The organism is Palleronia aestuarii, assembly GCF_003253995.1.
Lineage (GTDB): Bacteria > Pseudomonadota > Alphaproteobacteria > Rhodobacterales > Rhodobacteraceae > Palleronia > Palleronia aestuarii.
In genome coordinates, this window is the sequence record NZ_QKZL01000025.1 from 1 (window position 1) to 48105 (window position 48105).

General features: G+C 64.2%; 61 protein-coding genes. 14 read left to right on the forward strand and 47 right to left on the reverse strand.

What is annotated here, in order from left to right; genetic code table 11:
* Positions 1 to 183: 183 nt before the first annotated feature.
* Complete coding sequence (locus LX81_RS17980) at positions 184 to 921, forward strand: DUF6065 family protein (RefSeq protein ID WP_111538686.1); 738 nt, start codon at positions 184 to 186, stop codon at positions 919 to 921.
* A 64-nt stretch (positions 922 to 985) separates the two neighbouring features.
* The gene (locus LX81_RS17985) at positions 986 to 1471 is read left to right on the forward strand and encodes a CIA30 family protein (RefSeq protein WP_111538687.1); all 486 of its coding nucleotides are present in this window, start codon (positions 986 to 988) and stop codon (positions 1469 to 1471) included.
* Between the two features lie 12 nt (positions 1472 to 1483).
* Here LX81_RS17985 and LX81_RS17990 read toward each other — a convergent pair whose 3' ends face one another.
* Both LX81_RS17990 and uraH read right to left on the reverse strand, forming a co-directional pair.
* Positions 1484 to 2293 (reverse strand): IclR family transcriptional regulator, encoded by an 810-nt coding sequence (locus LX81_RS17990; RefSeq protein WP_234822696.1) that lies wholly within the window; start codon positions 2291 to 2293, stop codon positions 1484 to 1486.
* Positions 2294 to 2499: 206 nt separating this feature from the next.
* Positions 2500 to 2844 carry a hydroxyisourate hydrolase gene (uraH, locus tag LX81_RS17995; protein WP_211322814.1) on the reverse strand — a complete coding sequence of 115 codons (345 nt, stop codon included), beginning with the start codon at positions 2842 to 2844 and terminating at the stop codon, positions 2500 to 2502.
* A gap of 76 nt (positions 2845 to 2920) precedes the next feature.
* Here uraH and puuE point away from each other — a divergent pair, with 76 nt between their 5' ends.
* Genes puuE through LX81_RS18010 form a run of 3 tightly spaced genes read left to right on the forward strand, consistent with a single transcriptional unit; the run spans position 2921 to position 6283 of the window.
* Positions 2921 to 4357 carry an allantoinase PuuE gene (gene puuE / locus LX81_RS18000; protein ID WP_234822697.1) on the forward strand — a complete coding sequence of 479 codons (1437 nt, stop codon included), beginning with the start codon at positions 2921 to 2923 and terminating at the stop codon, positions 4355 to 4357.
* Complete coding sequence (locus LX81_RS18005) at positions 4357 to 4863, forward strand: ureidoglycolate lyase (protein ID WP_111538689.1); 507 nt, start codon at positions 4357 to 4359, stop codon at positions 4861 to 4863. Before puuE ends, LX81_RS18005 begins: the two co-directional genes overlap by 1 nt.
* Positions 4864 to 4867: 4 nt before the next feature.
* Positions 4868 to 6283 (forward strand): uracil-xanthine permease family protein, encoded by a 1416-nt coding sequence (locus tag LX81_RS18010; protein WP_111538690.1) that lies wholly within the window; start codon positions 4868 to 4870, stop codon positions 6281 to 6283.
* A 4-nt stretch (positions 6284 to 6287) separates the two neighbouring features.
* Here the strand turns inward: LX81_RS18010 and LX81_RS18015 are convergent, their stop codons facing one another.
* From LX81_RS18015 to LX81_RS18035, 5 genes are all read right to left on the reverse strand, one after another.
* Positions 6288 to 7103 (reverse strand): bifunctional allantoicase/(S)-ureidoglycine aminohydrolase, encoded by an 816-nt coding sequence (locus LX81_RS18015; RefSeq protein WP_111538691.1) that lies wholly within the window; start codon positions 7101 to 7103, stop codon positions 6288 to 6290.
* Positions 7100 to 8341: a urate hydroxylase PuuD gene (locus LX81_RS18020; RefSeq protein ID WP_111538692.1), complete on the reverse strand. Its 1242-nt coding sequence runs from the start codon at positions 8339 to 8341 to the stop codon at positions 7100 to 7102. Before LX81_RS18020 ends, LX81_RS18015 begins: the two co-directional genes overlap by 4 nt.
* A gap of 62 nt (positions 8342 to 8403) precedes the next feature.
* Positions 8404 to 9798, reverse strand: coding sequence for a sensor histidine kinase (locus tag LX81_RS18025; protein ID WP_111538693.1), 1395 nt, complete (start codon positions 9796 to 9798; stop codon positions 8404 to 8406).
* A 15-nt stretch (positions 9799 to 9813) separates the two neighbouring features.
* The gene (locus LX81_RS18030) at positions 9814 to 11232 is read right to left on the reverse strand and encodes a dihydrolipoyl dehydrogenase family protein (RefSeq protein WP_111538694.1); all 1419 of its coding nucleotides are present in this window, start codon (positions 11230 to 11232) and stop codon (positions 9814 to 9816) included.
* 3 nt (positions 11233 to 11235) lie between these two features.
* Positions 11236 to 11976, reverse strand: coding sequence for a TVP38/TMEM64 family protein (locus LX81_RS18035; protein ID WP_111538695.1), 741 nt, complete (start codon positions 11974 to 11976; stop codon positions 11236 to 11238).
* Between the two features lie 224 nt (positions 11977 to 12200).
* Here LX81_RS18035 and rpmH point away from each other — a divergent pair, with 224 nt between their 5' ends.
* Genes rpmH through yidD form a run of 3 tightly spaced genes read left to right on the forward strand, consistent with a single transcriptional unit; the run spans position 12201 to position 12942 of the window.
* Positions 12201 to 12335 (forward strand): 50S ribosomal protein L34, encoded by a 135-nt coding sequence (rpmH, locus tag LX81_RS18040; protein WP_012177012.1) that lies wholly within the window; start codon positions 12201 to 12203, stop codon positions 12333 to 12335.
* 23 nt (positions 12336 to 12358) lie between these two features.
* Positions 12359 to 12724 carry a ribonuclease P protein component gene (rnpA, locus tag LX81_RS18045; protein ID WP_111538696.1) on the forward strand — a complete coding sequence of 122 codons (366 nt, stop codon included), beginning with the start codon at positions 12359 to 12361 and terminating at the stop codon, positions 12722 to 12724.
* Positions 12721 to 12942 carry a membrane protein insertion efficiency factor YidD gene (yidD, locus tag LX81_RS18050; RefSeq protein WP_111538697.1) on the forward strand — a complete coding sequence of 74 codons (222 nt, stop codon included), beginning with the start codon at positions 12721 to 12723 and terminating at the stop codon, positions 12940 to 12942. Before rnpA ends, yidD begins: the two co-directional genes overlap by 4 nt.
* On the opposite strand, the gene LX81_RS18055 is transcribed toward yidD, so the two are convergent.
* Positions 12939 to 13499: a DUF1353 domain-containing protein gene (locus LX81_RS18055; protein ID WP_111538698.1), complete on the reverse strand. Its 561-nt coding sequence runs from the start codon at positions 13497 to 13499 to the stop codon at positions 12939 to 12941. The two genes, yidD and LX81_RS18055, sit on opposite strands and share 4 nt — an antisense overlap.
* 303 nt (positions 13500 to 13802) lie before the next feature.
* Between LX81_RS18055 and LX81_RS18060 the strand changes: the two genes are divergently transcribed.
* From LX81_RS18060 to yihA, 4 genes are all read left to right on the forward strand, one after another.
* A complete protein-coding gene (locus tag LX81_RS18060) occupies positions 13803 to 15362 on the forward strand; it encodes an EAL domain-containing protein (RefSeq protein WP_170134022.1) in 1560 nt (519 codons plus the stop codon).
* 63 nt (positions 15363 to 15425) lie between these two features.
* Positions 15426 to 17225 carry a membrane protein insertase YidC gene (gene yidC / locus LX81_RS18065; RefSeq protein ID WP_111538700.1) on the forward strand — a complete coding sequence of 600 codons (1800 nt, stop codon included), beginning with the start codon at positions 15426 to 15428 and terminating at the stop codon, positions 17223 to 17225.
* 88 nt (positions 17226 to 17313) lie between these two features.
* Complete coding sequence (locus LX81_RS18070; protein ID WP_111538701.1) at positions 17314 to 19161, forward strand: c-type cytochrome; 1848 nt, start codon at positions 17314 to 17316, stop codon at positions 19159 to 19161.
* A gap of 83 nt (positions 19162 to 19244) precedes the next feature.
* Positions 19245 to 19889 (forward strand): ribosome biogenesis GTP-binding protein YihA/YsxC, encoded by a 645-nt coding sequence (yihA, locus tag LX81_RS18075; RefSeq protein ID WP_111538702.1) that lies wholly within the window; start codon positions 19245 to 19247, stop codon positions 19887 to 19889.
* Between the two features lie 8 nt (positions 19890 to 19897).
* Here the strand turns inward: yihA and LX81_RS18080 are convergent, their stop codons facing one another.
* Positions 19898 to 20635: an SDR family NAD(P)-dependent oxidoreductase gene (locus tag LX81_RS18080; RefSeq protein ID WP_111538703.1), complete on the reverse strand. Its 738-nt coding sequence runs from the start codon at positions 20633 to 20635 to the stop codon at positions 19898 to 19900.
* A gap of 62 nt (positions 20636 to 20697) precedes the next feature.
* Between LX81_RS18080 and argB the strand changes: the two genes are divergently transcribed.
* Together argB and LX81_RS18090 are read left to right on the forward strand one after the other, a co-directional pair.
* Positions 20698 to 21567, forward strand: a complete 870-nt coding sequence (gene argB / locus LX81_RS18085) for an acetylglutamate kinase (protein ID WP_111538704.1) — start codon at positions 20698 to 20700, stop codon at positions 21565 to 21567.
* Entirely contained in the window at positions 21564 to 22073 is a 510-nt protein-coding gene (locus LX81_RS18090) for a SixA phosphatase family protein (RefSeq protein WP_111538705.1), read from the forward strand. The genes argB and LX81_RS18090 overlap by 4 nt, the downstream gene beginning before the upstream one ends.
* On the opposite strand, the gene LX81_RS18095 is transcribed toward LX81_RS18090, so the two are convergent.
* The 38 genes from LX81_RS18095 to LX81_RS18280 all read right to left on the reverse strand — a co-directional run.
* Complete coding sequence (locus LX81_RS18095) at positions 22067 to 22855, reverse strand: amino acid ABC transporter ATP-binding protein (RefSeq protein ID WP_111538706.1); 789 nt, start codon at positions 22853 to 22855, stop codon at positions 22067 to 22069. The two genes, LX81_RS18090 and LX81_RS18095, sit on opposite strands and share 7 nt — an antisense overlap.
* A gap of 13 nt (positions 22856 to 22868) precedes the next feature.
* Entirely contained in the window at positions 22869 to 24164 is a 1296-nt protein-coding gene (locus LX81_RS18100) for an amino acid ABC transporter permease (protein WP_111538707.1), read from the reverse strand.
* Positions 24165 to 24192: 28 nt separating this feature from the next.
* Entirely contained in the window at positions 24193 to 25407 is a 1215-nt protein-coding gene (locus tag LX81_RS18105; protein ID WP_111538708.1) for an amino acid ABC transporter permease, read from the reverse strand.
* Between the two features lie 117 nt (positions 25408 to 25524).
* Complete coding sequence (locus tag LX81_RS18110) at positions 25525 to 26553, reverse strand: amino acid ABC transporter substrate-binding protein (protein WP_111538709.1); 1029 nt, start codon at positions 26551 to 26553, stop codon at positions 25525 to 25527.
* Positions 26554 to 26770: 217 nt separating this feature from the next.
* Entirely contained in the window at positions 26771 to 27490 is a 720-nt protein-coding gene (locus tag LX81_RS18115) for an ATP12 family chaperone protein (protein ID WP_111538710.1), read from the reverse strand.
* A 24-nt stretch (positions 27491 to 27514) separates the two neighbouring features.
* On the reverse strand, positions 27515 to 28558 hold the full coding sequence (locus tag LX81_RS18120) for an RluA family pseudouridine synthase (RefSeq protein WP_111538711.1): 1044 nt from the start codon (positions 28556 to 28558) through the stop codon (positions 27515 to 27517).
* The gene (crcB, locus tag LX81_RS18125) at positions 28555 to 28932 is read right to left on the reverse strand and encodes a fluoride efflux transporter CrcB (RefSeq protein ID WP_111538712.1); all 378 of its coding nucleotides are present in this window, start codon (positions 28930 to 28932) and stop codon (positions 28555 to 28557) included. Before crcB ends, LX81_RS18120 begins: the two co-directional genes overlap by 4 nt.
* A 31-nt stretch (positions 28933 to 28963) precedes the next feature.
* Positions 28964 to 30280, reverse strand: coding sequence for a replication-associated recombination protein A (locus tag LX81_RS18130; RefSeq protein ID WP_111538713.1), 1317 nt, complete (start codon positions 30278 to 30280; stop codon positions 28964 to 28966).
* 78 nt (positions 30281 to 30358) lie between these two features.
* Positions 30359 to 30949, reverse strand: a complete 591-nt coding sequence (locus LX81_RS18135) for an acyl-homoserine-lactone synthase (RefSeq protein WP_111538714.1) — start codon at positions 30947 to 30949, stop codon at positions 30359 to 30361.
* Between the two features lie 69 nt (positions 30950 to 31018).
* Positions 31019 to 31630 (reverse strand): helix-turn-helix transcriptional regulator, encoded by a 612-nt coding sequence (locus LX81_RS18140; protein ID WP_111538715.1) that lies wholly within the window; start codon positions 31628 to 31630, stop codon positions 31019 to 31021.
* Between the two features lie 178 nt (positions 31631 to 31808).
* Positions 31809 to 32222, reverse strand: coding sequence for a 50S ribosomal protein L17 (gene rplQ / locus LX81_RS18145; RefSeq protein WP_111538716.1), 414 nt, complete (start codon positions 32220 to 32222; stop codon positions 31809 to 31811).
* Positions 32223 to 32441: 219 nt separating this feature from the next.
* Positions 32442 to 33458 (reverse strand): DNA-directed RNA polymerase subunit alpha, encoded by a 1017-nt coding sequence (locus LX81_RS18150; protein WP_111538717.1) that lies wholly within the window; start codon positions 33456 to 33458, stop codon positions 32442 to 32444.
* Between the two features lie 117 nt (positions 33459 to 33575).
* Entirely contained in the window at positions 33576 to 33962 is a 387-nt protein-coding gene (rpsK, locus tag LX81_RS18155) for a 30S ribosomal protein S11 (RefSeq protein WP_073128416.1), read from the reverse strand.
* Positions 33963 to 33974: 12 nt separating this feature from the next.
* On the reverse strand, positions 33975 to 34343 hold the full coding sequence (gene rpsM / locus LX81_RS18160; RefSeq protein WP_111538718.1) for a 30S ribosomal protein S13: 369 nt from the start codon (positions 34341 to 34343) through the stop codon (positions 33975 to 33977).
* A gap of 350 nt (positions 34344 to 34693) precedes the next feature.
* Entirely contained in the window at positions 34694 to 35341 is a 648-nt protein-coding gene (locus LX81_RS18165) for an adenylate kinase (RefSeq protein WP_111538719.1), read from the reverse strand.
* Positions 35338 to 36717 (reverse strand): preprotein translocase subunit SecY, encoded by a 1380-nt coding sequence (gene secY / locus LX81_RS18170; protein WP_111538720.1) that lies wholly within the window; start codon positions 36715 to 36717, stop codon positions 35338 to 35340. The genes LX81_RS18165 and secY overlap by 4 nt, the downstream gene beginning before the upstream one ends.
* 137 nt (positions 36718 to 36854) lie before the next feature.
* Positions 36855 to 37325 (reverse strand): 50S ribosomal protein L15, encoded by a 471-nt coding sequence (rplO, locus tag LX81_RS18175; protein WP_111538721.1) that lies wholly within the window; start codon positions 37323 to 37325, stop codon positions 36855 to 36857.
* Between the two features lie 139 nt (positions 37326 to 37464).
* The gene (rpmD, locus tag LX81_RS18180) at positions 37465 to 37650 is read right to left on the reverse strand and encodes a 50S ribosomal protein L30 (RefSeq protein WP_111538722.1); all 186 of its coding nucleotides are present in this window, start codon (positions 37648 to 37650) and stop codon (positions 37465 to 37467) included.
* A gap of 3 nt (positions 37651 to 37653) precedes the next feature.
* A complete protein-coding gene (gene rpsE, locus LX81_RS18185) occupies positions 37654 to 38232 on the reverse strand; it encodes a 30S ribosomal protein S5 (RefSeq protein ID WP_111538723.1) in 579 nt (192 codons plus the stop codon).
* A gap of 110 nt (positions 38233 to 38342) precedes the next feature.
* Positions 38343 to 38702 (reverse strand): 50S ribosomal protein L18, encoded by a 360-nt coding sequence (gene rplR / locus LX81_RS18190; protein WP_111538724.1) that lies wholly within the window; start codon positions 38700 to 38702, stop codon positions 38343 to 38345.
* A gap of 13 nt (positions 38703 to 38715) precedes the next feature.
* Positions 38716 to 39249 carry a 50S ribosomal protein L6 gene (gene rplF / locus LX81_RS18195; protein WP_111538725.1) on the reverse strand — a complete coding sequence of 178 codons (534 nt, stop codon included), beginning with the start codon at positions 39247 to 39249 and terminating at the stop codon, positions 38716 to 38718.
* A gap of 13 nt (positions 39250 to 39262) precedes the next feature.
* Complete coding sequence (rpsH, locus tag LX81_RS18200) at positions 39263 to 39655, reverse strand: 30S ribosomal protein S8 (RefSeq protein WP_111538726.1); 393 nt, start codon at positions 39653 to 39655, stop codon at positions 39263 to 39265.
* A gap of 13 nt (positions 39656 to 39668) precedes the next feature.
* The gene (gene rpsN / locus LX81_RS18205; protein ID WP_111538727.1) at positions 39669 to 39974 is read right to left on the reverse strand and encodes a 30S ribosomal protein S14; all 306 of its coding nucleotides are present in this window, start codon (positions 39972 to 39974) and stop codon (positions 39669 to 39671) included.
* 13 nt (positions 39975 to 39987) lie between these two features.
* Complete coding sequence (gene rplE / locus LX81_RS18210; protein ID WP_111538728.1) at positions 39988 to 40551, reverse strand: 50S ribosomal protein L5; 564 nt, start codon at positions 40549 to 40551, stop codon at positions 39988 to 39990.
* Positions 40551 to 40856 (reverse strand): 50S ribosomal protein L24, encoded by a 306-nt coding sequence (gene rplX, locus LX81_RS18215; protein WP_111538729.1) that lies wholly within the window; start codon positions 40854 to 40856, stop codon positions 40551 to 40553. The genes rplE and rplX overlap by 1 nt, the downstream gene beginning before the upstream one ends.
* Positions 40856 to 41224, reverse strand: coding sequence for a 50S ribosomal protein L14 (gene rplN, locus LX81_RS18220; RefSeq protein WP_111538730.1), 369 nt, complete (start codon positions 41222 to 41224; stop codon positions 40856 to 40858). The genes rplX and rplN overlap by 1 nt, the downstream gene beginning before the upstream one ends.
* Positions 41225 to 41320: 96 nt before the next feature.
* Positions 41321 to 41650, reverse strand: a complete 330-nt coding sequence (gene rpsQ / locus LX81_RS18225; protein WP_111538731.1) for a 30S ribosomal protein S17 — start codon at positions 41648 to 41650, stop codon at positions 41321 to 41323.
* 3 nt (positions 41651 to 41653) lie between these two features.
* Entirely contained in the window at positions 41654 to 41872 is a 219-nt protein-coding gene (gene rpmC, locus LX81_RS18230) for a 50S ribosomal protein L29 (protein WP_111538732.1), read from the reverse strand.
* 308 nt (positions 41873 to 42180) lie between these two features.
* Complete coding sequence (rplP, locus tag LX81_RS18235; RefSeq protein ID WP_111538733.1) at positions 42181 to 42594, reverse strand: 50S ribosomal protein L16; 414 nt, start codon at positions 42592 to 42594, stop codon at positions 42181 to 42183.
* 14 nt (positions 42595 to 42608) lie between these two features.
* Positions 42609 to 43313 (reverse strand): 30S ribosomal protein S3, encoded by a 705-nt coding sequence (rpsC, locus tag LX81_RS18240; protein WP_111538734.1) that lies wholly within the window; start codon positions 43311 to 43313, stop codon positions 42609 to 42611.
* The gene (rplV, locus tag LX81_RS18245) at positions 43313 to 43693 is read right to left on the reverse strand and encodes a 50S ribosomal protein L22 (protein ID WP_111538735.1); all 381 of its coding nucleotides are present in this window, start codon (positions 43691 to 43693) and stop codon (positions 43313 to 43315) included. Before rplV ends, rpsC begins: the two co-directional genes overlap by 1 nt.
* A complete protein-coding gene (gene rpsS / locus LX81_RS18250; RefSeq protein ID WP_111538736.1) occupies positions 43690 to 43968 on the reverse strand; it encodes a 30S ribosomal protein S19 in 279 nt (92 codons plus the stop codon). The genes rplV and rpsS overlap by 4 nt, the downstream gene beginning before the upstream one ends.
* 3 nt (positions 43969 to 43971) lie before the next feature.
* Complete coding sequence (gene rplB / locus LX81_RS18255; RefSeq protein ID WP_111538737.1) at positions 43972 to 44814, reverse strand: 50S ribosomal protein L2; 843 nt, start codon at positions 44812 to 44814, stop codon at positions 43972 to 43974.
* Positions 44815 to 45014: 200 nt separating this feature from the next.
* A complete protein-coding gene (locus LX81_RS18260) occupies positions 45015 to 45308 on the reverse strand; it encodes a 50S ribosomal protein L23 (RefSeq protein WP_111538738.1) in 294 nt (97 codons plus the stop codon).
* Positions 45305 to 45925, reverse strand: coding sequence for a 50S ribosomal protein L4 (rplD, locus tag LX81_RS18265; RefSeq protein ID WP_111538739.1), 621 nt, complete (start codon positions 45923 to 45925; stop codon positions 45305 to 45307). Before rplD ends, LX81_RS18260 begins: the two co-directional genes overlap by 4 nt.
* Positions 45915 to 46793, reverse strand: coding sequence for a 50S ribosomal protein L3 (gene rplC, locus LX81_RS18270; RefSeq protein ID WP_111538740.1), 879 nt, complete (start codon positions 46791 to 46793; stop codon positions 45915 to 45917). The genes rplD and rplC overlap by 11 nt, the downstream gene beginning before the upstream one ends.
* 3 nt (positions 46794 to 46796) lie before the next feature.
* Complete coding sequence (gene rpsJ / locus LX81_RS18275; protein ID WP_111538741.1) at positions 46797 to 47117, reverse strand: 30S ribosomal protein S10; 321 nt, start codon at positions 47115 to 47117, stop codon at positions 46797 to 46799.
* A gap of 124 nt (positions 47118 to 47241) precedes the next feature.
* Positions 47242 to 48105, reverse strand: an 864-nt coding sequence (locus LX81_RS18280) for an elongation factor Tu (protein ID WP_111538744.1), incomplete at its 5' end; no start/stop codon positions are given.

Genomic DNA, 48105 nt, shown 5'->3' on the forward strand with positions numbered 1-48105 from the left:
CGAGATGGGCACCGGCTGCAACCCGCCCCGCATCCGTCCCGCCGCGAAAGCTGAGATGGGCACAGGCTGCAACCCGCCCCGCATCCGCTGACGGATCGCGCGACGGGCATTGCGCATGACCCGAACCACGCGCTAGACGCGACGGGTCATGCCCGCGGGCGAGAACTGAACGGAGCCCGCGCGGTGAGCACGGAGCCGATCCTCACGCTTCACAAGGCCTACGCGCCTGCGCCGGATATAAAGCCGGCGGAGAAGGGCGCGGCCGGGACGATGCCCGCGGCAGCGTTCCAGTATTGCGAGGCGATGCGGCGCGCGGCCTCGACGGGCTGGTACGTCTACCCTCCGAAGGAGATGAGCCTCTACTTCGATGGCTACGAATCCTTCATCCACGACGACGGCGACTGGATCCCGATCAAGTCCCTGCCCTTCGAACAGGCGTTCCGCGACAGGTGGAACGCGAGTGCGCCCGAACACCTCAAGGGATTCGACCCGCCCTTCGTCAGCGACCTCTTCGTTCCGGGCGCCGTGCAGATCTGGTCGGGCTATTTCGTGCAGACGCGGCCGGGATGGTCGCTCCATGTCCGTGGACCGGTCAATTTCGGCGCCAGGAGCGCAATTACCCACTACGAGGGGATCGTCGATACCGACGATTACGCGCCGAGCCCGCTCTTCATCAATTTCAAGATCGTCAAGACCGACGTGGAGGTGCACCTGCCCACCGGCCGTCCGCTCTTCCAGGTGATGCCGGTCTACCGTGCGCAGGATCCGCGCAGCGCCCATTCCTTTGCCACACACGACATCTTCGCGTCCGACGCGGACTTCGCCTGGGAGGCGATGGGACGCACGATCCGCCCTGTCGAGAAGGGCCCCGATGACAGGCCGGGACGCTACGCCGCCGAACGGCGCCGGCGGAAGGAATGAGAGGCCCGGCATTCCAGAGGATGCGAGGCGTCGACATGCGGCACGGCTGCGCGATGTGCCCCGAATGACGGATCCGCGGGATTTCACGCAGTTCGAGGAGTGGTCGCTCGTCTCCGATCAGGTCATGGGAGGCGTTTCCACCGGTACGCTCGTGGTCGAGCGGATCGACGGTCGCGACGCGCTCCGGATGCGCGGCGGCGTTCGTCTCGAGAACGACGGCGGCTTTCTGCAGATGGCCCGAGATCTGACGCCGGACGGAACGGATTTCGACGCGAGCGGCCATACCGGCGTGGAAATCGAGGTCATCGGAAACGGCGAAAGTTACAATGTCCATCTGCGGACCGCCGATGTCGAGAAATCGTGGCAGAGCTACCGGGCGACGTTCGACGCACCCGCGCGCTGGACCACCCTGCGCTTCCCCTTCGATGCATTTTCCCCCCACCGGATCGAGGCCCCCTTCGATGCCGCGCACCTGCGCAGGATCGGTCTCGTCGCGATCGGCCGGGCCTTCCATGCGGATCTCGCGCTGGGTTCGCTGCGCTTCTACTGAGCGAGGAACACGTCAGTCCGTCTGTCCACCCGTCGCGGGATCCGGTCCGCCACTCGCGATCCGGTCGAGATGCGAAACCGCCTGGCGAAGTTTTGGCCCGACCCTGTCCACGATCTCCCCAGGTGCATTGTCCCGCGCGCGGAAGCTGCAGGAAAAGATGACCGGCTGCTCCATGTCCTCGGAAACGAGCGGCACGGCAACGGCGCGGATGTCGGGCATGAAATAGTCGGACGGATCCGCCGCCACGTATCCCCGCAGCGCCATCTGCAAGATCGCGTCCCGCCGGATCCGCCGCGCCGCCGGCAGGTCGAACTCGGGGTCCCGGCGGACATCCTTCACGATCGCTTCAAGCTGCGTGTCGTCCAGCGTGGTGAGCAGGCAATGACCGGAGGCGGTGCCCCGGATCGGCAGGCGATGTCCGACGTCGAGGTAGATCCCGGAGATGCCGAAAGGCCGCCATGTCTTCGTTAGCAGCAACCTGTCGCGGTCGCGGACGGCCATGACGACGAGCACCCGCGATTCGTCCGCAAGTTTCTGCATGATCGGCTCGGCCAGATGCACGAAGGCGATGGAGCCCGTCGCGACATTTCCGAGCGCCAGGAGGGCCGGGCCGAACCTGTATCTGTCGCGATGCCCGGAATGGCTGAGATAGCCGAGACGCATGAGCGTGAACGTCAGGCGGGAGACCGTGGATTTCGGCAACCCGGTACGCTGCGCGATCTCGGAATTCGCGAGCCCGTCATCGCCCGGGTGGAACGCGCCGAGCACGCTCAGGCCGCGCGCGAGAGTGATCGCAAAGCGCCGATCCGTATGGGACGTCACGTTCAGGCCCCCCGAGGGTCGGACCGATGTGCAGGCGTCAGAAGAATTCCTTCCAAATCGACGGTGCATCCCATCGGGACAATACCTCCTGCAAAACACACTTGTGGCGCAGGTTTGACCGTCGAACCCGACCTACCCGGCGCTTAAATTCAACCTTTACGATAAATTATTAGAACTATGGTTGTCCAATCAACTTAAACGTATTGTCAGCTCCCTCTGTAGGTCGTGTAGCCGTAGGGGGAGAGCAGCAGCGGCACATGGTAATGCGCCGCTTCGGACATCACGAAACGGATCGGGATGTCCGAAAGGAACGGCGAGCCGCCGGAGTTCTGGGCCAGATAGGCACGTACGGCGAAAACGAGTTCGTATTCTCCCAGCCGAAACGCCGCCTCGGGCAGGATCGGCGCATCGGTCCGGCCGTCTTCGTTAGTCGTGACCTCGGCAATTCTCTCGCGTCGGCCCGCCTCGATCAGATCGAGTGTGATGTCGAGGCCTGCGGCGGGACGCCCCGAGGCGGTGTCGAGAACGTGGGTCGTGAGATATCCGGACATGATGGCCCTCGCCATTCGGTGTTGCGGAGCCGAGTGTTTCCGTCGCAGAAAAATTCCGCAAGCAGAAGGGGGCGCCATGATGTCGAGACCGGACGGCCGTGGGGAGGCGCCGCGTTACGCCCGCGACATGCGCGGCCACGGGCAGACCCCGCCCGCGGCGGAGTGGCCCGGCGGCGCCCGGATCGCTATCCAGATCGTGATCAATTACGAGGAAGGCGGGGAGAACAGCATCCTGCACGGCGATGCGGCCTCCGAGGCCTTCCTGTCGGAGATCGCGGGCGCGCAGCCCTGGCCGGGGCAGCGGCACTGGAACATGGAATCGATCTACGAATACGGGGCGCGAGCCGGATTCTGGCGCCTTCACAGGCTTCTCGCGGACGTGCCCGTCACGGTCTACGGCGTCGCCACCGCGCTCGCCCGCTCGCCCGAGCAGGTTGCGGCGATGCAGGACGCCGGTTGGGAGATCGCGAGCCACGGGCTCAAATGGATCGAGTACAAGGATTTTTCTCCCGAAGCGGAAGCGGCCCATATGGCGGAGGCCATCCGCCTCCATACGGAGGTGACCGGCGAACGGCCGCGCGGCTGGTACACGGGGCGCTGCTCCGACCAGACCGTGCGGCTCGCCGCGGAAGAGGGGGGGTTCGACTACCTCGCCGACAGCTATGCCGACGAGCTGCCCTACTGGCTGCGTGTGGGGGGGCGGGATCAGCTTGTCGTGCCCTATACGCTCGACGCTAACGACATGCGCTTTTCCGCAGGCACGCTGTCGACCGGCGACGATTTCGAGACCTATCTGCGCGACAGCTTCGATTGCCTCTATGCCGAAGGTGAGGCGGGAACGCCCAGGATGATGTCGGTGGGTCTTCACTGCCGCCTCGCCGGGCGGCCGGGTCGGGTGATGGGGCTCAAGCGCTTCCTCGATCACGCGCGGTCGCATGACGGCGTCTGGTTCGCCACGCGGGCCGAAATCGCGGCACATTGGGCGCGGCACCATCCGCCCCGCCGCATCGAGCGGCCAAGCAGGATGGACCGCGCGGCTTTCGTCGCGGCCTTCGGCGGGATCGTCGAGCATTCGCCCTGGGTGGCGGAGCGCGCCTTCGAACTCGAACTCGGACCGGCCCATGACAGCGCCGCGGGACTCGCCTCCGCACTCGTCCGCACGTTCCGGTCGGGCAGCGACGCGGAGCGGCTAGCGATTCTGAGGAAGCATCCCGACCTCGCGGGCAAGCTCGCCGCGGCGAAGCGGCTTTCGCAGGAAAGCGCGTCGGAGCAGGCGGGCGCGGGGCTTGATGCACTGACGGATGCCGAGCGGGCGGAGTTCACGGAACTCAACGACGCCTATCAGACGCGACACGGCTTCCCCTTCATCATCGCGGTGCGCGATCACGACAAGGCGGGGATCCTGACCGCCTTCCGGCAGCGGCTCGACCATGACGGAGAGACGGAACGGGCGGAGGCGGAGCGGCAGGTGGCGCGGATCGTGCGGCTCCGGCTCGACGGTCTGCTGCCGTGATGGAAACGATCGCGGCCCGACCGCTAGAGGCAACCGCCTTCGCGCCCTTCGGCGATGTCCTGGATATCTCCGGCGCGCCCGACCGGATCATCAATCAGGGCCTCTGCGGCCGCTATCACGACAGGGCGCGGCTCGATTTCGGAGATGGTCATGCGGGGATCAGCCTCTTCTCCGCGGAAACTCGCTCCCTGCCCTACAGACTAGACCTCCTCGAGCGGCATCCCGATGGGTCTCAGGCCTTCGTGCCGATGACTTTGGCGCCGTTCCTCGTCATCGTTGCCGAAGATCTGGGCGATAGACCCGGCGATATCCATGCTTTCGTCACCGAACCGGGACAAGCCGTCAATTTCCTGCGCGGAACATGGCATGGTGTGCTCACGCCGCTTCACGATCCGGGCCTCTTTGCCGTGATCGACCGGATCGGCGCGGGCGGCAATCTCGAGGAATACATCCTGCCGGAACCGGCCCTCGTGACCGATCCGGAGGGACTGGCGGAAAGGGTCTGAAGACATGGCCGACACATCGCTCGGAACCACCGCGGAACTCCGTGATCCGGATTACATGCCGCCGCTCATCAAGGCGGTGCCGCTCGGCATCCAGCACGTCATGGCGATGTTCGTCTCCAACGTCACGCCCGCGATCATCGTCGCGGGAGCGGCGGGGTTCGGGTTCGGATCGAACTCGCCGGACTTTCCGGAACTGCTCTACCTGATCCAGATGGCCATGCTCTTCGCCGGGATCGCGACCCTTTTGCAGACGGTGACGATCGGGCCGGTAGGCGCGCGGCTCCCGATCGTGCAGGGAACCTCCTTCGCGTTCTTGCCGATCATGATCCCGCTGGTCGCGGGCCAGGGGGTGGGTGCACTCGGCGCGCTTTTCACCGGCTGCATCCTCGGCGGCCTGTTCCATGCCTGCCTCGGGACCGTGATTGGCCGGATCCGCTTCGCACTGCCGCCGCTCGTCACCGGGCTCGTCGTGACCCTCATCGGCCTCGCGCTCGTCCGGGTGGGAATCCAGTACGCGGCCGGGGGCGTTCCGGCCATCGGAACGCCGGAGTACGGCTCCGCGCTCAACTGGTCGGCGGCGGGGCTCGTGATCGTCGTCACGCTGGCGCTCAAGTTCTTCGCCCGAGGGCTCCTCGCCGTCTCCGCCGTGCTGATCGGGATCCTCGCAGGCTATCTCTACGCAATTGCGGTGGGTATGCTGCCTCTCTCCGACATCGCGGCCTCGTGGTCGAACGCCGCCGCCTTCGCGCTGCCGCAGCCCTTCCGCTACGGGTTCGAATTCTCGGCCGCCGCGGTTCTCGGCTTCTGTCTCATGGCGATCGTCTCGGCGATCGAGACGGTGGGCGACGTCTCCGGCATCGCGAAGGGCGGCGCGGGACGGGAGGCGACGGAAGCCGAGATCACTGGTGCCACCTATGCCGACGGGCTCGGAACGGCGGTCGCGGGCATCTTCGGCGGCTTTCCCAACACGTCCTTCTCGCAGAATGTGGGGCTCATCGCGATGACGGGCGTGATGAGCCGGCACGTCGTGACGATCGGCGCGATCTTCCTCATCCTCTGCGGGTTGGTGCCGAAGGTCGGCGGCGTGATCCGCACCGTTCCGATCGAAGTGCTGGGCGGCGGCGTGATCGTGATGTTCGGAATGGTCGTGGCGGCGGGCGTGTCGATGCTGTCCGACGTGGTTTGGAACCGGCGCAACATGGTGATCTTCGCAACCGCGCTCTCTCTGGGCCTCGGGCTGCAGCTCGAGCCGGGGGCGGTGCAGTACCTGCCGGACTGGCTGCGCGTTCTCGCCGTCTCCGGGCTTCTGCCCGCCGCGGCGATCGCCATCGGACTGAACCTCCTGCTGCCGGAGGAGATCGGGGACGAAGCCCCGGTCCCGGAGCCGGAAGGGATCCCCGCGGACGCGCCGCGGCACTGACCGTTCAGAAAAGCCGCGCGTGCCGGTTCACGTCCTTGTAGAGGAGATAGCGGAACGGCCCCGGCCCGCCGGCATAGCAGGCCTGCGGGCAGAAGGCGCGAAGCCACATGTAATCGCCCGCCTCCACCTCGACCCAGTCGCGGTTGAGCCGGTAGACGCCCTTTCCCTCAAGCACGAAGAGCCCGTGCTCCATCACATGTGTCTCGAGAAACGGAATCACGCCGCCGGGCTGAAGCGTGACGATGGTGACGTGCATGTCGTGGCGCAGATCGTCCGGGTCGACGAAGCGGGAAGTGGCCCAACGCCCTTCCGTACCCGGCATCGGTTGCGGCGTCACGTCGGCGTCGGTCGTGACGAAGGGGAACGGGATCTCGATCCCCTCCACAGGTTCGTAGGCCTTGCGGATCCAGTGGAACTGCGCCGGGGCCTCGCCCGTCGCGCGCAACGTCCAGGGCTGATCGGGCGGAATGTAGGCGTAGCCGCCTGCCTCCATTTCGTAGGGAACATCCCCGATGATGAGGGTCAGTGCGCCGCCGACGACGAAGATGACCGCCTCCGCCGCGGCATCGACCTCCGGTCGGTCGGACCCGCCGCCCGGGGCCACCTCCATCAGGTAATGCGAGAACGTCTCGGAAAAACCGGTCATGGGACGGGCGATGATCCAGAGCCGCGTCTCCTCCCAGAAGGGCAGCCGCGACGTGGTGATGTCGCGCATCGTGCGGCGGGGAATTACCGCGTAGGCCTCGGTGAAGACGGCGCGATCCTCGAGAAGCTGCTCCTGCCCCGGATGGCCGCCCGCTGGGGTGTGATATCTGCTCATCGCAGCGCGATATCGCGTCCCGCACCCCGATACCAGGCGCGGATCGCGCGCCGTCCGGCTTCGTCGAGCTCCGTCAGGTTCGCGGGCGGCATGGCATGGGTCACGCCCGCCTGAAGGTAGATCGGGCGCGCGTGGCCGGCGACATCGGCCTCCGTCTCGAGGAGCACGCCCTTCGGCGCCCAGCGGATCCCCGGCCAGACCGGATCGCGCGCATGGCACATGGAGCAGCGGCCGGTCACGATCTGATGCACTTCTTCGAAACCGGGCGCGGCAGCGTAGAGCTGTGCCTCGGGCGTCATCACCTGCGCCTCGGCCTCCTCCCCGCGCCAGAGCGGCACGGAACTGAGCCAGGCGAGCGTGAGGAAGAGGACGATCGTGATGGCCCAGGTCCAGGTCGGCCGCCCGCCGCCCGCGTGCATCGTGTTGAAGTAATGCCGGATTGACACGCCGATGAGGAAGACGAGCGCCGCGATGATCCAGGCATACTCGGTGGCGAAGGCCAGCGGGTAATGGTTCGAGAGCATCAGGAAGATGACGGGCAGCGTCAGGTAGTTGTTGTGGGTCGAGCGCAGCTTGGCGATCTGCCCGTATTTCGGGTCGGGCGTGCGCCCGGCCTTCAGATCGGCCACGACGATCCGCTGGTTGGGCATGATCACCATCGCCACGTTCGCCGTCATGATCGTCGCCGTCATCGCGCCCAGATGGAGGAGCGCGGCGCGGCCGGTGAAGATCTGGTTCAGGAGCCAGGACGCGACGACGATACCCGCGAACAGGACCAGCATCACGAGCGTCGGGTTCGACTTCAGAGGCGAGCGGCAGAGCGCGTCGTAACCGACCCAGCCCACACCGATGAAGGCCGCGGAAATCGCGATCGCCTGCCACGTCGCGAGGTCGGCCTTGCCGGGATCGATGAGGTAGAGCTGCGCCCCGGCCCAGTAGACGATCATCAGGAGCGCGGCGCCCGAAATCCAGGTCCAGTAGCTCTCCCATTTGAACCAGGTCAGGTGCTCCGGCATCGCCTCGGGCGCGACGTTGTACTTGCGGACATGGTAGAAGCCGCCGCCATGGACCTGCCATTCCTCCCCCGTCACGCCGGGTGGCAGGTCCGGCCCCTTCCGCAACCCCAGATCGAGGGCGATGAAGTAGAACGACGAGCCGATCCAGGCGATCGCGGTGATGATGTGCAGCCAGCGGACGGCGAAGGCGAGCCAGTCCCAAAGGATCGCGATGTCATACATGGAACGTCCCCTTTCGCCCCCATCTTTCGCAGGGTGCATGGAGGGTCAATCGCCCGAAGCCCTCATTCCGCGGCATCCAGTCGAACGAGCGCCTTCGGCAGCACGATTTCGAACACTGTGCCCGATTTCCCGGTCTCGACGAGACGAAGTCGGCCGCCATGTCCGCGAACGAGGTCGGACGCGATGGTGAGGCCGAGGCCGGTACCGCCCCGCCCGGACGAATGGAAGGGCTGGAACAGGTGCTCGCGCGCCCGAGGCGGCAGGCCCGGCCCGGTATCGCTGACGGTGATGCGCCAATCCTCCGCGGTCTCGACCGCGCGGATGGCGATCTCTCCCTGCCCCGGGCCTGCGGCGATCGCCTGTCGTGCGTTCCGGACGAGGTTGCCCAGCACGCGGTAGAGCTGTTCCGGGTCGGCCCGGATGCTCATCCCGGCCGGCACGTCCTCGGCGAAGGATATGTCGAGATCGCCGGCGGCAAGCCGTTCGCCGTCGATCACGTCATGGATGACGGTGGCAAGCGACACGTGGCTCAGGGATGGAGGCGGCTCCTCCGCCTTGCCGAAGGCGAGCGTGCCCTCGCAGATATTGACGGCACGCCGGATGGAGCCGAGAAGTTTCGGCGTCATCCGCGCGACCGCCGGATCCGTCGAGGTCTCGAGCCGGTCGGCGAAGAGTTGAGCGGTGGTCAGCACATTTCTCAGATCGTGGCTGATCTTCGCGACCGCGGATCCCAGCTGCGCGAGCCTGTCCTTCTGCCGCAGCGCGCCGGTGAGCTGGGTCTGCATCGTCTGCAGCGCGACTTCGGCTTCCCGCAGTTCCGCGACACTGGCGGCAGGCTCGATGACGCGCCGCGCATCCTCGGGGGCCGATGCGTAGCTCGCGATCGCATCCACCAATCCCCGGATCGGCGCGACGAGGAAATGCCGGACGGCGAAGAACAGCAGGGATGCCGCAACGATCGAAATTATCGCGGAGAGAAAGAGGATGCGGATGCCGTAGTCGATCATCGCCCGGCGCATCGGCGCGGTGGGCATCGTGATCTCGATCACATCGCCCGCCTCCCGGACGGGATCGCCGATCACCCGGATGACCTGGTTGCCGGGGCGGACGAGCGTCACCATCGCTTCGGCGATCAGGTCGAGGGACGTGCTCTCGCGCAGGTCGTAGGTGGCCGCGATGGTACCCTCGAAGTCGGAGGACAACATAAGGTTGCGGACTTCGTCACGTGCGAGGACGACGTTGTAGACCTCCGCATTCTCGAGCAGTTCGACCTCGAGCGCGGGGTCGATGATCTCGTCGGCGAGCAGCGCGAGGCTCGCGATCTGCGCCCGTTCGAGGCGGCTCATCAGATAATCTTCGCGGAAACGCGCCACCGACGGGACGAAGATCAAGACCTCGGCCAGCATGACGAACAATGTCGTCAGGATAAGGAAGCGCCCCGAAAGGGTCGTCAGCATCGTCAGCCCTTCGCGTCAGGGCAGGTATTTCTGGACCAGCCCGACAAACGTTTTCAACCTAGGGTTATCAAATAATCGTGGGGAAAAATAGCCGGACGCTGCACGCTTGTTGATTTCCGAAAAGGTCGGGTAGGGCAGGACCGTATTCGCGATCGCGCTCATCTTCTGGCCATTGGCGATGGCCATCGCCCACATACCGACAAGCTCTCCCGCATGTGCCCCGACGATCGCGGCACCGCACGGCTTGCCGCCCGCCACCAGGACCTTGATCGTCCCCGTCTTCCGCCCCTCCGCGATGGCCCGATCGTTGTGATCGTAGGAAGATCGCACCACTTCGAGCTTGCTGCCGTAGCGCCGACGTGCCTCCTCCTCGCCGAGTCCGACCTCTGCCAGTTCAGGGTCGGTATACGTGGCCCGGGGCAGATGATCCTGCCTGGCCTTCGCCCACCTCATACCAAGAACCGCGGAACGTACGACGATCCCCGCGTGATATCCGGCCACATGGGTGAATTGCAGCCGACCGGCCGCGTCGCCCACGGCATAGACCCGCCGGTTCGTCACCGAGCGCAGATCGTCCCCAACGCGCACAGCCTTGTCGCAGGCGATATTGCCCGCCTCGGGATCGAGCCCGTCGAGATTGACGCGACGGCCCGCGGCGACGAGCAGATGAGAGCCGCGATAGGTCCGATCCGCCGTTTCCGCGATAATCGACCCGTCCTCGGACCCGATCCGCGTCACCTGGGCCCCCTCAACGATCTCGACCCCTTCCTCGCGCAATCGGTTCAAAACGATGGCGGCGCATTCCGGATCGTGCGCGGCGAGCGCCTTGCCGGTCTCGAGCACGGTCACCCGGCTGCCCAGGCGGATATGGGCCTGCGCCATCTCGATCCCGATGGGCCCGCCGCCGATGATGAGCAGATGTTCCGGCCGCTCGCTCAGATCGAAGAGGGTCTCGTTCGTGAGGTAGGGCACGTCCTCGATCCCGTCGATCGGCGGCACGAAGGGCCGTGATCCCGTGGCGATGACGAAACGCCGGGCCGTGATCGAGATCGCGCCCGCCTGCACCTCCGTGGGCGAGACGAAGCGCGCCCAGTCGCGGATGACCCGCACGCCGAATCCTTCGTAGCGCTCCTGGCTGTCTACGGGGGCGATCGTCTCGATCACCCGGCGGGTATGGGCCTTGGCCGCGGCGTAATCCACCTGCGGTTCGGCGGGGGCGATGCCGAGATCGCCCGGATGCGTCATGCCGTAGGCCGCCTTCGCCGAGGCGAGCAGCGATTTCGACGGGACGCAGCCGTAGTTCAGGCAGTCGCCGCCCATCTCGTGCCCCTCGATCAGCACGACCTGCGCGCCCATCTGCGAGGCGCCCGCGGCGACGCTCAATCCGCCCGATCCCGCGCCGATGATGCAGATGTCGGTCTTGATGCGCTCCATGCGTCAGACGCCCTTCCTGCCGCGAACGGCCTTGAGGAGGATGGGCAGCGCCGCGAGCAGACACAGACCCAGGATTGGCAACAAGATATGTGGTGCGAAGATGATACCAAGATCGGGCCGTTCACCGCGGGCGAAAACCTCGCCGAGCCCGGCGCCCACCGATGTATAGACGACGGCACCGGGAATGATGCCGAGGAACGTCGTGACCGCGTAGCGCCAGAGCGAGACACCGACGAAGGCCGGAACGAGGTTCGAGACAAAGAACGGCACGGCGGGGGTGAGCCGGATCAGGAACAGCATGGACCACTGGTTCGCGTTGATCCCCGCCTTGATCCGGTTCACGAGACCGTCGCTCGCATCCATGCGCGCCGCGAGGCGGTCGCCAAGACCCCATCGCGCGGCCTGGAAGATACAGATCGCGCCGAGCGTCGCGGCGGTGACGTTGTAAAGCGCGCCCGGAAAGGTCGAGAAGAGGAACCCGCCGGTCAGCGTCGCGAGCGCCGCGCCGGGCAGGGAAAAGGCGACGATGAGGATGTAGGCGAGCATGAAAACCGCCACCGCCGCAAGATAGTTCGCATCCCGAAACGCGAGAAGTCGCTCGCGATTCTGCGCGAGCGACTCGAAACTCGCGTAATCCCTGAGCGCATAGGCGCCGATCAGGGCCACGAGGCCGATCGCGATGAGTGGCAGCTTTCGCGCCCATCCGCCGGTCCGTTGCCCGGCCTTCTCTCCGTCCGCGCTCATTTCCGCCCTCCTGACGAGACCATGGAGCGATCTGCTAGATGATCGCGCGCCGCCTCCATAGCTGCGAATGCCCTGTTTCACGCAGGGGTGAAGCGGTGGTATCGCGTGCGAGAAGAGAGGATCACGCCCCGCGATCTGTTGACAGGCGCCGGCGAGGGGCCTATTGCCGCGGTTCGAATGTCAGGGCCCTTCCAAACCGGGCCACCCGATCACGGAGAGCCGCGATGAAACGCACCTTTCAGCCGTCCAACCTCGTGCGCAAGCGGCGTCACGGGTTCCGCGCCCGCATGGCGACCAAGGCCGGCCGCAAGATTCTGAACGCGCGCCGCGCCCGGGGCCGCAAGTCGCTCAGCGCCTGAGCGCCCTTGACGAGAAACGCGCAATGCCCGTCGCGGAACCTTTCGCAGGCGGGCCTTTTCGCGTGGAGCGATTGACGAAACGAGCGGATTTCCTGAGGGCGGCACGGTCGCGGACGGAAAGGATGCCGGGCTTCGTGCTCCAGGCTCGACGCCGGGAACCCGACGGCGCCATCCGTGTGGGGTTCACCTGTTCCAAGAAGGTCGGCAATGCCGTCGCGCGCAACCGTGCGAAGCGCCGTCTGCGCGAGATCGCCCGGCTCGTCCTGCCCGATTCGGGTCAGGCAGGTTGGGATTACGTGCTGATCGGGCGGCGCGATGCGACCGGCAACCGGGACTTCGCCCGTTTGCGCGCGGAGTTCGACGCCGCGCTCGCAAGGATCCATGGATGAGCCCCGGGGCTCGCATCCTCGCCATTCCCGTCCATGCCTACCGCCTGTTCCTGTCGCCATGGGTCGGACACAATTGTCGGTTCCAGCCAACCTGTTCCGCATACGCGCTCGAGGCGCTGCGGCGTCACGGCGCATGGCGCGGTGGGTTCCTGACCATCCGGCGCCTCGCCCGCTGCCATCCGTGGGGTGGCTCGGGGATCGACGACGTTCCCGACTAGCGCTCCAGTTCGGTGGGGATCACCAGGGGCCGCGCAAGCGCGGGATCGCCGAGATCGGCAAAGACGGGCGAATCCTCGGTCGCGTAGCCGCGGGCACCGAATAGCCTCAGCGAGAGATAGATGGCATGGCGCCGGACGAAGCCCACGCCCGCCGCTTCCATCGCGAGAAGCATGACGCGATCGGCGAAAAGCCTGTCGCGCGGTCGGACGCCCCGCCCCTCCACGAAGCGCCACGCGACATAAAGGTAATCGTGCAGGATCGCCGCCTCGAGCCAGGGGCCGACCCGGCCGACGAAGATTCGGAACGGGATGGGCACGGAGGTCAGATCGGTAATCAGCCCGCGCGGCGCCGTCAGCACCCGCTCCTCCCCGTCGATGACGATGCGGCAATCGAAATCATGCTGCAGGATGTAGTCGCCATCCTCGCCCAACCTCTTACGCACCGTGTTGAGCGGCCGGATCAGGCTCAAGGCGGAGAGATAATCGAACCCGCCGAGGGACCGCCATTCATCGGGATAGGGATTGGACATCGGAACTTTCCGCTTGTCCCCCTGCATCGCGTTCGCTCCGTCCCGACCGTCTGTGTGAACCTGCTTCCTTTTCTACCGACGGCCGACGGAGACGTCTCGCTTCTTCATCCTCGCACCGCTTTCCGGTCAATCGAATGCGGTGATTTCAAACATTTCGGGCTTGGCGCCGCTACGAAAACCGTCTGAAGCGATCGGCTGAACTCTCCTTTGAGATGATTTGCACTCGCGGATTAACGTGTCGCTCACGAACCGCGTCTAGGATCAACTCGTCGCGCCGCCAGCATCCAAGAGGACCATCATATGAACCGTCACGCGGAACGGATTCGGCGTATGGCCCGCCCCGGCGCCGCCGGACAGATCGCGCTGGTGACGTTACCCGTCGTGATGCTGCTGCTTTTTCGCGTTGTCGGGGAAATCGCTCTCCTCCTCGCAGCGCTCCTCATTCCCGTCATCGTCGCGATCGGCTCCGTCCGGATGGCGGGTGATCCCGATGAATCGAGGGATTGCAAGCGCTCCGGCATCCGTCTGCCCGGGCGGGCCGAATTCCTCGTCGCGCTGGATGCGCACCGATCGCGCCCTCTCGCAGCGCCGGTCGCCTGTCTCGTCGTGCGCCTCGATAGCGGTGACCAGATCCTTGCGGAACGCGGCGCGCACAGTGTCTCTGACGAGATGGAGCGCTTCGTCGACCGCCTGCGTGGTGTCCTCACCCAGAACGATGTTCTGGCGCAGCTCGACGACACGACGCTCGCCGTTGCCTCCATGCCGGACGATGCGAAGCCTCTCGAAAGCGCCGTGCAAACCGCCCTGCGCATCCAGCGTCAATCCGACCTGATGCGGTTCGGCTCGCGCTCCGCCACGACGACGATCGGCGTCGCCCTCTCCGACCGCCTGGAGGAGGCCGGGCCCGCCGCCCTCCTCGCCGCGGCGGAGTACGCGCTGCGCGACGCCCAGAGGAGCGCGGCACGCACCATCCGCTTCCACGGCGCGGCCGGTGCGCCGCAGCCCATCCAGATCGCTCTTGCACACGATCTCGCGAACGGATTCGACACCGGGCGCATCCATCCGTGGTTCCAGCCGCAGATCAGTACCGACACAGGCGAGCTCACCGGCGTCGAGGCGCTGGCACGCTGGAACCATCCGCATCATGGCCTTTTGACGCCGGGCGACTTCCTTCCCACGATCGAGGCGTCGAACGCGATCTGCCGCCTGACCGACACGATGATCGACCAGAGCCTCGACGCGCTCGCGACCTGGGATCAGCAGGGGTGCACCGTGCCGCTCGTCTCGGTGAACTTCAGCCTCACCGATCTCCGGGACCCGGCCCTGCCCGACCGGGTCGCCTGGCTCCTCGACCGTCACGAGATCGGGGCGGAGCGGCTCGGAGTAGAGGTGCTCGAGACCGTTCTCCACCACGGCACGGACCAACAGGTTCCCAACAATCTCAAGGCGCTGAAGGCGATGGGCTGCCTCATCGATCTCGACGATTTCGGGACCGGGAACGCCTCGATCACGAACATCCGGCGCTTCTCGGCCGATCGGATCAAGATCGATCGTGCCTTCGTGCGCGATATCGACACGGACCGCGACCAGCAGGGTATGGTGGCGGCGATCCTGACCATGTGCGAGCAGCTCGGCCTCGAGACGCTCGCCGAGGGGATCGAGACGCCGGGCGAATACGCGATGGTCTCGCAACTCGGCTGCGGCCACGTCCAGGGATTCGGAATTGGCCGCCCGATGGAGCGCGAGGCGCTGCCGGGTTGGCTGGAGAAATTGCAGGAGACCTGTGCCGCCGCATCCATTCCCGCGATGCTGCGACCGCGCCCGGACGGGAGCGGAGCGCGCTACGCGACGGCGCCGCGACGGCGGGCCGGACGGGGCAAAACGGCTTGACCTTTTAACCCTGCGCCTGTTGAAGACCCGCTGAACCGGGATAGCGACAGGTGAGTGTCCGTCATGGACGATCAGAACAAGAACCTCATCCTCGCGACCGCGCTGAGTTTTCTGGTCATCCTGGTATGGTTCTTCCTGTTCCCGCCGGAGCAGCAATCGCCGGAGGCGACCGAACCCGAGACGACCATCAGCGAGACATCGACGGCGACCTCTCCGCCGCAGGTTCAGGGTGAGGAGACCCGGACATCGCCCGACGGGCAGCTCGCGGACGCGGTCGAGGATGCGCCGCGCATCGCGATCGACACGCCCGCGCTCGAAGGCTCCATCTCGCTCCTCGGTGGCCGGATCGACCAGCTTTCGCTGAAACGCTACCAGGAAACGCTCGATCCCGATTCTCCCGATGTGGATCTTCTGAACCCGGTCGGGACCGATCATGCCTATTACGCGCTCTTCGGCTGGTCGCCCGGAGGTTCGCTGGATTTCGAGGACGTGCCCGGCGCAAATACGGAATGGCAACTTGCCGAGGGCGAAACGCTCACGCCCGAAAGCCCGGTGACCTTGACCTGGGACAACGGCAACGGCGTGATCTTCCGCCGACAGGTCTCGATCGACGACAATTACATGTTCACGATCGCCCAGAGCGTCGAGAATACGTCCGACGAACCGATCCGTCTGGCGCCTTACGGAACGGTGGCCCGGCACGGCGAGCCCGACACGGTCAACTTCTTCATCCTTCACGAGGGCGTGGTCCGTATGTCGGATGGCGAGCTTGAGGAGATCGACTACGACGACATGCCCGATTTCGAGGTCGTCCAGCGCGAGGGCGCCCGTGCGGAAGTGATCGACGTCACGGCGAACGGCTGGATCGGCTTCACCGACAAGTACTGGATGACGACGCTCATCCCCGCCCCGGGCTCGGCCTTCGTCTCGGTCGCGAAATACGTCGAGGGATCAAACATCTATCAGACGGAGGCGCGCCAGCCGACGATGGAAGTCGCCCCGGGCGCCACGGTCGATACGACGATGCAACTCTTCGCGGGTGCGAAGGAATGGGAGACGATCCGGTATTATCAGAACGACGAGGGTATCGTCGGTTTCGTCGATTCGATCGACTGGGGATGGTTCTTCTTCCTCACCAAGCCGATCTTCGCGGTGCTTCACTGGCTGAATTCCGTGATCGGGAACATGGGCTGGTCGATCATCGTGCTCACTCTGCTCATCAAGGCGATCCTCTTCCCGCTGGCCTACAAGTCTTACGTCTCTATGGCGAAGATGAAGGAACTTCAGCCCGAGATGGAGAAGCTGAAGGAGAAGGCCGGCGACGACCGCCAGAAGCTCCAGCAAGGCATGATGGCGCTCTACCGCGACAACAAGGTGAATCCGGCCGCGGGCTGTCTGCCGATCCTAATGCAGATCCCGATCTTCTTCTCGCTCTACAAGGTGATCTTCGTCACGATCGAGCTTCGGCACGCCCCCTGGATCGGCTGGATTCGCGACCTGTCCGCGCCCGATCCGACGTCGATCCTGAACCTCTTCGGGCTGCTACCTTTCGCCCCACCCGATCCGACCTCGTTCCTCGCGATCCTGAGCCTCGGCGTGCTGCCGATCCTCCTCGGCATCTCGATGTGGTTGCAACAGAAGCTGAACCCCGCGCCCGCCGATGCCACCCAAGCGATGATTTTCGCGTGGATGCCGTGGGTTTTCATGTTCATGCTCGGCCAGTTTGCCAGCGGACTCGTACTCTACTGGATCGCGAACAACACGATCACCTTCAGCCAGCAGTACCTGATCATGCGGAGCCAAGGCTACAAACCGGACGTGTTCGGCAACATCCGGAAGGGTTTCAGGCGATCGAAGGGTTGACGTGCGGCGCTTTCGCAGGCTCCGTTTACCGGTGACCGCGCCGCTCTAGATCACGGCGGGTCCGTGATCAAATTGCGAAGGTCCGCCCATGCTATCCGATTTCCTGACCCCTTGGTTCATCATCCGGTTCGTCATCGTCGGACTGGTTCTCGCGGTGATCGGATTGCTCGTCGCGCTTGTCGTCTATTTCGGTGGCTTCATTAGCTTCGCGGCGAACACGAAGGACCCGGTCTGGTTCTACAAACTCGTCCATAACGCCTTCAAGCAGTCGGTTTCCTCCCATGCATCGGATATCGAGGTTCCGTCCTTTCTCGACGATCCGGGCCGTATCGCACTTGGCGCCCAGCACTACGCGCAGAACTGCGTGCGCTGTCACGGCGCACCGGGCCTCGGGCAGAACCCGATGGCGCTGTCTATCAAGCCCACGCCGCAGCATCTGCCCGCCGTCGTCGATCAGTTCTCGGACGCGGAGCTCTTCTGGATCCTGCAAAACGGCGTCATGATGTCCGCCATGCCCGCATGGCCGACCAGCGGGCGCGAAGACGAGGTCTGGTCGATGGTGGCGTTCACCCGTCAGCTCGACGACATGGACGTTCAGACATACCTTGATCTGGTCACGCCCGATGTCGATGCCGGCCCGCAGATCGCGTTCGGCGACACGCCTGAACTCGACGCGATGAATTACCACCTCATCCGGTATCCGCAGGACGAACATCTTTACGCCGCGCCGACGGGCGGTTTCGCCGATTACGCCCTCGCCGGGATCCCGGTCGCGCAGTGCACGACCTGCCACGGCGCGGACGGCAGCGGGTCGCCCACGAACGGCGAGGCGCCGAACCTCACGCTGCAGACGCCGGAATATCTCGCTGCCGCGCTCCATTCCTATGCCGAGGCCGACCGCAAGAGCGGATACATGCAGGTCGTCGCGGCTCAGCTTTCCGACGAGCAGATCGACGGCCTCGCGACCTATTTCGGCGAGACGTTGCCCGATGCCGCGTCGCCTGTCGCCCCTGCGCCCGAGGAGGGCCTGATCGAGGCGGGGCTGCAGCTGGCCGAACACGGCGACATCCTGAACGGCATCCCGGCATGCTACGATTGCCATGGTGCGACGGAGCCGGGAGCAGGCATTCTGGTGCCCGCGCTTGCCGGCCAATCGGAAACCTATATCCGGGCGCAGTTGCTGCAATTCCGCGGGAACGGCCGCGGCCAGGTCGCCGTGTGGAACCCAATGCGCGGCGTGGCACACGAGATCGAAGACGATCAGATCGCTGCGGTTTCCGCGTATTTTGCCTCGCTCGAACCCGGTGCAGGCCGGTCGATGAACGCGGCCCCGGGTCCGGTGACGCCGGAAACTGAAGAACTTGCGACGGGCATCATTTCGCGGGTCTGCAGCGAATGCCATCAGGCCAACCTCGCAGGCGTGCCGAGTGGGGAATATCCGAACCTGACGCTGCAGAGCCCGAACTATCTCCAGAGATCGCTCTACGCCTTCCACACCGACCGGCGGAACAACTCGCGGATGCACGAGACGGCCCGAATCATGAGTGAGGACGAGATGGATGCCGTGGCGGCGTATATCGGCGATTTGCCGGCCGAGCCGTCTGCACCCGCGCCGGACCTTCCGGGTGACGTGGCGCTAGGTGCGCAGATCGTCGAGGCGGGCCTTCCCGATCGCGGTATCCCGGCCTGTCTGACCTGCCATGGTCCCGAACCCACGACCGATCTCAAGCAGATCCCGCGGCTCCATGGACAGAATGCGAACTACCTCGCGGCGCGGCTGGATTATTTCCAGGGACGGGAAGCCGAGGAACGGCTGATCAACCCGATGCCCGGTTATGCCTCCCGGATGACGGACGAGGAACTTGCTGCCGCCGCATCCTGGTTCGCAACACAGGAACCGCTCTCGAAGGAAATGGCGCTCGTACCTGTCCAGTAAGTCGATACGGTCAGGGGCGGCTCTGTCCGCCCCTCCCGCAGATCGTGGGTGACGATCGCGTCGAAGCGGGATAGGGGATCGCGATGCGACTGACTTTTCCCCTCGCCGATCCCGGCCACGATGCTCGCGAAAGGGGACGTATCCTCTTTGCGGGCGAGACGACCTTCGTTAAGGGCGTCGTTGCGATGTCGGGCCTGCCGCCCGACGACCGTCCGGAAATATGCTTTGCCGGACGCTCGAATGTCGGAAAATCTACCCTCATCAATGCCCTCACGGGTCGCAAGACGCTCGCCCGCGCATCGAATACGCCGGGCCGGACGCAGGAGATCAACTTCTTCGGACTGGCCGACAGGTATCTCGTGGACCTGCCTGGATACGGTTTCGCGAACGCTCCGGTGAAAGTTGTCGAGGGCTGGCAGGCGCTGATGAAAGCGTATCTGTCCGGTCGCGCCAGCCTTCGCCGTGCCTTTCTGCTGGTCGATGCCCGCCACGGCGTGAAGCCCGTCGACGAAGAGATCATGGCGCTCCTCGACCGCTCTGCGGTGACGTTCCAGACCGTCTTCACGAAGATCGACAAGGTTAAGGCGTCGGAGCGGGACCGCGTCCTCGATCAGGTACGCACCGCGCTTGCGCGTCATCCGGCAGCCTATCCCGAACTCGTCGTCACCTCATCTGAGAAGGGCGACGGCATCGCCGACCTCCGGGCGATCATCTCGACACTCGAGTGAGAACCGGGCTAGACGTGCTGGCCCGCGTTCACCTCGATCTCGGTTCCCGTGACGTAGGACGATCCCCCGGAGCAGAGGAAGTAGATCACGTCGGCGACTTCCGAGGGCTGTCCGAGGCGGCGGAGCGGGAGTGTCTCGACGATCTTATCGGTCCCCGGTGAGAGGATCGACGTCTCGACTTCACCCGGCGCAATCGCGTTCACCCTGACGCCGAGCGGACCGAAATCATGCGCCATTTCCCTTGTAAGCGCGGCCAGTGCCGCCTTCGAAGTCGCATAGGCGGCACCCGCGAAGGGATGAACCCGCGCCCCGGCGATGGACGTCACGTTGACCACCGCACCGTCCGCTTCCGCCAGTTCCGACTGCAGGCCCCGGGCGAGTATGACGGGGGCGAAGAAATTGACGTGGAACACCTTCCCCCAATCGCTCAATTCCGTCGTGATCGTGGACAGCCGTTCGCCATCCGGCCCCTTCGGAGAGATGCCGGCATTGTTGACCAACGCGTCGAGCCGTCCGTCCAGCATGTCGCGGATCACCTCGATGGCGCGGATCGTATCTTTCGGATCGGATAGATCGACCTTGATATGATTTGCGGCACCCCCGGGCCAGGGACATCGCGGATCAAAATCCTGACGCGAACAGGTCAGCACCCGCCAGCCCTCCGCCGAGAAGCGTTTGACCGTTGCATGGCCGATCCCCCGGCTCGCTCCTGTCAGGACGAGCGAGCGCTGACGTTGGACTTCCATCCGATCTCCTCTTGAGCGCAGTTTGGCTGCAGATTACCAGTGCGCGACCGGAAGGAACAGCGATGACGGAATCCCCCCCCAGCACCGAGGATTGGGCCGCGACGGCGCGGACCCTGAGCCAGGCCCTGCCCCTCTTCCGGCGCTATGCGGGCGCGACCGTCGTCATTAAGCTCGGCGGCCATGCAATGGGCAGTGCGGGCGCGATGGCGAGTTTCGCGCGGGATATCGTCCTGATGAGCCATGTCGGAATCAACCCTGTCATCGTCCATGGCGGCGGGCCGATGATCAACGAGGTGCTGAAAGCGCAGGGCGTGGTCAGCGAATTCATCAACGGCAAGCGCGTCACCGACGAAGCAACGATTGGGGTCGTGGAGATGGTGCTTTCCGGTCTCGTGGGCAAGCGCATCGTGCAGGCAATCAATGCGGAAGGCGGGCGCGCCATCGGGATCAGCGGGAAGGATGCGCAGCTTATGGTCTGCGAGCAGACCGATCCCTCCCTGGGCTTCGTCGGCACGCCCGTCGAATGCGATCCCACCTTTCTCCATCACCTGAAGGATTCCAAGACAATCCCCGTCATCGCACCCATCGGGACCGGGCGGAACGGCGAGACCTTCAATGTGAACGGTGACACCGCCGCGGGCGCGATCGCCGCTTCGCTCAACGCGGACCGCCTGCTTCTCCTGACGGATGTGGCGGGCGTCAAAGACGCGACAGGCGAAGTCATCAGCGAGATCACCCCCGATGCCATTCGCGATCTGACGGCCGACGGCACGATCTCGGGCGGAATGATCCCGAAGACCGAAACCGCGCTCGCCGCCATTGAGGGCGGCGTGCGGGCGGTCGTGATCCTGGACGGCCGCGCGCCCCATGCCTGCCTGCTCGAGCTCTACACCACGCAGGGTGCGGGAACGCTGATCCGGACGGCGCGATGAGCCTTCGTCTGATCCTGATGCGGCATGCGAAGTCGGATTGGGGATCGCCCGAGCTGAACGACCATGACCGGCCGTTGAACGCTCGCGGAAGGAAGGCGGCGGTCGCGATGGGCGCATGGGTCGGACAGTCGGGCTGGTCGCCCGATCTCGCTCTGCTCTCGACCGCGACGCGTGTACGCGAAACCTGGGAACGGGCCAGTGGCGGGCTCGATGCCGTGCCGCCCGTGGAACTCGATCCCGCGCTCTATCTCGCTCCGCCCGAGGACATGCTCGCCGCGCTGGCGGTGCGGACACAGCGCTCCATTCTACTCCTCGGCCATAATCCCGGTCTCGCCGCGCTTGCGCAATGGCTCGTCGCGGAGACGCCGGAGCGGGTCGAGTTTCACGAATTCCCCACCGCCGCGACGCTCGTCCTCTCGATCGACCGCGAGGATTGGCACGACCTGGGCGAACGCTGCGCCCAGGTGCTCGACTTCGTGGTGCCCCGCGACCTGGCGGGTCAGTGACCGAGGATCTGTGACAGGAAGAGTTTCGTCCGATCCGAGCGGGGGTTCTTGAAGAATTCCTCCGGCTCGTTCTGCTCCACGATCTGCCCCTGATCCATGAAGATCACCCGGTTGGCGACCTGACGTGCGAACCCCATTTCGTGGGTGACGCAGATCATGGTCATTCCCTCCTCCGCGAGCTCGATCATCGTGTCGAGCACTTCCTTGATCATCTCGGGATCAAGCGCAGAGGTCGGTTCGTCGAAGAGCATGATGCGCGGCCGCATGCAAAGCGACCGGGCGATCGCCACCCGCTGCTGCTGTCCGCCGGAAAGCTGGCCCGGATACTTGTTGGCCTGATCGGGAATCTTCACCTTCTCGAGGAAATGCATCGCCGTCTTTTCCGCATCACGCTTGGGCGTCTTGCGGACCCAGATCGGGGCGAGCGTGCAGTTCTCCAGGATCGTCAGGTGCGGGAAGAGGTTGAAGTGCTGGAAGCACATCCCGACCTCCGACCGGATCCGGTCAATGTTCTTCAGATCCGACGAGAGAACCGTGCCGTCGACGGTGATCGAACCCTTCTGATGCTCCTCGAGCGCGTTGATGCAGCGGATCAACGTCGATTTGCCGGAACCCGATGGGCCGCAGATGACGATCCGCTCCCCGCGCATGACGGTCAGGTCGATGTCGCGCAGCACGTGGAACGTCCCGTACCACTTGTTCATGTTCTTGATCTCGATCGCGACCTCGTCGGAGACCTTCATCGCCGATTGGTCGACGGAACGTTCTTCCGTCATGGACATGGAGGGATCCTCTCTAACGGTGCTCGGTGTTCAGCTGGCGTTCCAGCCATTGTGAATATTGCGAGATCGCGTAGCAGACGATGAAGAAGAGAAGCGCGGCAAAGCCGTAGAGCTCCCAATAGACGCCGTTCCACTCCGTGGAGGCGAGGATCGGTCCCCGGATCATGCCGACGAGATCGAACATGGAAATGATCGAGACGAGCGTCGTGTCCTTGAAGAGCCCAACCGCGACATTGACGATGCCGGGGATCGAGATCTTGAGTGCCTGCGGCAGGATTATAAGCCGCATCGCCTGCGTGTAGTCGAGCCCGAGGCTGTCGGCCGCCTCGTATTGTCCGCGCGGAAGTGCAGCGAGGCCGCCCCGGATCACCTCCGCGATGTAGGCGGAGGCAAACATCGTGATCATGATGATGACCCGCAGGATAAGGTCGAAATTGCTGCCGGGCGGAAGGAAGTAAGCCAGAACGACATTGGCCACGAAGAGCAGCGTGATGAGGGGCACGCCCCGCACGAATTCGATGAAGACCACGCAGATCCACTTGATGATCGGCAATCGCGATTGCCGCCCAAGTGCAAGAAGAATACCGAAGGGCAGGCTCAACGAGACGCAGATGACGCCAAGCATGAGATTGAGGGCAAACCCGCCGAGGTCGCGTGACGGAATCGGGCGCAGCGCCAGGAAGCTCGGCTGATCCTGCGGCACGAAGGCCGCGAGCCACCAGACGATCAGGCCTGCGACGACCCCGCCCAGAAGACCCATGGCAAAGCTCTGATCGACGAGCCTGCGATAGGCGAAATAGCCCGCCACCACGCCGACGAGAACGGCGAGCGGCGTCAGGATCGTGCCCCCCCAGATCAGGTAGTACGCGACGAACGGGAAGAGCCCCGTCACGACGAAGAGCACCCTTGGCACGGCGGCAAAGAGCACCGGAGCGGCGGCGATGCAGAAGAGGAGGAAGGCGACGACGATCCGCCAATACTGATCGGAGGGGAAGGAGAAGCCGAAGAGCAGCTGGTTCCACCGTTCCGCGAGAACGGCGAAGCATCCGCCCGTCGCGCCCTGCAAGATTTCGCGGCACTCGCGAATATCGCTCGCGTTCCATACCCCGTTGAAGAGCCAAGGCAGGAAATCCGACAGGAGCGTGTAGACGACGTAGATCGAAAGCAGGGTCAGGATCGCGTAGAACCAGTTCGAGAACAGGTTCACCCGAAGCCATCGGATGGGCCCCGTCTCGCGTTCGGGGGGCGGCGCCTGTTCGAGAAAGCTCTCGCGAACGTAGGCGACGGTCTGGGCGTGGGTGTCGCTCATCGGGTCTGCTCCGTCACGCGCCGCACTTTCAACGCTCCTTCAGTGCGACGGAGGAATTGTAGATGTTCATCACCGCGGAGATCAGCAGCGAGACGACAAGATAGAAGAGCATCAGGAGCAGGATCGATTCGATCGCCCGTCCGGTCTGGTTGAGAGTGATGCCGCCCAGCGTCGCGGTGATGTCGGCATAGCCCACGGCGATGGCCAGAGAGCTGTTCTTGGTGATGTTGAGATATTGCGAGATCAGCGGCGGGATGATGACGCGCAGCGCCTGCGGCAGGATGACGAGATTCATGATGCGGTTCGGCCGGAAGCCGAGAGAGGCCGCGGCCTCCGTCTGCCCGCGCGAGACCGACAGGATACCCGCGCGGACGTTCTCCGCGATGAAGGCGCCGGTATAGACCGACAGGGCGAGCCAGAGCGCGATCAACGGACGCTGCAATTCGATCCCGCCCTGAATGTTGAAGCGGTTTGCCAGCACGTCCGGCATGTCGACGCCGATGGGACGGCCGAGGAGAAGGAAGACGATCACCGGCGGGAGCAGGAGGATCAGGAAGATGGGCCAATTCGGAAGGAGCCGGCCGGAGGCATAGAGGGTCTTGCGAACATGCCGTCGCCACAGGATCGCACCGACGATCCCCGTCACGAGGGCCAGGACCACCCAGAGCGATCCGGGACCGAAGACCGGAGCCGGCGCGGTGATCCCCCGGTTCGTGAAGGCGAATAGACCGAGGAAGAGGCCCCGCTCCGGATCCTCGCCGAGATAGACGCGCGGGCTCGGGCCCTGCTGCACGATCGTCCCGATCATCAGGATCCAGATGAGGACGGGGACGTTGCGGAAGGCCTCCACGTAGACGCTCATCAATTTCCGGACGAGCCAGTTCTTGGAAAGTCGCAGAACCCCGGCGAAGACCCCGATGATCGTCGCCGTGATGCAGGCCATGAAGGCCACGAGGAGCGTGTTCAGAAGCCCGACGATCGCCGCGCGCAGATGCGTCGAACGGCTGCTGTAGGGAATGAGGGCCTGGTTGATGTCGTAATTCGCGGGCTCGCCCAGGAAATCGAAGCTGATGTTCAGTCCGGCGAGCGCGAGGTTGTTGACGAGGTTCATCCCGAGGAACGCCATGAAGACGATGATCAGGACGAGGGCCACGAACTGGAACGTCAATCCGCGGTACCGCGTATCGTTGATCAGCATGGCCGGGTGGAACGTGGTTCGCGGTGGTTCCGAAATGGTACTCATGTCGAATTACTCGTCAGGGATTCCCATCGCATGTCACGATCGTCCCAATGCGCGGAATGACCGATCGGCAACCTTGTGGGGGAAGGGCGCATGTCGTCCGCGCCCTCCCCCGGATTTTCAGCGGAAGGGCGGCGTGTAAAGAAGGCCGCCATCGGTCCACAGCGCGTTGAGGCCGCGGGCAAGACCGATCGGCGTGTTCTCCCCGATATTGCGCTCGAAGAGTTCGCCGTAATTGCCGCCAGCCGAGATCGCCTGGACCGCCCAATCGTTGCTGAGCCCGATCATCTCGCCAAGATTGCCTTCGGTGCCGAGGAGACGGTTGACCTCCGGGTTGTCACCCGCGGAGGAGGCCATGTCGGCGACGTTGGTGCTGTTGATGCCGAGCTCTTCCGCCGCGATGAGCGCGTTGAGCGTCCAGCGCACGATGTCGCCCCACTGGCTCGCATCGCTGTCGCCTTCGGTGACCAATGGCCCGAGCGGCTCCTTCGAGATGATTTCGGGCAGGATCACGTGATCGCCCGGATTCTCGAACGCGGCCCGTGTCGCGGCGAGGCCGCTCGCATCGGTCGTGTAGGCATCGCAGGCGCCGGCGAGGTATTGCTGCTGGCCTTCCGCGTTGGTCTCGACCGGTACGGGCTCGTAGCTGATGTTGTTCGCGCGGAAGAAGTCCGCGAGGTTCAATTCCGTCGTCGTACCGGTCTGCACGCACACCGTGGCGCCGTCGAGATCGAGGGCGGATGTGACACCGAGATTGGTCGGCACCATGAAGCCCTGACCATCGTAGTAGTTGATCCCGGTGAATTCGAAGCCGAGGTCGGTATCACGGCTGAACGTCCAGGTCGTGTTCCGAGCGAGCAGGTCGATCTCGCCGGAGGCGAGTGACGTGAAACGCGTCTTGCCGGTGGTCGGAACGAATTCGACCGCGTTCGGATCGCCAAGGACGGCCGCCGCGACGGCGCGGCAGAGCGCGACATCGAATCCCTGCCAGTTTCCGTTCGCATCGGGTGCAGAGAAACCGACGAGTCCGGTGGACACGCCGCAGTTCAACGTTCCGCGCGACTGCACATCCGAAAGCGAGGCCGCGCTGGCCATGCCGGCCGCAAGGCCGCCCGCCGTCAGAGCGCCAATCAGTACGGTCTTTTTCATGTATACCTCTTATATGTTTCCCGCCCGAACATGAGCGGTCTACGAAACGGCCCGGTCGGATCGCAGTCTATGACGTTCTGTCAGAGGGATCCCCATATCCCGGATGGCCACAAGTTTCAGGGCATCCATCAAGTTACGTCAAGCCGTCGATCCGAATAAGTGATGAATTAGGAGGCACAATCGCCGTGACGGCGCGTCACAGGGGGCAATCGACGGACTACGCGTCCCTCCGACGGGCGAGATCGACGAACTCCGCGGCATCCATGAAGGCGCGCGCTTTCAATGCCGCATTCTCGTCCGCTTCCTCGTCATGGCCCCATTCGTCCGCCTGCCATTCCTCGTCGAGCCGCGACAGCGACCAAGCGGTCTCGGGATCGATCCGACGCTCGAGCGTCGCGAGAGCAAGTACGAGCGACCCCGAAAGAGCGACCAGATCGTGAAATCCGGCCAGCTCGAATTCCGTCATGTCCTCCATCGGCAAGGCGAGCCGCTCGACCGCGCCCTCGGGCTGGGCAATCGGCATCACGCCGGATGTCACGGCGAGCCGCACCCTGAACGTGGCTTCCGCCCAGTCGAGCAGCGGATCCCAGGCGGCGTTCTGTCGCTCTACGAGGGCTGCCGGGACATCCGCGCGATAGCAGAGCAGGTCGGTCCCGCCGTACTCCGCAAGCATGCCGATGACCGCGGGACGTTTAGGCGCGACCTTGTCGATCGCGGAATTCGCCATCCTGGTGAACGGCATGGTCTGAGGATCGATGTCACCGTCCTGCGCATCCCATTCGGACGCCAGGGCGAGGGCGAGCGCCTCGGTGGGCACCGCAAGCATGGCTCCCGCCGGCGTGCGGACCGGGCGGCCGTCGAGCCGGACCGCGAAGCCGCTTTCCGCGTCCGCGATACTGGCCTCGCTCCAGAACCGCTTCATCGCCCATTCAGCCATCCCCGGCCTCCCGTCGCGCCGTGGTCATTCCGGTTCCTCGAACGGATCGTCGGGAATGTCGGCAGCCCGCCATTCCAGTTGCTCCCAGGTCCGCGCCATGTGCGGCGGCAGCGGCGCCGTCAAACGCATGTCGGCCCCGGTCACAGGGTGACGGAAGCTTAGCGAACGGGCGTGAAGGTGGAGCTTGCGACTGATCTCGCCCCCGAGCTGCGCGCCCCAGCCATCACCGAGGTTCTCCTGCCCAGACCCGCCATACTTGCCGTCGCCGATCACCGGGTGGCCCATCTCGGCCATATGTGCGCGAAGCTGGTGCGTGCGGCCGGTCACAGGCTCCATCGCGACCCATGCGAGCCGACCACCAAGCGCCGAGAGCACGACGTAGTCGCTTTGCGCGCGTTTTGCACCCGGCGTGTCCGCGACCGTTGCCGGGTGGAGGCAGAGCATTTTCTCTCCCTCCCCCTTCGCACCACGGCCCGGCGCCTTCACAAGCCCGTACTTGATCGACCCCTTGCGCGGATGCGGCACGCCCGCGACCGCGGCCCAGTAGATTTTCCGCGTGGACTTGTGGCGCAGCGTCTCCGTCAGACCCTTCGCCGCCTGCCGCGTACGCGCGAGAAGCAAGATGCCCGACGTATCCTTATCGAGCCGGTGGACTAGGCGGGGCCGGTCCTCGAGACCGAAACGCAAAGCCTCGCTCAGGTTGTCGACATGGCGCGTCTGGCCGCTCCCCCCCTGGCTCGGCAGGCCCGGCGGCTTGTTGAGCGCGATCACATGGTCGTCGCGAAAGAGGACCGCCGCACGCATCATCTGGGCATCTTCGTCGCTCACGCGATCTCGGTCCCGGGGCGCGGGCGCCGCGTTGTCGGGCAGCGGGGGAATCCGGATCTCCTGGCCCGCCGCGATCCGGCTCGCGGCCTTCACCCGCCCGCCATCGACGCGGATTTCTCCCTTGCGGCAAAGCTTCTCGATTCGGCCCTGGGGGACATGAGGAAAATGCTTCCGGAACCAGCGATCGAGCCGTTGGTCCCCGTCATCTGTCGATACGACGAGCGTCTGCACCCGGCTCATGCGAAGACACCCCGCGCCACGAAGAGGCCGAGCCAGAGGGCCCCGATCGAGACCGCCACGGATCCTGCGACGTAGAGAAGTGCCAGACCGGTCTCTCCCCTCTCGATCAGCGTCAGCGTGTCGAGCGAGAAGGCCGAGAAGGTCGTGAACCCCCCGAGGATCCCCGTCATGACGAAGGGCGCGAGGGAGGTCGCGGAGCGCTCCGCCGCGTAGACGGCGAAAGCTCCCATGACGAAGGAGCCCAGGACGTTCACGAAAAGCGTGCCGAAGGGGAAACCGGGCCCCGCGAAACGCATGATCGCATGCCCGGAAAGATATCGCGCCGAAGCGCCCAATGCGCCGCCGAGCGCCACTTGGAGGAGGGTCGAGACCATGCGCGGTGCTTCTCCCGCGCGGGCCGCGATGTCAATCGCCGGCGCGCTTGGCGCGCTGCCGCACGAACCAGTCGAGGCGCTTCTTCAGGTCCCGCTCAAAGCCGCGATCCTCGGGAAGGTAGAAGACGCCCCGCTTCATGCCGTCGGGGAAATAGTTCTGCCCCGAGAACGCATCCTCCGCGTCATGGTCGTAGGCATAGCCCGCGCCGTAGCCATGTTCCTTCATCAGCTTGGTGGGCGCGTTCAGGATGTGCTTGGGCGGCGGCTCCGATCCAGTCTTCTTCGCCGTAGCGCGCGCCGCTTTGTAGGCCTTGTAGCTCGCGTTCGATTTCGGCGCGAGCGCTAGATAGATCACCGCCTCCCCGAGCGCGAGTTCGCCTTCGGGGGAACCCAGTCGCTCGAAGGTCGACCATGCGTCGAGGCAGAGCCGCTGCGCCTGCGGATCGGCAAGACCGATATCCTCGATCGCCATCCGGGTGATCCGCCGCGCGAGATAGCGGGGATCCTCGCCGCCCTCTAGCATCCGTGCGAGCCAGTAGAGCGCCGCATCCGGGTCGCTGCCGCGCACCGCCTTGTGCAGCGCGGAGATTAAGTTGTAATGCGCGTCGCCCGACTTGTCGTATTGCGCGGCGCGTCGCATAAGCCGCTCCGTCAGCGCTGCCTTGTCGAGCGGCCCCGAGACTTTCCAAGCCATGAGCTGCTCGACGAGGTTGAGGAGCGCGCGGCCGTCACCATCGGCCATTTCGAGCAGGGCGGCACGCGCGTCGGGGTCGAGCGGCAGCGGCGCGCCAATCTCCGCCTCCGCCCGGGCAGCGAGGCCCTCGAGATCATCCGTGTCGAGCCGCCGGAGGACGAGGACCTGCGCGCGGGAAAGCAGCGCCGCGTTGAGCTCGAAACTCGGATTCTCCGTTGTCGCGCCGACGAGGACGATGGTGCCGTCCTCCATATGCGGCAGGAAAGCGTCCTGCTGTGCCTTGTTGAAACGATGGACCTCGTCGACGAAAAGGAGCGTGCCCTGCCCGCTGATCCGGCGATGGCGCGCGCCCTCGAACACCTTCTTCAGTTCGGCGACGCCGGTGAAGATCGCGCTGATCTGGACGAAATGCGCGGCGGTTTCGTTGGCGAGAAGCCGGGCGATGGTGGTCTTGCCAACGCCCGGCGGCCCCCAGAAGATCAACGATGGCAGCTTGCCCGCGGAGAGCATCGTGCCCAGAGGGCCGGTCCGGCCCAGAAGCTCGGACTGCCCGATCACGTCGGAAAGCCTCCGGGGGCGGAGCCGGTCCGCCAAGGGACCGGCAGGCGCCTCGTTCCCGGGCGTTCCATCCATTCCGTCGAAAAGATCTGCCATTCTGGTCTCGCGGGATAGTGGAACGATCGGGAGATATGGAAGGACCGGGATGCGCCGGCCGCGTTCCCTCCGATCCGGTCACGCCCGTCCGTAGGCGAGGTCCATAGATACCACGTTGTTGAGCGTTCCGTCGATCATGACCGCCGGCCCGATCGGCGTCATGATGACGCCTTGCCGACGAATGAGACGCGGCAACGCGACGGAGAGAAGAGCCACGCAGCGCGTCGCCCCGAGGTCCCGCGCGGCCTTGCGGAGTTCGAGGACGAGGCGGATGTAGACGCCCTTGCGTTCGGAGGCCGGGATCTTGTCGTGTACGAAGAGCCGCGAGCTTTCCCACTCGGTCTCGTGTACCGGCGCTTCCTCCCAAAGGAGGTTCTGCGGGATCGTGTCGAGCAACCCTCTCTGCGCATCGCGGATCATGTAGGTGTAGATTCCGCACTTCGCCGTGGTGGGTGTCAGACGCGTGCCGGCGAGCACATCGCCGTTCTCGTCATGCACCACGACCCACCGACTCGCCGGGGTGTCGTACTGGTCGTATTCCATGCCCATCGAGATGGGCAGATCCCATTTTCGGCGCTCTATGAACGAGCGCTTCCGCGCTCGTAGCATATTCGCGAACAATTCTCCGTGCTGGTGAAGATTTGCAAACGAGAGGGTAGTGGTTTCCATGATGCTCTCCTCTGGGGTTAGTGAGATCGCTTTTAGATCAGCAATCTCAGACGACAGAGGCTGAAAACGTCACATCAGTCGATAATCTTTCGCGCGTTGTATCGCTTCGGCGGTCGTCCGGGCCATCAGACGCTCCCGAACGGAATTCAATCTGGCCTTGAATGCGCTCTCGGAGATGCCGAGTTTTGCCGCCGCCGCGGCATACCGATCTCCCGCCGCGATGCATCGAAGCGCCTCGCGTTGAGCCTTGGTGAGTTCCGTCGGCGGTTCCGTCATCTCGTGGATCACGTCGACATGAGGCTCTGCCGCCAAAATCTCCTCGTCGGTGAACTCGCGGTCATCGCGAGCGATGCTGGCGATCGTGCGAGAGCTCACCTCTCCCTTGGCAAAGGTTACGCCGTACTTGAGACCGTACTGCGCAGCCTCCTGGAAAATGCCGAAGGGATCCTGAAAACCGGAATCGCTCCATCGGATATACCCGGTCGTGCTGAAGCCCCAGGCGACGGTCGGATCGCGAAGCGCGTAGCCGTTCCTCGTGTAATGATCGATCCAGTCCTGGTTGAACGTATGGACGGACATGACCGGTGAGGTGTAGCGGATGTGGAGCGCGGCGACGTATCCACATGGCGAGATATCATCGAGTTTCTTCAGATGTCGGTCGAAGATATGCTTCTCGAACATTCGCGCTCCTAGTCTTCAGCCAGGCCGCCGAAGATTGACCTGCACGGTCATTCTTATCACTGACGAACGGCTGCCGGGGCCAATATTACCGCCCCCGGAATACCGCACTCACAGTCTCGGATCGACCACTTGGCGGAGGACTTCGAGGCACCCGGCCGGTGAAGACCGGGGGCGTATTTCATTCGGCGTCTTCCGCCTCGAGGCGGGCTCGGTCGGCAGCGCCCTTCGCATCCCGATCACGGTCGACGAACTCGATGATCGCCATCGGAGCCATGTCGCCATAGCGGAAGCCGGCCTTCAGAACCCGGACATATCCACCCTGCCTGTCGGCGTAGCGGGGGCCGAGGATGTCGAAGAGCTTCGCGACATGCATGTCTTGCTTGAGCCGGCTCGCAGCCTGACGGCGGGCATGAATGTCACCGCGCTTACCCAGGGTCACGAGCTTCTCGATCACCCGGCGAAGCTCTTTAGCCTTCGGCAGGGTCGTCTTGATCTGTTCGTGTTCGATCAGCGATCCCGCCATGTTGGCGAAGAGTGCCTTGCGGTGTTCGTGAGTTCTGTTGAGGCGACGATAGCCGCTAGCATGACGCATTGTCTTATCTCCAGTCTTTTACTTTGTCCGACCGCCGATTCGTTATGGCGGCACTCCTTGGGGCTCATGGCCCATCGTGTAGTTCATGAGTCGTGCTCGATCATTACCCGAGCACGACTTGATAATATCTCTCGATCGGCGCGTACCGGAACGACGCTTCCGACAACCCGGTCGAGACCGCCGGCATCCAACGCATGACGCCGGATGCCACGCAGTCGCTCAGAAGGAATCCTCGAATTTCTTCGCGAGATCCTCGATGTTCTCCGGCGGCCATTCCTCGACATCCATCCCGAGGTGAAGACCCATGCCAGACAGGACCTCCTTGATCTCGTTGAGCGACTTCCGACCGAAATTCGGGGTCCGAAGCATCTCGGCTTCGGTCTTCTGGATCAGATCACCGATGTAGACGATGTTGTCGTTTTTGAGGCAATTTGCCGACCGCACCGAGAGTTCGAGTTCGTCGACCTTCTTGAGGAGGAGCGGGTTGAACTCGAGCCCGTCGTCGTCGTCCTGGCGGGTCGCCGATTCCGGTTCGTCGAAATTGACGAAGATCGACAACTGGTCCTGAATGATCCGCGCCGCATAGGCGACTGCGTCATCGGGACTGACCGAGCCATCCGTCTCGAGCTTCAGGGTCAGCTTGTCATAGTCGAGCACCTGACCTTCACGGGTCGGCTGCACGTCATAGCTGACCTTGCGGACCGGCGAGTAGATCGCGTCGATCGGCATCAAGCCGATCGGGGCGTCTTCGGGACGGTTCTTCTCGGCGGAGACATACCCTTTGCCGGTATTGACCGTGAGTTCCATGAACAAATCCGCACCCTCGTCGAGGTGGCAGATCACATGGTCCTTGTTCAGGATCTCGATGCCATTCGAGACGGTAATGTCGCCGGCCGTCACGACCATGGGACCACGCGCCTGAATAGAGACGCGCTTCGGCCCCTCGACCTCCATCTTGATCGCCACGCCCTTGAGGTTCAGCACGACATCGGTCACGTCCTCGCGGACACCGGCGATCGAGCTGAACTCGTGCAGGACGTTGTCGATCTGGACCGAGGTGATGGCCGCGCCCTGCAGCGACGACATCAGCACACGGCGCAGCGCGTTGCCGAGCGTCAGGCCGAAGCCCCGCTCGAGCGGTTCCGCTACGACCGTCGCCTGCCGCATCCGGTTGTTGCCCGGCTTGACCTGCAATTGCTGCGGCTTGATCAGTTCCTGCCAATTCTTGTGAAGCATGTATGTCTCCTCAATTCCTGCCGGGCGCTCATGCAGGCGACCGGCTCCCCGAGGTTTTCTTAAAATGGCCGAGACGAGCCACGCGCCAGCGCAGCTCGTGGCCGGGCAGGATCCGGATCAGACGCGGCGGCGCTTCGGCGGGCGGCACCCGTTATGGGCCATCGGCGTCACGTCGCGGATCGACGTGATGTTGAAGCCCGCGGCGGCCAACGCGCGAAGAGCCGATTCACGGCCGGAGCCGGGTCCCTGCACTTCGACCTCAAGCGTGCGGACGCCATGCTCCTGAGCCTTGCGGCCAGCATCCTCGGCGGCCATCTGCGCGGCGTAGGGTGTCGATTTCCGCGATCCCTTGAAGCCCATCGTGCCGGCGGAAGACCAGGAAATGGCGTTCCCCTGCACGTCGGAGATCAGGATCTTGGTATTGTTGAAGGACGAGTTCACATGAGCAACGCCGGCGGCGATGTTCTTGGAGACCTTCTTCTTGACGCGACGATCGCGAGCCATGACTGGACCTCCTTATTTCTTCTTGCCGGCAATGGCCTTCGCGGGACCCTTGCGTGTACGTGCGTTGGTATGAGTGCGCTGGCCGCGGACCGGCAGATTGCGGCGATGCCGCAGGCCGCGGTAGCAGCCGAGATCCATCAGGCGCTTGATGTTCATCTGCGTCTCGCGGCGCAGGTCGCCCTCGACCGAATGGTTCTCGTCGATGTACTCGCGGATCTTCACGACGTCGGTGTCGGAAAGCTCGTTCACGCGGCGGGTCTGATCGATGCCCACGGCCTCGCAGATCGAACGCGCGGCGCTGGGGCCGATGCCGGTGATGTAGGTAAGGGCCACGGGGACCCGTTTTGCGGTGGGGATGTTGACCCCTGCGATACGTGCCAAGGCGTGTCGTTCCTTTCGTTGCGGGCCCGTACTTCCAGGCCCTTTTTTCACAACGGAAGCCCGAGGCGCGAGCCACGGGCTGCTGCTGAATTCGGATAAGCGGGGCGCGACCCCGCAAAGCATTAAGAACCCCTTCCGGGATGGCGCGCTTTAGTCAAGATTCGAAGGAGCGTCAAGGGATGGGTCGATCATTTCCCACGACGACGAAGGATCAGCACGGCAACGACGATGACGCCACCGATACCGAAACCGATGAGCCCAATGACCAGAGAGAAGGACGCCACCGGATCCATATCGCCCCCGCTGAAGGTGCCGTTCGGAATGGATGAGGCGCGATCGTCGGCCCGATCCTACCCGCCGTTCAGAACCTTCCCGATCTCCTCACCCACGGTGTCGATCTCCGCCAATCCGTCGACGCAGCGCAGACGCCCCTTCGCGTAATAATATCCAAGAAGCGGTGACGTCTTCTTGTAATATTCGAGGAGGCGCTGCTTGAGACTCTCTGCATTGTCGTCGGCACGACGGCTGAACTCAGTTCCACCGCATTCGGCGCACTTGCCATCCTCGGGGATCGGCTTCGTCACGTCGTTGTAGACCGCGCCGCAATTGGCGCAGGTCGCGCGGGCGGAGATGCGCTTTACCAACGCGTCATCCTCGACCTTCATCTCGATCACCGCATCGAGGGTCTCCCCGTGACGTTCGAGCAATTCCCCGAGCGCATCGGCCTGACCCAGGGTGCGCGGAAAACCGTCGAAGATCAGCCCGCCTTTGCGGTCGGTCTCGAGACGCTCTTCGATCAACCCAATCACGATGTCATCGGTCACGAGTTCGCCGCGATCCATGACCTCCGCGACGCGATGCCCCATCTCAGTGTCCGCTTCACGCGCTTGCCGCAGCATGTCGCCGGTCGAAAGCTGGATCATGTCGCGTGCCTCGACGAGCCGGCGGGCCTGTGTGCCCTTGCCCGCTCCGGGCGGTCCCAGAAGTATGATGTTCAACGCCGCGCCCTCCCCCTGGCCGTACCTGCTTTGCTTCCCTTGCCGCCGCGCTTCTTGCCGCGCAACTGCGATTTCTCGATCAGCCCCTCGTATTGATGGGCGAGCATGTGGCTCTGGACCTGCTGGATCGTATCCATCGTCACCGAGACCACGATCAGAACGGACGTCCCGCCGAAATAGAAGGGCACGGCGAACTGCGCGCGCACGATCTCGGGCAGAAGACAGACAGCCGCGAGATATGCGGAACCGAGCACCAGAATGCGTGCAACGACATAATCGAGGTACTCCTCGGTTCGTTTGCCGGGCCGTACGCCGGGGATGAAGCCGGACTGGTTCTTGAGGTTCTCCGCCACATCTTCCGATTTGAACGCGACGTTGGCGGTGTAGAAGTACGTGAAGAAGACGATCATGCCGCCGAAGAACAGCAGATAGAGCGGCTGCCCCGGCCCGAAATAGGCCAGGATCGTCGACATGACGGGGCCCGACTGTCCTCCCGAAAAGGTCGCGAGCGTCGTCGGCAACAGAAGGAGCGAGGAGGCGAAAATCGCGGGGATGACGCCCGCGGGGTTCACCTTGATGGGCAGGTGCGAGGACCCGCCGTCATAGACCTTCATGCCGACCTGGCGGCGCGGATACTGGATATGGATCTTACGCAACGACCGCTCCATGAACACCACAAAGGCGATCACGGCGATGACCATCAGGATGATGCCGATGATGACGGCAGGGCTGGTCGCGCCCGAACGGCCCGAGGCAAAGAACTGCGCGAGCGCCGCCGGGACTTCGGCGATGATGCCCACAAAGATGATGAGCGAGATGCCGTTGCCGATGCCGCGCTGGGTGATCTGCTCGCCGAGCCACATGAGGAACATCGTGCCGCCGACGAGCGTGATGACGCAGGCGGTACGGAAGAACCAGCCCGGATCGGTGACGAGCCCACCCGCCTCGAGGCTGACCGCCAAGCCGTAGGCCTGAAACGTCGCGAGGAACACGGTCCCATAACGGGTATACTGATTGATCTTTTTCCGGCCCTGCTCGCCTTCCTTCTTCAGCTGCTCGAGCTGCGGAACCATCGCAGTCATGAGCTGCACGATGATGGAGGCCGAGATATAGGGCATGATGCCGAGTGCGAAGATCCCCATTCGGGAGATCGCGCCGCCGGTGAACATGTTCAGGATGCCGCCGATCCCCGTCGCCGCCTGGTCCATGAAGGCGCGCAGCTCCGCGCCGTCGATCCCGGGAACCGGGATGTAGGTGCCAAGGCGGTAGACGCAGAGCAGCGCGAGGGTGAAGAGGATGCGCGAACGAAGCTCTGTGGCCTTGCCGAAGGCCCCCCAGCTCATGTTCGCGGCCATCTGTTCGGCGGCTGATGCCATGTGAGGTCTCTCTTAATGAGGGACGCCGCGCGAACCGGTATCCGGGGCTCGCGCGGCGTCAGGAAAACCTGTGGGTGGGTGTAGACGGCGGTTGCGCCGCCCGCAACCTCCCCTCTGGGGCCGGTCAGGCCCGGCGCCTACTCGGCCGCTTGCGCCTGCTTCGTAACCGTAAGCGTTCCACCCGCCTTCTCAACGGCTTCGATCGCCGCTTTGGAGGCCCCGGTCACACTGATCGTGACCTTGGAGGTGATTTCGCCCTTCGAAAGCACGCGGATGCCGTCGCGCTTACGACGGATCAGACCCGAATCGACGAGTTCGGTCTCGGTGATCTCTTCGCCGAGCTTGCCGGCGTCGATGAACTTCTGGATCAGGCCCAGGTTGACGACGGCGTAATCCTTGCGGCTGATATTGTTGAAGCCGCGCTTGGGCAGGCGCTGGTAGAGCGGCATCTGACCGCCCTCGTAGCCCTTGATCGCCACACCCGACCGCGATTTCTGGCCCTTGATGCCGCGACCGGCGGTCTTGCCTTTACCCGATCCCGGGCCACGGCCAACGCGCATCCGCTTCTTTGCGGCGCCTTCGTTGTCTCTCAGTTCGTTCAGTTTCATCTTCGCTCTCCATCTTGCCGGACACACCCCACGAGCGAAACGGGGCGGACACGGCGTGTTCGTCCGATATTTCGGACAATCAGTTATTCAGTAAGGCGGGCCGCAACCATCTTGCGGCCCCAAGTCTTGAAAGGCTTGCTCAGCCCTTTTCCTCGACGATCCGCACCAGATGCGGGATTGCGTTCACCATGCCACGAATGGAGGGCGTGTCCTCCAGTTCGCGCGTACGATGCATCTTGTTCAGGCCCAAACCCTTCAGCGTCTCACGCTGAACCTTCGGACGTCGGATGGGGGAACCCACCTGCTTGACGACGATCGTTGCCATGGATCAGGCCTCCTCGGCGACTTGGTCGGACGAATGGGTTGCGTCATCCCGCTTCGGAAGGATGTCGGCGACCTTCTTGCCGCGGCGTTGCGCGACTGAGCGCGGGCTCGCCTCGCCTTGCAGCCCGGCAAGCGTCGCGCGGATCATGTTGTAGGGGTTCTGCGAACCAATCGATTTCGCGACCACATCCTGCACGCCCAGCATCTCGAAAACGGCGCGCATCGGACCACCTGCGATGATGCCGGTACCTTGCGGCGCGGTCCGCATGAACACCTTGCCCGCACCATGCCGGCCATGTGTATCGTGATGAAGCGTGCGCCCATCGCGAAGCGGCACGCGGATCATGTTGCGCTTGGCAGCCTCGCCGGCCTTCCGGATCGCCTCGGGGACTTCCTTGGCCTTGCCCTTGCCGAAGCCCACGCGGCCGCGCTGGTCACCCACGATCACGAGTGCCGCGAAGCCGAAGCGCTTGCCGCCCTTGACGGTCTTCGAAACACGGTTGATCGCAACCAGGCGATCGGCGAATTCGGGCGTCTCGTCCCGCTGATTACGGCGTCCGCCGCGATTATCGTCTCTTGCCATCCCTGGCTCCTTCTGCGCGCCCCGATCGAGGGCCGTCTCACCGATCCTTGGTGCCGCCTCACGCAGCCCGGATCATCGAGGCGCCCCTTGATCGGGGCGCCTTCCAAAGTTCAGAGCCGAAGCCCTGCTTCGCGCGCCGCGTCGGCGAGCGCTTTCACCTTGCCGTGGTAGAGAAAGCCGCCGCGGTCGAAATACGCTTCTTCCACGCCCGCCTTCTTCGCCCGTTCGGCGATCATCTGGCCGACCTTGGCGGCGGCCTCGACGTTGTTCTTGCCGACGATCCCCAGATCCTTCTCCAGCGAGGAGGCGGAGGCGAGCGTGATGCCCTTGACATCGTCGATCAGCTGCACGCTGATATTTTTGCTCGACCGGTGGACGGAGAGCCGCACGCGGCCCGCATTCACCTTGCGGAGCTTGTTCCGGACGCGCAGGCGGCGCTTCAGGAACAGATCCCGTTTACTGTTAGCCATGACCTATGCGTCCTTATTTCTTCTTGCCTTCCTTGCGGAAGATGAACTCGCCCTTGTAGCGGATGCCCTTGCCCTTGTAGGGCTCCGGCCGCCGCCAGTCGCGAATGTTGGAAGCCACCTGCCCGACGACCTGCTCGTCGATACCCTCGACGGTGATCTCGGTCTGCTTGGGCGCCGTGACCGTGACGCCAGCCGGCACCGCGAAGTCCACATCGTGGCTGAGCCCTAGGTTCAGCTTCAGGACGTCGCCCTGCATCTGCGCGCGGTAGCCCACACCCTGGATTTCCAGGTTCTTGCGGAAGCCGGTGGTCACCCCCTGCACGAGGTTCGCGACCATCGTGCGGGACATGCCCCATTGCTGGCGGGCGCGCTTGGACTTGCCGCGAGGCGTGATACGGATCGCATTGTCTTCCTGCGCGATCGTGACGTCGTCCGTGGCGGTGAAGCTGCGGGTACCCTTCGGCCCCTTCACCTCGATCGTCTGGCCGGAGATCGTGGCCTCGACGCCGGAGGGCAGCTCGACGGGACGTTTTCCGATACGAGACATTGGATACCCTCCTCTAGAATACGGTGCAGAGCACTTCGCCGCCGACGTTGGCGGTACGCGCGGACGCGTCCGACATCACGCCGCGGGGCGTCGAGACGATGGAGACGCCGAGGCCCTGACGGACCGACGGCAAATCCCGAACGCTCATGTAGACGCGACGGCCCGGCGTCGAGACGCGCTTCAGCTCGCGAATGACCGGCGTGCCCTCGTAGTACTTCAGGCTGATCTCGATGGCGGGATGGCCATCCTTGCCGGTCGTGTTCTCGTAGCCACGGATGTAGCCCTCGTCCGCAAGCACGTCGAGAACCCAGGCACGAAGCTTGGAGGCCGGCGTGATGACGGTGGACTTGCCTCGCATCTGCGCGTTGCGGATACGGGTCAGCATATCGCCGAGAGGATCGTTCATTATCTAACCCTCCTTACCAGCTCGACTTGACGAGACCGGGGATCTGCCCATCGGAACCGAGGTCCCGAAGCGCGATCCGGCTCATCTTCAGCTTGCGGTAATAGCCATGCGGACGCCCGGTCAGCTGGCAGCGATTGTGCAGCCGCGTCTCCGAGGAATTCCGCGGTAGCTTGGCGAGTTTCAGCTGCGCCTTGAACCGCTCTTCCATGGGCTTCGATTCGTCACGGGCGATGCCCTTCAGTTCGGCACGCTTGGCCGCGTACTGGTCGACGAGTTTCTGGCGCTTCTTCTCGCGCTCGATCATTGCTTTCTTAGCCATGAGTTCTATCCCCTCAGCTGTTGAACGGCATGTTGAAATGCTTCAACAGCGCTTTGGCTTGGGCGTCGTCAGACGCCGTTGTGCAGATCACGATATCCATGCCCCAGACCTCGTCGACCTTGTCGAAGTTGATCTCGGGGAACACGATATGCTCGCGGATGCCCATGGCGTAATTGCCGCGCCCATCGAACGACTTGCCGTTGATGCCGCGGAAGTCGCGGACGCGGGGCAGCGCGATGGTGATCAGCCGGTCGAGGAATTCGTACATCCGGTCGCCGCGGAGCGTGACCTTGGCGCCGAGCGGCATGTCCTCGCGGACACGGAAGCCGGCGATCGACTTCTTGGCCTTCGTGACAACGGCCTTCTGACCGGCGATCGCGGTCAGATCTTCCTGTGCCGATTTCGCCTTCTTGGAATCGCGCACGGCTTCCGAACCAGCCCCGATGTTCAGCACGACCTTGTCGAGCCGCGGGATCATCATGTCGTTCTTGTAGCCGAACTCTTCCTTCATCGCGGCACGGATCGTGTCGCGGTAAAGGATCTCGAGGCGTGGCGTGTAGTTCGTCGTGTCGAGCATCAGATCACGTCTCCCGTGGTCTTGGCGAAGCGGACCTTCTTGCCGTCCACCTCGCGGAAGCCGACGCGGGTTGGCTTGCCGTTCGCATCGACGATGGCGAGGTTCGACAGGTGAATCGGCATCGGCTGGGGCAGACGACCGCCCTGGCTCGTCTGGCTCTGCTTGGCGTGACGGATGGCGATGTTCAGCCCCTCGACAACGGCCTTGCCGCGCGACGGGAGAACCTGCTGGATCTCGCCCTGCTTGCCCTTGTCCTTGCCGGAGAGCACGACGACCTTGTCGCCCTTCTTGAGTTTCGCGGCCATCAGAGCACCTCCGGAGCCAGCGAGATGATCTTCATGAAGCTCTTCGCGCGGAGTTCCCGCACGACCGGGCCAAAGATCCGCGTGCCAACCGGCTCGTTGTTGTTGTTGAGGATGACGGCGGCGTTCCGGTCAAACCGAATCGCGGTGCCGTCCTCGCGCCGCACTTCCTTGGCGGTGCGCACGACGACGGCCTTGCGGACGTCGCCCTTCTTCACACGGCCGCGCGGGATCGCTTCCTTGACCGACACCATAATGATGTCGCCCACGGAGGCGTATTTCCGCTTCGAACCGCCGAGAACCTTGATGCACTGAACCCGGCGAGCACCGGAATTGTCAGCGACATCCAGATTGGTCTGCATCTGGATCATTGGTTGTCTCCCGACCTTTGGGGGGCCTCACGCCGTATCCCCAGGGTTTCGATATGCCCCCTCCGCATCGTGCGGAGGGGTCGTACTAGGGACGGCTCAGTGGCGCGCCGCCTCGTGCTCTTGGTGGCGCTGCTCGTCCTCGACTTGCTGAAGCTTCGCGTGCTCCTCACGGGAGCGGCGATCCTCTTCGATCATCTCGGGCGTCATGACTTCCCAGCGCTTCGTCTTGGACCGCGGGGCGCATTCCTGGATGCGCACGACGTCGCCGATATTGATGGTATTGGTCTCGTCGTGGGCGCGATACTTCTTCGACTTCCGGATCGTCTTCTTGAGAACCGGATGCGTGAAGCGACGCTCGACGGAGACGGTGACCGTTTGCGCGTTCTGGTTGCCGGTGACGGTGCCTTGGAGAATGCGTTTGGGCATGGATCAGGCCTCCGTGCTGTCGGTCTTAGCGGCATCGGCCGCCTTCTGGTTCAGGATGGTCTTCACCCGGGCCACGTCGCGACGCACGGAGCGCATCCGCGCCGTGTTCTCGAGCTGGCTAGTGGCCTGCTGGAAGCGGAGGTTGAAAGCCTCCTTCTTCAACTGGACGAGCTGATCACGCAGCTGATCCGGTGTCTTGTCTCGCAATTCGCTGGCGTGCATCGCACACCTCCTTTGTCAACATCACCGGAAGGCCCCGAAACGGGTCACCCTGATTCCCGGTGGAGATGGATGAGCGCGCGGTATATGGGCCTAGACCTCCGATGGCAACCCGGTTTCGGGTCGATCACCGGCCAATTCGGGGCAACGCTCTTTGATTTCCCAAAAGTCGCGTGTGATCTGCCCCGGAGGTCAGGCTACACGCGGGCCATATGACCCCGCGTCCCAACCACCTCTAGCCGTACGAAAAAGCAAAGGGCCCCCGGATTGCGTTCCGGGGGCCCTGTTCGTCATACGGCGGTGGGATCGAGCTACCAATCCTCGCGGACGACCGTGCGGGTCTTGATCGGAAGCTTCATCGCGGCAAGGCGAAGGGCCTCACGGGCGATAGGCTCTGCCACACCATCGAGTTCGAACATCACGCGCCCGGGCTTGACCTTCGCGGCCCAGAAATCGACCGAGCCCTTGCCCTTGCCCATCCGGACCTCGGTGGGCTTCGACGTGACCGGCGTATCGGGGAAGATCCGGATCCATACGCGGCCCTGACGCTTCATGTGACGCGTCATCGCCCGACGAGCGGCCTCGATCTGGCGCGCGGTGATCCGTTCAGGCTCGACCGCCTTCAGGCCGAACGTGCCGAAGTTCAGGTCGGACCCACCCTTCGCCTCGCCGTGGATCCGGCCCTTGTGCATCTTGCGGAACTTGGTGCGCTTTGGTTGCAGCATCTTTCAGGACCTCCTTAGCGGCGGCCGGCGCCGCGAGGCGTCGGACCATCCTGCAATTCCTGCGCCCGCCGATCGCGCGCACCCGGATCGTGCTCCAGGATCTCGCCTTTGAAGATCCAGACCTGGATGCCGATGATCCCGTAGGCGGTCTTGGCCTCCACACGGGCAAAGTCGATATCGGCCCGGAGCGTGTGCAGCGGCACGCGCCCCTCCCGATACCATTCCGTCCGTGCGATCTCGGCGCCGCCGAGACGACCCGCGAGGTTCACCCGGATACCGAGCGCGCCCATGCGCATCGCGTTCTGCACCGACCGCTTCATGGCACGGCGGAACGACACACGACGCTCGAGCTGTTGCGCGATGCTTTCGCCGACCAGTGCGGCGTCGAGTTCCGGCTTGCGAACTTCCACGACGTTGAGGTGCAACTCGCTGTCGGTCATCGACGAGAGCTTGCGGCGCAGCGTTTCGATATCCGCGCCCTTCTTGCCGATGATGACGCCCGGCCGGGCCGTGTGGATCGTCACCCGGCACTTCTTGTGCGGACGCTCGATGATCACGCGGGAAATGCCGGCCTGCTTGCACTCTTCCTTGATGAACTCGCGGATCCGGACGTCCTCCAGCAGGAGATCGCCGTATTCCTTCGTGTCGGCATACCAGCGGCTGTCCCAGGTCCGGTTGACCTGGAGGCGCATTCCGACGGGATTGACCTTGTTACCCATTAGGCTTGCTCCTCGACCTGGCGGACCTTGATGGTGAGTTCCGAAAACGGCTTGACGATCCGGCCGAAGCGACCGCGCGCCCGCGGGCGTCCACGCTTCATCACCATGTTCTTGCCCACATACGCTTCCGCGACGACGAGTTCGTCCACGTCGAGATTGTGGTTGTTCTCGGCGTTGGCGATCGCCGATTGCAGGCACTTTCGGACATCGTCCGAGATCCGCTTCTTCGAGAAGGTGAGATCGGCAAGCGCCTTCTCCACCTTCTTGCCGCGGATGAGGCCGGCGACGAGATTGAGCTTCTGCGGGCTCGTGCGCAGCATGCGAAGCTTGGCCATCGCCTCGTTTTCGGCAACGCGACGGGGGTTCTTTTCCTTGCTCATTTGCGCTTCGCCTTCTTGTCGGCGGCGTGACCGTAATAGGTCCGCGTCGGCGAGTACTCACCGAATTTCTGGCCGATCATCTCCTCGCTGACATTCACCGGGATATGTTTCTTGCCATTGTAGACGCCGAAGGTGAGGCCCACGAACTGGGGCAGGATGGTCGAACGGCGCGACCAGATCTTGATGACCTCGTTGCGACCGCTCTCACGGGACTTTTCGGCCTTCTTGAGGACGTAGGCGTCGACAAAAGGGCCTTTCCAGACGGAACGCGCCATGGGTCAGCGTCCTTTCTTGCGGGCGTGGCGCGAGCGCACGATGAGCTTCTGCGACGCCTTGTTCGTGTTACGGGTGCGGGCGCCTTTGGTGGGCTTTCCCCAGGGCGTGACCGGGTGGCGTCCACCAGAGGTACGGCCCTCGCCGCCGCCATGCGGGTGATCGACCGGGTTCATCACGACGCCTCGGACCGACGGCCGCTTGCCGTAATGCCGATTGCGTCCCGCCTTGCCCAGGTTCTGGTTCGAGTTGTCCGGGTTCGAAACCGCACCGACGGTCGCCATGCATTCCTGCCGGACGAGACGAAGCTCACCGGAGGAGAGGCGGATCTGCGCGTAGCCGCCATCGCGACCCACGAACTGGGCATACGTGCCCGCCGCCCGCGCGATCTGGCCGCCCTTGCCGGGCTTCAACTCGATGTTGTGGATGATCGTGCCGATCGGCATGCCGGAGAACGGCATCGCGTTGCCGGGCTTCACATCGACCCGCTGACCGGAGACGATCTTGTCGCCGATCGCCATGCGCTGGGGCGCGAGGATGTAGCGTTGCTCGCCGTCCGTATACTGGATGAGCGCGATGAACGCGGTGCGGTTCGGGTCGTATTCGATCCGCGCCACGACCGCTTCCATATCGTGCTTTGTACGGCGGAAATCTACGATCCGGTAAAGACGCTTCGCCCCGCCACCGCGGCGGCGCATCGTGATTCGTCCGGCGTTGTTCCGGCCACCATGCTTGGTCAAACCCTCGGTGAGGGACTTGACCGGACGGCCTTTCCACAGCTCCGAACGGTCGATCAGCACCAGCCCGCGCTGGCCCGGCGTCGTCGGCTTGTACGACTTGAGTGCCATGCTTTCTGTCTTCCGTTAGCTATAGCGGATCCCCATGGATCCGATGTTAAAGGGCCCCGGAGGTCCCCGTGTCGCGGGTCTTTCGACCCAATCTCTTAAGGTGATCGGCGCTCCGCCTCCACCATTGTCTCCCCGATCGGGGAGACGGGCTTCTTTCACCGGATAGGCCCAGGGTCAAGCCCCGGGTATCCCGGACGGACTCAGAGGCCCGTCGAGACGTCGATCGTGTTGCCTTCCTCAAGCATCACGTAGGCCTTCTTGACGTCACGCCGGCGACCCGGCCGGCCGCGGAACCGCTTGGCCTTGCCCTTCGTGATCGACGTGTTGACCGCCTTCACCTTGACATTGAAGAGATCCTCCACGGCCGCTTTGATCTGCGGCTTGGCCGCATCCATCGCCACTTCGAAAACCACGGCGCCGTGCTCTGACGCCATCGTCGCCTTCTCCGTGATGATCGGCTTACGGATCACGTCGTAATTCTCGATCTTGCTCATTTCAGTCGTGCCTCCAGGGCTTCGAGACCGGCTTTCGTGATGACCAGCGTATCGCGCTTGAGGATGTCGTAGACATTCGCGCCCATCGAAGGCAGCACGTCGATCCCGTCGATATTGGCCGCGGCGCGCGCGAAGTTCGCATTCACCTCGGTGCCATCGATGACCAGCGCCCGCTTCCAGCCCAGGTCCTTGAGATGCTTCGCGAGGGTCTTCGTCTTCGCCTCAGCGAGTTCCGCGGCCTCAAGCACGATGAGATTGCCCGTCGCCGCCTTGGAACTCAGCGCATGCTTCAGACCGAGCTTGCGGAACTTCTTCGTCAGATCATGGCCGTGGCTGCGCGGAACGGGGCCCTTGTAGATCCCACCCTTGCGGAAGATCGGCGCGTTCCGGTCACCGTGGCGTGCACCACCGGTTCCCTTCTGGCGATAGATCTTTTTCGTCGAGTAGGAGGTTTCCGACCGGGTCTTCACCTTATGGGTGCCCTGCTGCGCATTGTTGCGCTGCCAGCGCACCACGCGATGCAGGATATCGGCACGCGGCTCGAGCCCGAAGATCGCCTCGTCGAGGTCGACCTGTCCGCTGGTGCCGCCGTCGAGCTTCAGGACGTCAGCTTGCATTGTCGTCTCCCTCCGGCTTGGCGTCCGAGTTGTCGTCATCCGACTTCTCCGACGCGATCTCCGCCTCGGCTTCCTTCAGCGCCTCGGCTTCCTGGGCTGCCTGCTCGGCGGCCAGGCGTTCGGCCTCAGCGGCCTCGGCGGCAGCGGCTTCCTCGGCGGCCTGCGCCGCCGCCCGCTCGGCTTCCTCGGCCGCCGACCTGAGCGCGGCCGGGTAGATCACACCGTCCGGGACCGGCTTCTTGACCGCATCCTTGATCGTGACCCATCCGCCCTTGGAGCCCGGAACTGCGCCCTTGACGAGGATCAGGCCGCGCGTCGCGTCGGTCTGCACGACCTGCAGGTTCTGCGTGGTCACGCGGGCGGCACCCATGTGGCCGGCCATCTTCTTGCCTTTGAAGACCTTGCCGGGGTCCTGACACTGACCCGTGGAGCCGTGCGAGCGATGCGAGATCGAGACGCCGTGGGACGCGCGCAGGCCGCCGAAATTGTGCCGCTTCATGGCACCGGCGAAGCCCTTGCCGATCGAGGTGCCGCTCACGTCGACATACTGACCCGCGAAGTAGTGGTTCGCGGTAATCTCCTCACCCACCTCGATGAGGTTTTCGGGGGCGACGCGGAACTCCGCGATCTTGCGCTTCGGCTCAACCTTAGCGATGGCGAAATGACCGCGCATCGCCTTGGAGACGCGCTTTGCCTTCGCCGTGCCCGCGCCGAGTTGCACCGCGGCATAACCGTGGGCATCGGGCGTGCGCTGCGCGACGACTTGAAGCTTGTCGAGTTGCAGGACGGTGACGGGGATCTGCCGTCCGTCCTCCTGGAAGATGCGGGTCATGCCCACTTTCTTCGCGATGACGCCAGAGCGTAGCATGAATCAGCCTCCCATCACCTTGATGTCGACGGCGACGCCCGCGGCGAGGTCGAGCTTCATCAGCGCGTCCACGGTCTGCGGGGTCGGATCGACGATGTCGAGCATCCGCTTGTGGGTGCGGATTTCGAACTGGTCGCGGGACTTCTTGTCCACGTGGGGCCCACGCAGGACGGTGAACTTCTCGATCTTGTTGGGCATCGGAATCGGCCCGCGCACGGAGGCGCCGGTGCGCTTCGCGGTCGAGACGATCTCCTTGGTCGACGTGTCGAGCACGCGATAGTCGAACGCCTTAAGGCGAATACGAATATTCTGGCTGGCTGCCATTTTTCTCTTTCCCTTGCGGGTTCCAGTCGAGAGGTGGAAAGGGGATCGCCCCCACCCCACATCGGACCTTTTTTATCTTTCGTGAGCCCCGGGCCGGACCCGGGGCCTTGCGGGGTGGGTCAGATCACTCGAGGATCTTCGACACCACGCCCGCGCCCACGGTGCGGCCGCCCTCGCGGATGGCGAAGCGCAGCTTCTCCTCCATTGCGATCGGTGCGATCAGCTCGACCCCGAACGACACGTTGTCGCCCGGCATCACCATCTCGGTGCCCTCGGCAAGCTGCACCGTCCCGGTCACGTCCGTCGTGCGGAAGTAGAATTGCGGACGGTAGTTCGCGAAGAACGGCGTGTGACGACCACCCTCTTCCTTCGTCAGGATGTAGGCCTCCGCCTCGAACTTCGTGTGCGGCTTCACCGAGCCGGGCTTGCAGAGCACTTGGCCCCGCTGCACGCCGTCGCGGTCGATACCACGCAGGAGCGCGCCGATGTTGTCGCCCGCCTCGCCGCGATCGAGCAGCTTGCGGAACATCTCGACGCCCGTGCAGGTCGTCTTGCGCGTGTCGCGGATGCCCACGATCTCGATCTCGTCGCCGACGTTGATCACGCCGCGCTCCACGCGCCCCGTCACCACCGTGCCGCGGCCGGAGATCGAGAACACGTCCTCGACCGGCATCAGGAACGGCTGATCCACCGCCCGCTCCGGCGTCGGGATCCACTCGTCCACCGCCGCCATCAGCTTGCGGATGCTCTCCTCACCGATCTCCGGGTTCTCCCCGTTCATCGCGGCGAGCGCCGAACCCGGGATCACCGGGATGTCATCGCCGGGATATTCGTAGGAGGTGAGAAGCTCGCGGATCTCCATCTCGACGAGCTCCAGAAGCTCCTCGTCGTCGACCTGGTCGACCTTGTTCATGTAGACGACCATCGTCGGGATACCGACCTGGCGGCCCAGGAGGATGTGCTCGCGCGTCTGCGGCATCGGGCCGTC

Excerpts from the sequence above, each read along its gene's own strand:
- LX81_RS17985 (WP_111538687.1), top strand. The coding sequence starts at position 986 with ATGACGGATCCGCGGGATTTCACGCAGTTCGAGGAGTGGTCGCTCGTC.
- uraH (WP_211322814.1), bottom strand. The coding sequence starts at position 2,844 with ATGTCCGGATATCTCACGACCCACGTTCTCGACACCGCCTCGGGGCGT.
- puuE (WP_234822697.1), top strand. The coding sequence starts at position 2,921 with ATGATGTCGAGACCGGACGGCCGTGGGGAGGCGCCGCGTTACGCCCGC.
- LX81_RS18005 (WP_111538689.1), top strand. The coding sequence starts at position 4,357 with ATGGAAACGATCGCGGCCCGACCGCTAGAGGCAACCGCCTTCGCGCCC.
- LX81_RS18010 (WP_111538690.1), top strand. The coding sequence starts at position 4,868 with ATGGCCGACACATCGCTCGGAACCACCGCGGAACTCCGTGATCCGGAT.
- LX81_RS18015 (WP_111538691.1), bottom strand. The coding sequence starts at position 7,103 with ATGAGCAGATATCACACCCCAGCGGGCGGCCATCCGGGGCAGGAGCAG.
- LX81_RS18020 (WP_111538692.1), bottom strand. The coding sequence starts at position 8,341 with ATGTATGACATCGCGATCCTTTGGGACTGGCTCGCCTTCGCCGTCCGC.
- LX81_RS18025 (WP_111538693.1), bottom strand. The coding sequence starts at position 9,798 with ATGCTGACGACCCTTTCGGGGCGCTTCCTTATCCTGACGACATTGTTC.
- LX81_RS18030 (WP_111538694.1), bottom strand. The coding sequence starts at position 11,232 with ATGGAGCGCATCAAGACCGACATCTGCATCATCGGCGCGGGATCGGGC.
- LX81_RS18035 (WP_111538695.1), bottom strand. The coding sequence starts at position 11,976 with ATGAGCGCGGACGGAGAGAAGGCCGGGCAACGGACCGGCGGATGGGCG.
- rpmH (WP_012177012.1), top strand. The coding sequence starts at position 12,201 with ATGAAACGCACCTTTCAGCCGTCCAACCTCGTGCGCAAGCGGCGTCAC.
- rnpA (WP_111538696.1), top strand. The coding sequence starts at position 12,359 with ATGCCCGTCGCGGAACCTTTCGCAGGCGGGCCTTTTCGCGTGGAGCGA.
- yidD (WP_111538697.1), top strand. The coding sequence starts at position 12,721 with ATGAGCCCCGGGGCTCGCATCCTCGCCATTCCCGTCCATGCCTACCGC.
- LX81_RS18055 (WP_111538698.1), bottom strand. The coding sequence starts at position 13,499 with ATGCAGGGGGACAAGCGGAAAGTTCCGATGTCCAATCCCTATCCCGAT.
- LX81_RS18060 (WP_170134022.1), top strand. The coding sequence starts at position 13,803 with ATGGCCCGCCCCGGCGCCGCCGGACAGATCGCGCTGGTGACGTTACCC.
- yidC (WP_111538700.1), top strand. The coding sequence starts at position 15,426 with ATGGACGATCAGAACAAGAACCTCATCCTCGCGACCGCGCTGAGTTTT.
- LX81_RS18070 (WP_111538701.1), top strand. The coding sequence starts at position 17,314 with ATGCTATCCGATTTCCTGACCCCTTGGTTCATCATCCGGTTCGTCATC.
- yihA (WP_111538702.1), top strand. The coding sequence starts at position 19,245 with ATGCGACTGACTTTTCCCCTCGCCGATCCCGGCCACGATGCTCGCGAA.
- LX81_RS18080 (WP_111538703.1), bottom strand. The coding sequence starts at position 20,635 with ATGGAAGTCCAACGTCAGCGCTCGCTCGTCCTGACAGGAGCGAGCCGG.
- argB (WP_111538704.1), top strand. The coding sequence starts at position 20,698 with ATGACGGAATCCCCCCCCAGCACCGAGGATTGGGCCGCGACGGCGCGG.
- LX81_RS18090 (WP_111538705.1), top strand. The coding sequence starts at position 21,564 with ATGAGCCTTCGTCTGATCCTGATGCGGCATGCGAAGTCGGATTGGGGA.
- LX81_RS18095 (WP_111538706.1), bottom strand. The coding sequence starts at position 22,855 with ATGTCCATGACGGAAGAACGTTCCGTCGACCAATCGGCGATGAAGGTC.
- LX81_RS18100 (WP_111538707.1), bottom strand. The coding sequence starts at position 24,164 with ATGAGCGACACCCACGCCCAGACCGTCGCCTACGTTCGCGAGAGCTTT.
- LX81_RS18105 (WP_111538708.1), bottom strand. The coding sequence starts at position 25,407 with ATGAGTACCATTTCGGAACCACCGCGAACCACGTTCCACCCGGCCATG.
- LX81_RS18110 (WP_111538709.1), bottom strand. The coding sequence starts at position 26,553 with ATGAAAAAGACCGTACTGATTGGCGCTCTGACGGCGGGCGGCCTTGCG.
- LX81_RS18115 (WP_111538710.1), bottom strand. The coding sequence starts at position 27,490 with ATGGCTGAATGGGCGATGAAGCGGTTCTGGAGCGAGGCCAGTATCGCG.
- LX81_RS18120 (WP_111538711.1), bottom strand. The coding sequence starts at position 28,558 with ATGAGCCGGGTGCAGACGCTCGTCGTATCGACAGATGACGGGGACCAA.
- crcB (WP_111538712.1), bottom strand. The coding sequence starts at position 28,932 with ATGGTCTCGACCCTCCTCCAAGTGGCGCTCGGCGGCGCATTGGGCGCT.
- LX81_RS18130 (WP_111538713.1), bottom strand. The coding sequence starts at position 30,280 with ATGGCAGATCTTTTCGACGGAATGGATGGAACGCCCGGGAACGAGGCG.
- LX81_RS18135 (WP_111538714.1), bottom strand. The coding sequence starts at position 30,949 with ATGGAAACCACTACCCTCTCGTTTGCAAATCTTCACCAGCACGGAGAA.
- LX81_RS18140 (WP_111538715.1), bottom strand. The coding sequence starts at position 31,630 with ATGTTCGAGAAGCATATCTTCGACCGACATCTGAAGAAACTCGATGAT.
- rplQ (WP_111538716.1), bottom strand. The coding sequence starts at position 32,222 with ATGCGTCATGCTAGCGGCTATCGTCGCCTCAACAGAACTCACGAACAC.
- LX81_RS18150 (WP_111538717.1), bottom strand. The coding sequence starts at position 33,458 with ATGCTTCACAAGAATTGGCAGGAACTGATCAAGCCGCAGCAATTGCAG.
- rpsK (WP_073128416.1), bottom strand. The coding sequence starts at position 33,962 with ATGGCTCGCGATCGTCGCGTCAAGAAGAAGGTCTCCAAGAACATCGCC.
- secY (WP_111538720.1), bottom strand. The coding sequence starts at position 36,717 with ATGGCATCAGCCGCCGAACAGATGGCCGCGAACATGAGCTGGGGGGCC.
- rplO (WP_111538721.1), bottom strand. The coding sequence starts at position 37,325 with ATGAAACTGAACGAACTGAGAGACAACGAAGGCGCCGCAAAGAAGCGG.
- rpmD (WP_111538722.1), bottom strand. The coding sequence starts at position 37,650 with ATGGCAACGATCGTCGTCAAGCAGGTGGGTTCCCCCATCCGACGTCCG.
- rpsE (WP_111538723.1), bottom strand. The coding sequence starts at position 38,232 with ATGGCAAGAGACGATAATCGCGGCGGACGCCGTAATCAGCGGGACGAG.
- rplR (WP_111538724.1), bottom strand. The coding sequence starts at position 38,702 with ATGGCTAACAGTAAACGGGATCTGTTCCTGAAGCGCCGCCTGCGCGTC.
- rplF (WP_111538725.1), bottom strand. The coding sequence starts at position 39,249 with ATGTCTCGTATCGGAAAACGTCCCGTCGAGCTGCCCTCCGGCGTCGAG.
- rpsH (WP_111538726.1), bottom strand. The coding sequence starts at position 39,655 with ATGAACGATCCTCTCGGCGATATGCTGACCCGTATCCGCAACGCGCAG.
- rpsN (WP_111538727.1), bottom strand. The coding sequence starts at position 39,974 with ATGGCTAAGAAAGCAATGATCGAGCGCGAGAAGAAGCGCCAGAAACTC.
- rplE (WP_111538728.1), bottom strand. The coding sequence starts at position 40,551 with ATGCTCGACACGACGAACTACACGCCACGCCTCGAGATCCTTTACCGC.
- rplX (WP_111538729.1), bottom strand. The coding sequence starts at position 40,856 with ATGGCCGCGAAACTCAAGAAGGGCGACAAGGTCGTCGTGCTCTCCGGC.
- rplN (WP_111538730.1), bottom strand. The coding sequence starts at position 41,224 with ATGATCCAGATGCAGACCAATCTGGATGTCGCTGACAATTCCGGTGCT.
- rpsQ (WP_111538731.1), bottom strand. The coding sequence starts at position 41,650 with ATGCCCAAACGCATTCTCCAAGGCACCGTCACCGGCAACCAGAACGCG.
- rpmC (WP_111538732.1), bottom strand. The coding sequence starts at position 41,872 with ATGCACGCCAGCGAATTGCGAGACAAGACACCGGATCAGCTGCGTGAT.
- rplP (WP_111538733.1), bottom strand. The coding sequence starts at position 42,594 with ATGCTGCAACCAAAGCGCACCAAGTTCCGCAAGATGCACAAGGGCCGG.
- rpsC (WP_111538734.1), bottom strand. The coding sequence starts at position 43,313 with ATGGGTAACAAGGTCAATCCCGTCGGAATGCGCCTCCAGGTCAACCGG.
- rplV (WP_111538735.1), bottom strand. The coding sequence starts at position 43,693 with ATGAGCAAGGAAAAGAACCCCCGTCGCGTTGCCGAAAACGAGGCGATG.
- rpsS (WP_111538736.1), bottom strand. The coding sequence starts at position 43,968 with ATGGCGCGTTCCGTCTGGAAAGGCCCTTTTGTCGACGCCTACGTCCTC.
- rplB (WP_111538737.1), bottom strand. The coding sequence starts at position 44,814 with ATGGCACTCAAGTCGTACAAGCCGACGACGCCGGGCCAGCGCGGGCTG.
- LX81_RS18260 (WP_111538738.1), bottom strand. The coding sequence starts at position 45,308 with ATGAGCAAGATCGAGAATTACGACGTGATCCGTAAGCCGATCATCACG.
- rplD (WP_111538739.1), bottom strand. The coding sequence starts at position 45,925 with ATGCAAGCTGACGTCCTGAAGCTCGACGGCGGCACCAGCGGACAGGTC.
- rplC (WP_111538740.1), bottom strand. The coding sequence starts at position 46,793 with ATGCTACGCTCTGGCGTCATCGCGAAGAAAGTGGGCATGACCCGCATC.
- rpsJ (WP_111538741.1), bottom strand. The coding sequence starts at position 47,117 with ATGGCAGCCAGCCAGAATATTCGTATTCGCCTTAAGGCGTTCGACTAT.